A 57671-nucleotide genomic window follows, 5' to 3' on the forward strand; every position below is an offset into this window, starting at 1 on the left:
TTCGTGCGCAATCTTTTGTTTTTCTTTAAGCTATGAATCAAACCTACCTAGTGGTAATGGCCGGCGGCATTGGCAGCCGCTTCTGGCCCTTTAGCCGCACGCAGCACCCCAAGCAGTTTCACGATGTAATGGGTGTGGGCCGCTCGATGCTGCAACTGACCGTAGACCGCTTTCGCGATATTTGCCCGGCCGAGAACGTGTACATCGTCACCAACCGCGACTACATTGGCCTGGTGCAGCAGCACTTGCCCGAGCTGCCCGCCGCCCAAATTCTGGGCGAGCCCATTGGGCGCAACACTGCGCCCTGCATTGCCTATGCCAGCTATTGCATTCGCAAGCGCGACCCTGAGGCAGTAATTGTCGTGTCGCCCGCCGACCACGCTGTGCTGCGCGAAGAGGAGTTTCGGCGGCTGATTCGGGAGGCCATTGTGGCCGCCCGCCAGCACCCGGCCCTGCTCACGCTTGGCATTCCGCCCTCGCGCCCCGACACCGGCTACGGCTATATCCAGTACCTCGATAGCGCGGCCAGCCGCCTGCCCGATACCAACCTCTTCAAGGTGAAAACCTTCACCGAAAAGCCAAATTTGGAGCTGGCTAAGATGTTTGTGGAAAGCGGTGACTTTCTGTGGAACGCGGGCCTATTCATCTGGCGTGCCGACGTAATAATTGACGCCTTTCACAACTACCTCAACGATATTGCCGAGGTCTTTGACGAAGGCGTTGAGCAGCTGGGTACGCCCGCCGAGGCCGCGTTTATTGACGAGGCCTACGCCCGCTGCCGCAATATCAGTATTGACTTTGGGGTAATGGAAAAGGCTGATAACGTGTACGTACTGCACGCCGACATCGGTTGGAGCGACCTCGGCACTTGGAACTCGCTGCACCAAGTGGGCACCCAGGACGAGCAGGGCAACGTGACCGACGGCAACGTGATGCTCTATGATACCCGCGACTGCATCGTGAAAACGCCCCACGAGCGCCTGGTAGTGGTGCAGGGCCTCGATGGCTACATCGTGGCCGAGCACGATAACGTGCTGCTCATTTGCCAGCGCTCGGAAGAGCAGCGGGTCAAGGAGTTCGTGGCCGATGCGAAGTCAAAAAAGGGAGCTGGGTATAACTAGGCCTAGGAGGTTCAGGTATAAAGCAAGCTCAGCATGACCGCCTGCTTTGCTCTTGTTCTGGTCCCTTAGGCTCCGGCCAGCCCGCGGTGCCGGGCTACCTCAAAGAGCATGATGCCAGCGGCTACACCTACGTTCAGGCTCTGAATCTGGCCGCTCATGGGAATGCGCAGGCGCTGGTCGCAGAGGCGTAGCAAACTAGGGTCGATGCCATCCTCCTCCGAGCCCATGATTACGGCTACGGGGCCGCTTAGGGTGGCGGCATCTACTTGGGTAAGGTCAAGGTCGGATTTTTCGGTGCAGGCCACAATAGTGAGGCCGCTATTCTTCAGAAAGTCAATAGTTTGGCGCAAGTCAGGCTCGCGGCACACGGGCAAGAGATTGAGGGCGCCGGCCGACGTTTTGACGGCGTCGCCGTTGATTTGAGCGGCGCCGCGGGCGGGCACTACTAGCGCCTGCACCCCTAGGCACTCGGCGGTGCGGGCAATGGCGCCGAAGTTGCGCACGTCCGTCACGCGGTCGAGCAGCAGCAGGAATGGTACTTTACCCTCCTCAAACAAGCCGGCCAGCAGCGAGTCGAGCGGCGCATAATCAATGGGCGACACGAAGGCCACCGCGCCCTGGTGATTTTTGCGCGTTAGGCCCTCCAGCTTCTCCATAGGCACCAGCGACACCGGCACGTTGGCCGCGCGGGCCAGCTCCGAAATGTCCTGGGTTAGGGAGTTTTTGGTGCCGCGCAGCAGAAAAATCTTGTCTAGGGTGCGGCCCGCATGCAAGGCCTCCAAGATAGGGCGCAGGCCGAAGAGCATGTCGATGCTGCGGTCGGCGGCGGGGCGGGTGTTGTGCTGAATGGGGCCGCGGCTGCGCTCACCGGCTAGTTTGCGGGGCGTTACCTGGCGGCCCTGCTCGTCGTAGAATGGCCGGTTGCGGCTGGCGTCCGCGTTGCCTTCACGGCTAGGGCGCTCGCCGTGTGGGCGGCCGCTGTCGCCGCGGGGGCTCTCGCCGCGGCTGGCCGAGTTGCCGCGCGGCGCCTCGCCCGCGCGGAAGCGGCGCGGCACGTACTCATCGTCGTTGAAGTCGCCGCTAGCTAGCGGACGCTGAGGGGGTTTCTCCATTGGTCTACGGCGGCATACCAGAGCTGTTGATACTCGGGGCGGCGCACCAATTCGTAATTAGCAGGGGCTAAGGTAGTGGGGCGGGCGCGGAAGGTGAAGGTGACGGCCTCGCCCAGGTGCCCGGCGTGGTCGTAGTGCCAGTGCTCTTCGCCAGTGGGTCGGCTCACGCGCTGCGGCGGGCCCAGCACCACGTACAGTAGGCCGCGGTCGGTGCGCCAACCGGGTTTGTGGCCGCTAAACAGCTCGTTGGCCGCCGTGATGCGGCCGTAGTAGCTGCGAATAAGGCGGCGCGCGCGCTCCTGGTCGCCGCCCGCCGCCCGCAGCCAGAACCGGTCCACGGCGCGCTTGGGGTCGGGCGCCGTGGCCAGCTCGCGCCGCTCAGTGGCCGAAGTCAGGTATAGCAAGTTCTCAATCAGCTCGCTGGCCGTGGTGTGGCCTGGAAAGTCGGCGCGCGTCACGAGCAGCGGCACGGTGCGGACCGGCTCGCCCCCTAGGCCCCCCACCTTGAGCGCCAGCAGGCCCGGCTGGGCAAAGCGCAGCAGCGTGCCCGCCGCCACCGGAGCGGCCGACGAGTCAAGTACGGCCAGCGTGCGCGGCGCAGCGGGCTGGGTGCGCGGGTCGGTGAAGGGGGGCAGGGCGGCGGCCCCGGTAGGGTAGCGCCGCCAGCGCACGGGCTCGCTAAGGCCAAATGTGGCTACCGCTACGCCCTCGCTGGCCCGCACGTAGGGCCGGTCGAGGATAAGACCCGTCGAGTCAAGCAAGATGAAGGGCCGGGCCAGGCGCTCGGCCGAAAGGGGCAGCCAGGCAGTGGTGGCGGGGGCTTCGGCGGCGGGCGCGGCGGCGGGGCTAGGGGCGGCCGAAGCAGCAGCGGGCGCGCTGCTGGCCACGGCGGCCGGGGCAGCGCCAACTGGCCCTAGGCTCACCTGCAGCACCTGGCCGGGCGCCAAGCGGGCCGCTGCTACCGCCGCCGTCAATACCTGCACGGGCGCGCTGGAATCGCTGCCGGGATAGGGGCGCAGCGCCCGCGTTTCCTCCCATAGCGGCTGGGCGGCGTCGTAGCCGCTCCAGGCGGCGAGGCGCAGCTGCAGCGCCGCGGAACCCGATGCCGGCGCGGCGTGGTTTAGGAACACGCGGAGGCTATCGCCCTCGCGGCGCAGGACGGGGGCCAGGTGCGCGACCGGGGCCCGGTAATAGCTCGCAAAATCGGGCGGGGCGGCCAAGCGCGGGCTGGCCGCCTGTCCCGGCCAGCTGGCGCCGCCTACCCCTAGGGCCACCGCCGCCAACTTCCGCCGGGCGGCTCCGTAATTTGCCAATCCTTTCCAGATGCTCATGGGCTTCACGCTGTCGCTGCTGCTGTTTTTCCTCCTTGTACGGTATGTGCTGCCGCGGGTGCTGCGCGCGGTGCTCGGCAGCTTCGTGCGGCAGCAGGTGCACAAGGCCCAGCAAGGCGGCGGCTTCCCGCCCGGCTTCGACCCTAGGGGTGGCTTTAGCGGCTTTCAGCCGCCGCGCCCGGCCGGCCCGCCGCCCACCGCGCCCGGCCAGGTGCGCGTCGAGTACGTGCCGCCCCAGGCTAAGGAAGCGCGCCAGGGCGAGTTTAAGGGCGGGGAGTACGTGGACTTTGAGGAGGTGAAATAGCGGGCGCGCCAATCACTGCTGGCGTCAGCCAGCCGGCTTGATTGAGGGCCTGCCGGCGTTCGGTGTACACCGTGCCGTTTACCAAAGCAAATTCATCTAGGGCTGGTTGGCTCACGCCACCGTTTTGCAGTAGGCGCGCCGCGTAGAGCGTGCGGGCCACCATCACCGGCAGGCTGGAAAAAACCGAAGGGCGCGGAGTTTCCACGATGGTGCGCGACTTTAAAAACACGTACTGCAAGTATAAATGGGCGTTGTTGATGCTACCCGTTTGCCGCAGCGCCGGGTCGCTCAGTTCCATCTCCTTCACTACCAGCAGGCGCTCGTTTTGCAAGGAGCTGATGTAGAGGGAGGTGTAGCCGTCAGACTCGAACTTTAGATACGGTTGCCCGTCCACCGTTACAACGTCGCGCTTCATGGCAAACCGTTGGGCAAAGCCGCGGCTTGCTAGCGCCAGCAGAGTTAGCGCAAGTAGGATAGGTTTCATGGAAAAGGATAAGTGGTACGCTGGCTACTGCTCAAAACCCATGCCGCGACCCGAGATAACTTAAAATCCTAGCCCCAGCCGTAGCCCGGTATTGGCGCCAATGCTTTGTTCGTTTGAGCCGCCCTGCAGGCGGGTGAAGAAGTCAATCCGCCCCAGGCCAAAAATATGCTCGATGCCCGCGCCCAGCTCCAGGTAGTTGCCGGCGGTGGGCGTGTAGAGGTAGTTGAAGGTGAAGACCTCCTGCCACTTGAGGCGGCGCAGCAGCGGCACCTTGTTGAAGATGAAGCCGTTGAAATGGTGGTTGTAGTGACCCTCCACGTAGCGGCCGCGGGTGCTGTACTGGTAGTAGTCGAGCAGCTGAAACTGGTTGAAGTCGGCGGCCAGCAGGGTGCGGTTGCCCGAGAAATGGTGGTAGTCGGCAAACGTAAGGCCCTCCTGCTTGCCTACGAAGCCGCCCACGACGAGCTGGCCGGTGCTGGTGCCCAGCAGCCCCAGCTGCTGCGCGTGGCGCACCGAGCCCCGCAGCAGCAAGTAGCGCACGTCGGCCCCCAGCAGGTGCGGCACCCCTATGTACCCCTGCACGTTGAAAGTGGGCCAGCGCGAGCCTAGGTTGAACTTGCCATCGGGCCGCGTGATGTAGCGCTGGCCGGGCCGGTAAGTGAGGCTGAGGCCCACAGCAGCGGCGTTGCTTTGGCCAAAACCCAGGCCCTCAGCCGGCGCCTCGGCGGCGGTGGGCAGGTTGGGGGTGAAGGCGCGGCCGAGCACGTCGTGCCAGAGGTAGTTGCTGGTATTGAACAGCTCGGTGCGGCGGAAGTAGCTGGCGGCGGCCCGCACCGTGAGGCCGTTCAGGGGCTCCCAGAAGTAGCTTAGCTCGGCGCCCTCGCGGCGGTAGAGCTTGGCGTAGTTGCGGTTGGCCAGCAGCGAGTACACCGAGTTGATGAAGGGCGTGAGCTGCGAGTTGCGGTCGAAATTCTCGATGGTGCGGCCCGCCACTAGGCCCACTTGCCGCAGCTTCACCGCATCGAGCTGCCAGTTCACGCTCAGGCTGGGTTGTAGCTGCCGGTTCTGGAAGCCGTAGCGCAGGGTGGGCTCTAGCGTCACAAAGCGGCGGGTAGTGGTGCGCTGGGTGTAGGTGGCCTGGGCGTTCAGCACGTAGCCCTCTACCGTGTTGTATTGCAGCTCGTTAAATATCGGCTGCACCGTAAGGCTGCGCTTGGCAAAGGTGTTGAGGCGGGTGTAGCCGGTGAGCAGCAGCTTGGTGGGCGTAAACTCGTTGCGCTTGCGGTCGAGCGAGTCCTGGTAGGGGCGCGAGTTGCGGATTACCTCGCTGCTGTCTTTTTTGTGGTAGTCCAGCCTTTCTTCGGCCGTGAGGGGTACCGGGCGCACCTGGGCCCAGTAGCTGCTGTCGCGCTCGTTGGCATCTTTGTCAATCAGTTGCACCTCGCCGCGCTTGAGCTGCCCTAGGGGGTCTTGGCGCACCGAGTCGCGGCGGGCGGCTTTCACCTGGCGGCGCACCTGCCGGCTCAGGCCGCTGAGGTCGGGCCGGTCGCGCTTTATCTGGCGGGTCAGCTCCTTTGTGGTTACGGGCGCCACATCGGCCGGGGCGGCGGGCGCCGTGGCCAGCGCGGCGGGCGGGGCCGGGTAGGTAGGCACCACGTTGTTGTAGCCCGAAAATACGGCCGTGATGTAGCCCACGCCCTTAAACCCTAGGCCACTGCCATTGAGCGTAAGGCGCTGCGACTGAATGACCCACACGTGCGGCACGCCCGGCGCGGGCGCAAACAATTGCTCGATGTGCAGCTCATCGACGTAGTTGAGCTGGGCGGCCTTGGTGAGCCGCAGGTCGATGGAGTGCAGCCGCCACGAGCCGTCTACCACGTAGATGAAGCCCGTAAAGGCCGGGTCGGTGGGCCGGCGCGGCGTCACGCGAATCTTGTGAATCAGCTCGCCATTCTGCTGGCTGCTGCCCACCAACTCGTAAGTGTAAAACAAAAACGAGTTACTGGCAATCGGCGATACGAAGCCGCGCTCCGAAAACCCCGATTTCACCAGGTTGCTGTAGAAGCTGAGCCCCCGCCCCGCGCTGGCCCTATTGAAGCTGAAGCCCCTGGAGTCGCCGCTGACCCTGGAGGAAATCATGCGCTCCTTGATGACGTCGGGCTGGGTGAAGGAGATGTCCGATAGGCTTTCGGAGAGGTAGAAGATACCCGGCTTCAAATCGGGTCCTACCTTGATGATACCTAAGATTTTGCCCGGCGTTTCGAGCAGGCGTCCTAGGCTCTTGATGTAGATGCGGGCTCGGAAGGCCGCCACCTCGCGCTGGTGGTAGGCGCGCCACTGCTGCGCGTGCTGAATAATGGCGTAGGCCGGGTCGCGGTCCGAGCCGCGCACCGTCACCTCATTCAGTGAATACGCTTCGGGGGCCAGGGCCACGTTGAGCACCAGGGTCGAGTCGCCGGCCGGCACGCGCACGGCCTCGGTGCGGGGCCGGTAGCCTACGTATTGAAACACCAACTGGTACTGGCCCGCCGGCAGCGACAGCTGGTACTGGCCCTGGTCGTTGGAACCGGTGCTGGTAGCGGTGCCGCGCACGGCCACGTTAGCAAAGGGCAGGGCCTCGCCGCTAGCCCCGCTAATGCGACCCTTGATGATGCCCGCCCGCGCCGCACCGCTACTAAGCAGCAGCAGGGCTAGGAACCAGCTGATTCGATGCAAAATGCTCATACAGGAAGAAAAACCGGCGCGTCTGTCCGGCAAGTTAGCGGTCATTACCCTGCTGGCGGGCGCTGCTGGCTGCCCGCCGAGCAGTAGTGAGCACGAAAAAGGGCCGCCCATCGGGCGGCCCTTTCGGGTAGCAGCCAACGTAGCCGGCGCGCTAAAACAGCGTGCTGGTGGACACGGTGAAGCCGCGGGCAATCGCCGACACCGTAGTCACGTCCAGGCCCTCGTCGAAGGCTTCGGAGTAAGCCGAGCTGGGGAAGCTGCTGGTATTGGGCAGGGTGGTGCCGGAGAGGGTAACGCCCCCCTGGCTGACGTTGTCTTCGGCCGGGAACGATACGCCGGTGGCCAGGCCAGTGGCATTGCCGGCGCCGTACACGGGGGCCGTGTAGGTAGCGGCCGGGCCGCCGTTGTCGGTGCCCGAAATCCAGCTCTTGGGCTTGGCATCGTAGGGCGAAGCGGCTGCACCCTGCGAAGGAGTGGTGCTGCTGGCGCCCGCGCGCCGCATTTCGCGGATGTGCGAGGCGTGGCGCGCTTCCACCGAGTGGATGTTAAGCGCGGCCGTGAGCACGGTCTTGTTGGCCATCACCGAGGCTAGGGGGGCAGCGCCCTTGTAAGCGCGCACGCCCGTGTCCTCAAATGCTTGCGCCAGGGCCAGGTACGTGGCGGGGTTGGTGCGCCAGTCGGCAAAGGGGCCGGTTTGGGTGCCGCGGCCGCCCGAGTAGTCGAACTGGGCCGCCGTGGGGTCAGCAATGGCGTTGGTGCCCAGCACGCCGCGCAGGAAGGCAACGTGTTTGGCCTCGTCGGTAGCAATGGTAGCCAGGGCGCTCAGGTTGATGCTGCTGAGGCCGCTGAGCACCGTGCGCTGCTGGTAGAAGTACATTTCCAGGTACTCCAGCTTAAGGGCAAAGTTGAGTACGTCGTTCACGGCCACGCCGGCCGGGGTTTGCGCGTAGGCCTTGTTAAACACTGCTCCCACGAACATGGGTAGTGCTGCGGCTGCTAACTTCTGGCCCACGCCGCTCATGTGCTTGAACACCCGGCGGCGCGAATCGAGGCGCTCGTACACCTCGGGGTCAACTTTTTCGATGTCCGAAAGTATGTTTAGAAAATTCATATTGCTAGCGATAAGGAAGTGAGAACTGGCGACTTAGAAGGTACCGGGGTTGGCGATTTTCGAGCCGATGGCCAGGTAGGTGTTGGCAACGGCTACCACGTCGTTCGGCGCCTTGGAAATCTCCAGGCTGTCGCTGGTGATGATGTCGCTGCCTACGAAGGTGGCTTCCGACAACAGGTCGCGAATGAGCGCCGCGTGGCGGGCTTCTACCGACACGATTTTGCCAGCAACAAGTAGGTAGGCGGGAGTGGTGATGTACTGGCCCGCGCCATTGTAGGCGGCTACCCCTAGGTCCTCAAAAGCTTTGGCAGCCCCGAGCACCGAGGCGCGCGTGCCAAAGTTGATGCTCGAAAAATCGGGCGTCAGGTCTTTGAGCGGCGTAGCGCCAGCGGCCGTAATGGCCGCCTTTAGGAAGTCGCGGTGAATTACTTCGTGGTAGTAGAGGTCGTCGAGCACCGCCTTTTCGGTGGCGGTGGCAATGCCGGTATAGTAGGCACCCGCGCGTACCTGGGTATAGAAGGCGGCTTCGAGCTGCTCGAGGGCGTAGGCGTAGTTGAGCACGCCGGCGTCGCCGGTACCCACGCTCACGGTGCTCGACAAAATCGTGAGGACTACGGTAGACGGGTTGTTATTCGTGCCGAAGGGGTTGGTAACGAATACCGTAGCGGCGCCCGCCGCCAGGCCAGTCGGAAGGGTAAACGTGAGGCTAGTGGCCGTGGGCGTGCCCACAATGGTACCCGCCGTGCCGGTACCCGTCGTGGTGCCGGCAGGCCTGACGCTTACCGTGGTAACGTTGGCCAGGAAAGTGCCCGTAATCGTAACCTGGGATCCTGGCAGCGCGCTAGTGGGCGAAATGCTGGTGATGGTGGGCGCCGTGGGCGATATGTTGTAGGCGCTGGTGGTGACGGAGCCCCCCGGCGTTACAATAGTAATGGGACCGGTGGCAGCCCCGCCGCCGGGCACCACAAACGTGATAGTAGTATCGTTAACGACTAGAAACGAGACAGGTGCATTGTTCAGCGTTACGGACGTGGCACCCGTAAAGCCGGAGCCCGTGATAGTAACCGTAGTACCCCCCACGGCGTTGGCCGGGCTGAAGCTAGTGAAAGTAGGGGCGGGAACGGTCGTATCGTCCTTCTTGCAGCCAGCCAGCCACAAGCTACCAACTACAACACTGGCGCCAGAATAACGGAGAAAGGAGCGCCGCGAAGCAGAATCGGCCGGCCGCAAACGGATAGGGGGTAGGTTTTGAGACATGAAAAAAAGGATGGTGATAGGTAGGCTTTCCTGCGTAAATCTACGCAGGCACTTGTTAACATAGATTTAGCGTGAGGACCTCACTCACCGCCGGGATTTAAGTAGGTGAGCAGCTAAATATTCAGCTAATCTACAGTAAAGCGCCGCTAAACTACTCGGATTAATTGAATTAATCGGCTTCCGGGCCGCTGCCGCCAAAATAATGAACGACCCACCTGGCAACTGGGGCTGGCATGGCAACGCACCTAGGCAAATGGACGCACTATGTAACGAGCAAAAGCGGCCGACTACCAGTGATGGACTGGGTTAAAGCTAAATTGCACAGACCTTTACTGTGCAGGTTTGTGGGAGGTGCGCCGGGCGCTGTACCAGGCATTGAGCGCCACGCCCAGCAGCACTACGGCCATGCCGATGTAGGTGGATAGCTTAATTTTTTCCCCGAAAAACCATGTTCCAAACGCCGCCGCGTACACCAGGCCCAGGTAGTCGAGGGCCGCGATGCCGGCCGCCTGCTTGCCGTGCTGGTAGCTTTTGGTAACGCACCAGAGCGCCGCCTGGGTAAACACGCCCACGGCCACTAGCCATAGCCAGTCGGCGCCCTGCGGCGTGTGCCAGTTGAAGCATGTCCAGACGGCCGCGATGGGCAGGGTAACTGCCTGAAAATAAAAGATAACTACCAGCGAGTTTTCCTTGGTACCGATGCGGCTATTGAACACGTAGCTTAGGCCCGAAGTAGCCGCCGCACCTAGCCCTAGGGCCACGCCCGCCCAGCCCAGCCCGCTAAAGCCCTGCGCCACCGCCACGCCACCCAGCGAAATGCCGAAGAACACCCACTGCCAGGGCCGCACCGGCTGCCCCAGCAGCCAGATGCCCGCTACCGCCGTGAACACTGGCCCTAGGTACTGCAGCGTCACGGCCGGGGCCAGCGGCAGCTGCTTGATGGTGAGGAAGCCCAGCACCAGCGCCGCCGCGCCCGCCAGCCCACGCAGCAGCAGGTCGGGCAGCTGGGCGCGTTGGCCCCAGGGCGGCACCCCCAGCCAGCGCAACTGCCCTAGGGTGAGGGCCAGGGAAATAACCGAGCGAAAAAGAATGATTTCGACGGCCGGCAAGTCGGGCAGCTTTTTAATGCCGATGTTGACCAGCGCGAACAGCAGCGTAGCCGCCAGCATGTAGAATACCGGCGCGAGAGGAGATTTTTTCAACGATTGAGAACCAAGGCGTGTTCTGGTCAACGCCGGGTACCCGAACTTCGTTGCCCGCCGCCCAGCCCGCTCATGTTCAAGAACCCCGACAAAGCGCCCAAAACCTACACGCCCGCCGAGGCCCTGCCCAAAATTGCCGCCTACTGCGCCTACCAGGAGCGCACCCAAAAAGAAGTGGCCGACAAGCTGCGCAGCTACGGCCTCGATGAAGACGAGGCGGGCGAAATTATCATTCGCCTGAGCCGCGAAAAGCTGCTCGATGAGGAGCGCTACGCCCAGGCCTACGCCCGCGGCAAGCACCGCACCAACGGCTGGGGCCGCCGCCGCATCCGGCTGGAAATGAAGGCCAAGGGCCTGAGCGACTACTGCATCAAAAGCGGTCTCAAAGAGCTGGATGGCGATGAGTACTACCAAAAGATGCAGCAGTTGCTAGGCCAGCGCGACGCCCGCGAAAAAGAAAACCATCCCCAGAAACGTCGGATGAAGCTAACGGCCTACTTGGTGCAAAAGGGCTACGAGTCAGACCTGATTCAGGAGGCGCTCAAGGAGCTGGAGCAATAGCCTTGCCCTAGGGCTCACCCGCCGACGGCAAGGGTGCGAGGGCGCCAGGCGGCAACCTTAGGTCGTCCAACTGCGTTAGCACTATTGAATTTAGTAATTTCGTAGTCTGACCATGAAAATTTCCGTTGAAAAAGGCGAAGCCAAAGGCTTTCTGCCCGATGGCCGCCACACCGTCACCATCACCCGCATCGATGAGGGCGTGAGCGAGCACCAGAACGTCCCCTACTTCGCCGCCCACATGGAGAGCGAGGACGGCTACGTTGACCAGCGCTTCTATAACTCGCCGGCCGGCCACCCCATCATCCTCTCGCTCTACGCCGCCGTGGGCATCAAGCCCGAAGAAGGCAAAGACCTCGACACCAAGCAGCTGGTAGGCAAGCACCTGTCGGTAGAAGTGAGCGACCATAGCTACGCCGACCCCGCCACTGGCAACGAGCGCAGCATCCGCCAGGCCACCGGCTTCCGTGCCGCCTAGGGCTAATTATAGATGAAAAAGGCGGTTATCCTAAGCGCCGCCGAAGCATCTCTACTGAATTGTCCGGGTGACGTTCAGTAGAGATGCTTCGGCGGCGCTCAGGATAACCGCCTTTTTTGTAGCCTACAGCTTCCTCCCCTCCGCTGGCACTTGCAGCGCTGGTCCTACTATAACGCGGCGGCCGGTGAGCGTGCGTAGCATGGGTGCCAGAATTAGTTGAGCATTGCGCTGAGTTTCAGCTAAAATACCCGATTGGAGAGCCGAGCGTCGCACTTGGGCTTCGGCGTAACGGTAGGCCTCGTCTACCACCTGGGCGTCTTGGAAAAACGTGTTTTCAGTGCTAAATACGCGGCTCTGCTTGTGGTCGACCTGGAAACTGCACAGCTCGGGCGCGGGCAGCACCACGCGCACCACCGAATCACCCTCGAACGTCACATCCTGCGGCCGAATCTTGCGCATATCGAGGCAGCCTACCGCCTCGCCACCTACGATGAGGGCGGCCTTGGCATCGGGTAGAAAGGGGTATTTCGAGGACTTTTTATACTCCACCACGTCCTTGAAGCGGTAGCGTACTAGCTCCAGCTTGCCCAGCGCCTCTACCTGGGTCAGCACGGTGTTGTGCGTCACGGTTACTTGCGGCTCGCGGGCGCTCAGCGGGCCGAGGCCGGTCAGGGTGGGCCCAATCTTGCGCCACAGAAACACCCCTAGGGCCGTGAGGAGCAGCAAGGGCAGAAGGCGGCGAAACAGACGAGGAATCATTCGGAAAGGAGAAAACAAGCTGGGCGCAGCCGCCGAGCTTGGTCCTCATACCCCAAACTGCCTGCCGGGGTTGGCGTAGCTTTGGCTTCTATGAACACCCCCCGGCCCTCGTCCGCGGCGCACTGGCTCTGGCGCCACCACCCCTGGCTGCTGGCGGGGCTGTGGGTGCTGGTGCAAGCGGCTTTTCTGCTACGCTTCCACGGCCCACACCTGGCCAACGACAGCGAGCTATACTTAGAGTATGCCAGCAATGTCGCGCGCCATGGTCATTATGTGCCGCCCCAGCCGTGGCCAGCTGTCGAGTTGAGTCCTGAACTGCCTAATGACGCCACCTTCGTATATGAGCACACCCAGCGATATTTAGTATACGCCTGGTTCGAGAGTTTCTGGCTTCGGATAGGGACAGGGTACTGGGGTATTATACTAGGTCAGTTGGTATTGGCTGCATTAGCGGCGGGTGCGCTTTACCGCAGCGTGCGGCAGTTGGTAGCCAGCTCCGTAGCAGCGGCATTGGCAACGCTACTTTTTGTACTATGGCCCGATATTCAGCAGTTTAACTGTTACTTGCTTACTGAATCATTATTTATCAGCTTATCGGTGCTGAGCCTAGCGGCCTTGGTGGCAGTGCGTCGGGGGGGCTGGCTGCGTTGGGTATGGCTGCTAGCTATACTGCTACTAGTAGCGCGTACCCGGCCCAATGGCTTTGTGTTGATAGGAGCCGCCGCCTTAGCTGGTTTAGCAGCCCTGTGGTATAGCCCGCGGCGGCAGTTGGTATGGTGGTGTTTAGGCAGCCTAGTGGTAGCCATACCGCTCGGCTTGGTAGCACTCAACTACCAGCTCAAAAGCTATTTTATTGTGGAAACCTATGCCCGGGGTGAGCTGATGTTTGGCTCCAAGGCCTGGGCTATCCAGCCTAGCGAACCGCTGGCTATGCCTCCGCCTGGCACGGGCCAGGTGTGGCGCATTGGGTACTTTGCGGCCCACAACCCCGGCTTTCTACTGCGCCTGATGGGCGGCAAGGTGCTGGTGTTTTTCAGCAGCGTCAAGCCTTATTACTCGCTAGGACACAAGCTGCTGAGCATGCTGGTGCTGTGGCCCTGTTACTGGCTGGCGGCGCGCGGCGCACGCCTGCGCCAGGTGTGGCTGCCGGGCCGAGTGTTTCTGGCCGCCGTGCCACTGCTGCAAGCCGCCGTGGTCATGCTCACCGTCGACGACTACGACGTGCGTTTTCTGGCGCCGGTGCTGCCCTTCGTGTTTGTGCTGGCCGCCCTGGGGGTTGATGATTGGTGGAGGCGGCGCGGGCTTCCAGAATCCGCCGCCGGGGCCTAGGGGGTAGGTGGCCCGCCAAAGCCGGCCCAGGCTTGCAGGCCGCCAGTGTGCACCGCCACCACCGTGCTGCCGCGCGCAAAGTGGCCTAGGGCAATTAAATCGAGCACGCCCGCCAGCAGCTTACCGGTATAAATGGGGTCGAGCAGCACGCCATGCTGCTGCCGAAAGCCAGCGATAAAAGCGCGCAGCTCGGGCGGTAGCTTGGCGTAGCCGCCGTAGTGGTAGCCCAGGTGCAACTCGTAATTGCCGAGCACGCGCCCGGTTGCCGCCTGCGTGAGGGCATCCACGTCGGCGCGCAAAAAACGGGCCCCTTTGAGTGCGGCTACCCCTAGGGCGCGGGCGGGGTAATTGGCCTCGGCTAGGCCCAGCGCCAAGCCGGCCAGGGTGCCGCCGGTGCCCACCGCCACCGCTAAGGCATCGAAGTTGGTGTGCTGGCGCAGCTCGGGTATCAGCTCGGCTACGCCGCGCAGGGCCAGGGTATTGGTCCCACCCTCAGGCAGTAAATAGGCGGGCCCATATTGACGCAGTAAGTCAGCCTGAAAGTCCGGCTCGGCCCGGCGGCGGTAGGTGGCGCGGTTGAGGTAGTGCAGGGCCATGCCGTCGGCGCGGCACTGGGCCAGAGTGGGGTTGAGCGGCAGGTACTCTTCGCCGCGCACTAGCCCTAGGGTGTCGAAGCCATAAAGCTGGCCGGCCGCTGCCACCGCCGCCAAGTGGTTGCTATACGCCCCGCCAAAGGTGAGCAGGCGCGAGTGCCCTTCGGCGCGGGCTTGCAAGAGGTTGTATTTCAGCTTGCGCGCCTTGTTGCCGGGTAGCTCGGGGTGGTGCAGGTCGTTGCGCCACAGCAGCAGGCGCACGCCGCGCCGCTCGGCAGCGGGGTGGGGCAGGTGCTGGAGGAGCGAAGAGGATGTCACAGCTATCAATTTAAACGGGAACGTCATGCTGAGCTTGCCGAAGCATCTCTACCACACCGTATCGTTCGGTAGAGATGCTTCGGCAAGCTCAGCATGACGTTCTTAGCTTATTAGATTCCTAAGCCTCAATATCTTCCCGCTCCTTCTGCCGGAAGCCATACACCCCAGCCGCTACCACCGCCAGCAGCACGCCGATGCTCGACGCCAGCGATACCGTGTTGCCGATGGCGTACTCTTTGGGCTTAAACTCGAACTTGATTTCGTGGGCGCCGGCCGGCACTTGCATGGCGCGCAGCACAAAGTCGACCCGGAAGTGCGGCACCGGCTGGCCGTCGAGGTAGGCCTGCCAGCCGTCGGCGTAGTAAATCTCGGAGAATACCACCGTGCCCGGCTGCGCGGCCGAGTAGCGGTAGGTGAGCGCGTCGGGCGCGTAGCTGGTGAGGGCGATGGTGGCCGCCGAATCGGTATAAGTGGCCGGTTTCACCTGCGGAAACTTGCTGACGTCCACCATCGCCACGCGGCGCGTGGCGAGGTTGCTAAGGGCCGCCATTTCCTGGTCGGGGTTCTGCACGGCGCGCAGCTCGCGCACAAACCAGGCGTTGCCGTTGGCGCCGGGGTTGCGCTGCACCTGGGCGGTTTCGCCCTGCTTCTGGGGCGGCACTACCACGTAGCGCGCGTTCAGCATATTGAGCACGCCGGTGTTGTTGTTGGCAATCTGGCGCTCAATGAGGTCCTGGTAGCGGCGCAGCTTGGCTCCGTGGTAGCCCCCGATGCTCTTGTGGAAGTACGACGTGTTGGCTTCGTTGAAGGGGTTACTCAGGTTGAGCACCCGGTAGCTCAGGTCCTTATCCTGCAAAATCTGCTGGTCGGCGGGCGAGGGCTGGAAGCTCTCGGCAATGGTTTCGGTTTGGAAATTGCGCGCCCCTAGGTAGCGCTTGTCCGCCGTCCAGAGGTCGAACAGGGTGAGCGCCACCACGATGCCGGCCGCCACGCGGGCATCGAGCTTACCCTTGAGGTAGCCGTACAGCGCCCCTAGGGTCAGGCCCACCAGCAGCAGGCCGCGCCACACGTCGTTGCGCAGCAAGTCGGCGCGGTCGGCGCGCAGGGCGCTCAGCAACTGGGGCGGGTAGCCGGCCTGCGTCAGCTGGGCATCCTGCGGACCGTTAAAGTCGAAGCTGAAGCTCGCCAGCCAGGCCAGCACCAGAAAGCCCGCTACCAGCGCCCCGGCGTAGAGCAGCTGCCGAGTACGGTGCTGGTTTTCGGGCGAGCCCACCACTTCGGTGGGGGCGCCAGCGGCCGCCCGCGCCGCCTTGGCCAGCGCTGGGTGGGTGGGCGTGCCAACGGGCGCGGCAGCGCCTAGGGGCACTGGCACTTCGCGGGGCCGCAAGATGCGTGAGAGGGCCAGGGCCGCTAGCAGCGGCATGGCCAACTGCGCCATCACCAGGCCCATGCTCACGGCTCGGAAGCTGCGGTAGCCCGGCAGGTAGTCGAAAATCAGGTTGTTAACGGTCTCGAAGTTCTTGCCCCAGGCCAGCACCAGCGATACGATGGTGCCTGCCAGCAGCCAATAGCGCGTCTGCTTATCCACCACGAACAACCCCAGCACAAATAGGAAGCACACGATGACGCCTACGTACACCGGGCCCGCCACGTAGCTCTGGTCGCCCCAGTAGGTGGGCAGCGCATCCAGCATTTCGGTGCCCGCACCCAGGTTGTTCAGCTCGCGCGCCATGTTCGAGTTGGGCCCTAGGGGCATGGCACTGCTGCCACCGTAGAAATTGGGCACCAGCAGCGTCATGCTCTCGCCAATGCCGTAGCTATAGGCAAAGGCATAGTCGCGGTCCTGCTGCTTGGCGCTGGGCGCGGCGGGCTGGCCGGGCGCGGGCGGCAGGGCCTTCAACTCGGAAGGCGAGCGGTTGCTGAACTTGCTGTACTCGTAGGTGGTGTAGAGGCGCCCAAAGCTGACGCCAATGGCCAGCGCCGCGCCCACCGCCAGCAGCGCCACGCGCCCAAAGTAGTCGGCCAGCCGGCCGCGGCGCGCAAACGCCACCAGCTCAATAATGCCATAAATGACCACCAGTAGCCCTAAGTAGTAAGTTATCTGCGGGTGGTTAGCCCGCACATTCAGCGTGAGGCCCAGGGTAAACAAGGCCGCGCCCAGCCAGCGGTTACGGCGCAGCGTCAGCATCAGCCCGCCTAGCACCAGCGGCGCGTAGGCCAAGGCCCACGACTTGGTGTTGTGCCCCGCGGCCAGAATAGCCAGGTTGTAGCTCGAAAAGCCCAGCGCCACCGCGCCCGCCACCGCCACCAGCGGCCGCACCCCTAGGGCCACCAGCAGCACGTAGCCGCAGAGCAGCGCCACAAATAGGTTGCTCACCACGCCCGGCAGCCCTAGCGTCACGGCCTTCTGCACGTACAGAAACAAGTCGCCCGGAAAGTGCACCGAAATCAGGTACGTGGGCATGCCGCTAAACATGGAGTTGGTCCAGAGCGGCTCGTGGCCGTCGTGGGTCTTGGCCCACTCCTGCACCTCGTGCGCCCCGCCTTGGAATTGGGCGATGTCGTGCTGGGCTAGCGTTTGGTGCTCAAACACGATGGGCGCGAAGTAGGCCATGGCCAGCACCACAAAAAACAACACGGCCAGCACGTGCGGCCATACCCGCTGCCACAGCGGCGCGGGCGGATTGGAAACGGAAGAAACGGCCATCGGGCGGTTTTTAGCTACTAAGAATACGAGCCCGAAGGTAGCGCCGGGCCGCGGAAGGGGCTAGGTAGGCTGTAAGAGGCCATAGCCCCCCCACCCGTCATGCTGAGCCTGCCGAAGCATCTCTACCGCGCAACATTGTTCGGTAGAGATGCTTCGGCAGGCTCAGCATGACGGGTGAATAGTGATAAGTAATGGGATTGTCTCAATGTGCATCGCCCATAAAAAAGCCCTCGCCAACTACTGGCGGGGGCTTTTTGCAATTTGATACCCTAGGGCCTTACTCGCGGCCAATGGGGTAATAGGCTTTGCGGCCATCGGGATATACGCCCTCCACGAGCGCGCCCGAGCCGTCCTTGGCTTGGTCGAGGTAGGCCTGCACGTCGGCGGGCTTGCGCACCGGGTTTTTGTCGATGCGCGTGATGATGAAGCCATCACCCATGCCCGTCTCGCGGAAATTGCTTTTGTCGATGCCCGTAATCTGGGCGCCGCCCTCGATGCCGAGCTGGTTTTGCAAGCGGCTGGCTACGGGGTTAATTTTGGCACCTTCGTACTTCACGGCCGCATCGGCGGGCAGCTCCTTCACCACGGCCGTGGTATTGGAAGCATTGAAGAGCGTGGCGGTGGTCAGCAGCTTGTCGTTGCCGCGCAGGTAGCCCACTTTAATCTTGTCGCCGGGGCGGTAGCGCGCTACCTGCTCCTGCAACTGGGCGGCCGTATTCACGGGCACGCCGTTAAGGTCGGTGATGATGTCACCCATTTTCAGGCCCGCGGCGGCGGCGGCGCTGTTGGCGTTCAGGCCTTGCACGTACACGCCGTTCAGCGTGGGCAGTTTCTTTTCCGAGGCCAGGCGGGCATCTACCTCCTGAATGTGCACGCCGAGTAGCGCGCGCTGCACCACCTTATATTTCAGCAAGTCGTCTACCACCTTGCTCACGATGGAGCTGGGCACGGCGAAGGCGTAGCCCTCAAACGAGCCGGTGTGCGACGAGATGGCCGAGTTGATGCCAATCAGGTCGCCGTTGGTGTTTACCAGCGCCCCGCCCGAGTTGCCGGGGTTCACCACGGCATCGGTCTGGATGTACGACTCGATGCCCATGTTGTCGTGGTTGTGGGCGGCCAGGATGCCGATGTTGCGGCCCTTCGCCGAGATGATGCCCGCCGTTACGGTCGAGTTCAGGTTGAAGGGGTTGCCCACGGCCAATACCCACTGGCCCACCTTGGTTTCGTCGGAGTTGCCATACTTCACGAAGGGCAGGTTGTCGGCCTTCACTTTCAGCACGGCCAAGTCGGTGTTGGGGTCGGCGCCCACCAGCTCGGCGTCAAACTTGCGCTTGTCGTCCATCACCACCGTAATCTTCGACGCCTTGTCAATCACGTGGTTGTTGGTCACGATGTAGCCGTTGGCGGCGATAATCACCCCCGAGCCCGAGCCTTGGCCGCCCTGGCTCTCCTCGTCGTCGTCCCCGCCGCGGCGGCGCATCTGCGGTATCTGGTCGCCGAAGAACTGACGCAGAAAGGGGTCCATCTGCATGGCGCGGCTCTGGGCCGAGGCCTGCGGGTCGGCCTTATATTCAGTCATTACGTGCACCACGGCGGGCGTCACGGCGGCCGCGGCGGCCACGAAGTTGAGGCCTTCGGGCGCGGCATAGGCAGTGCTGCGCATGGCCGAAGTGTAGCGAACCTGGGGGTCCGATGCTACCGAAGTCTGGGCCAGGGTACCCGGCTCAGTTTCCAGCAGCTTATACCCCCCTACGGCCACGCCCCCGCCCAGTACGGCGGAAGTCAACAGCCCGAGCATCATGTTTTTTGCTTGCATTGGGGTGAGAAGAAAAATAGAAGAAAAGAAGTGAAAGCGAAGTAACAACCGGCCGCCGAGAAGTACTACTACTTTTTCGACTGGCCGGGTAATTTTGCCGCCCTAGGTGGTGATTAATAACTCAACGCTACCAGGAGAAAGATTCGTGCCCGTGCGTTGCGTCTACGCGGAAAATAAGGCAATTCTAATACCAAAAAAGCACCCTGGCGGGTGCTTTCTCAGTTTTATTTTAGCGTACTTCAATGTGCTGCTTCGTTACCTTCTCGGTGTCGAACGGCACGAGCACGCGCAGCAGTCCGTCGGCCATCTCGGCGCTGATGCCCTTCACATTCACCGTTTCGGGCAGGCGGAACGAGCGGCTAAACTCGCCGAAGCGGGTTTCGACGCGGCGCAGCTTGGGAGCGTCCTCGCCTTCGGCAGCGGGGGCGGGGCGGCTGCCCTTTACCACCAGCTGACCATCCTGGAAGTCGATGCTCACGGCATCTTTGGCTACGCCCGGCAGGGCCAGGTGCAGCTCGTAGCCGGCGGCGGTTTCGAGTACGTCGGCGGCGGGTACAAACGAGGTAGAAGGCTGGGCAGGTGCCGGCTGGCTGTCGCGCAGCAGTTCATTCAGCAGCGAGTTGAACGCGCGAGCAGGGCGCACCGCAGGACGGGAATTATACAATACAGTTGCCATTAGTAAGTAGGAAGTGATTGGTCAGAAACAGGGGCCGCAAGCAGCGGCGACACTTGCTATCCAATAAACTTCGTGCCGAGGCAATTGCTAAGCCAAAAAGTCCGAATACTGCGCAAGCAGGTTTTGCGACCTAGGGGTATTTAGGCCAAAAGCGCCGTTGTAGTAAATGAAAGCCTGTTTTTTGAAATCGCTCAGGCAGTCATTTTGTCGGGCCCATGCCCTAGTGCTGCGTGGGTAGCTGTTGCCGGTCGGCCCCCAGGCCCTCGGGCAGCAGCGTAAAGCGTAAGTCGAGGCCGAAAGTAGGGTATACCTGGTTGAGCTTGCCGCCGGCCGTGGCATTCCCCTTTGCGTCATATTGTGGCAGGGTTTCGAGGTAGCGCGTTTGGTAAGCAAACCAGGGCGTTACATCCACTACCGGCCCTAGGCGCAAGCCCACCTCGCCCCGCAGCGCGGTGTACTGAATAGTGCGTTCGTCGGGGTCGTTGGTGGCTTTTTGCAGGCGCAGGTGGGTGGCGGCCTCGTAGCTCAGGCGCGGGCGCAGGGCCACGCCGGTTTCGCGGCTGCCGCCCACGTAGAACAACCGCTCGGCGTCCACCCGCAGCCGGCCCCAGAACTGCCCGTCGGGCCCGCCATCCAGCGGCTGGGTGCTGCCGCTCGAAAAAGTGCGCTCCACGCTCAAGCGCTGCCCTAGGGTGAGGCCGCCGAAGATGGGCGAACGGTGCCGCCCTAGTACCTCGGGCACAAACGCTACCGGCTGCCCGCTGCCCACGCCCACCAGCCGCGCGGTGGCACCATAGCTCCAGTGAGGATTGCGGCGGCCGAAATTCTCGTAGCCTACCAGGGCCTGCCGCGTGTCAAAACCCAGGCTGCGCCCGCCAGCCAGGTCGTTCAGCACCCGCTGCCCGCGCAGGCTCAGCAGCAGGTAGTCGCCGTTGGCCAGCACAAATTCGCCCTGCACCTGCGGCCAGAGTTGGGTGGCTTGTACGTAACGGTGGGTGGCGCTCATGTCGTAGGCCGGCGTGGTTTGGGCCTGGGCAGCCGCTGGGCCAAGCAGCAGGACGCTTATAGATAAGATAGTTAATTCTTTAAGCATTACAGAATAAAAATAAAGTCAGGTAAATAATTACAAAGAACGTCATGCTCATCTGGCGTCCGCTTGCCGAAGCATCTCTACCGAATAACCCCTAGGTGGCGTGGTAGAGATGCTTCGACAAGCGGACGCCAGATGAGCATGACGTTCTTTGTGAAGCCTACTCTACTCTGCCGCTTGTAACTCTTGCAGCGTGAGCCAGGCCATGAGGCCGGCGCCGATGGGCAGCGCCGCCTCGTCGATGTCGAAGGTAGGCGTGTGCACCGAGGCGGCAAAGCGGCCGTCGGGCGCGCGGGTGCCCAGGCGGTAGAAGCAGGCGGGCGCCACCTGCGAGTAATAAGCGAAGTCTTCGGCGGCCAGCCACTGGTCAAGTTCGATGACGTTTTCGGGCCCTAGGTACTGCTCGGCGGCGGCGCGCACGCGGGCCGTCACGGCGGGGTTGTTGTCGAGGCAGGGGTAGCCGCGCCGGATTTCCAATTCGCACACCGCACCCATGCTGGCGGCCAGGCCCTCGCACAGCTGCCGCAGGTGCCGGTGCGCCTCGGTGCGCCACGCCTCGTCCAGGGTGCGGAAGGTGCCCTCGATGTAGACCTCGTCGGGGATAATGTTGGTGGCGCCCTGGGCGATAACCTTGCCAAAGCTCAGCACCGAGGGCATCTTGGGGTTGGCGCGGCGGCTCACTATCTGCTGGGCCGCCACAATGATATGGGCGGCCACCACCACCGGGTCGAGGTTCAGCTCGGGCATGGCGCCGTGCCCGCCCTGGCCCTTTATGCGCAAGTACAGCTCGTCGGTGCTGGCCATGTAGCGGCCGGGGCGCAGGCCAATCTGGCCAGCTGGCAGGCGCGGAAACACGTGCTGGCCCAAAATCTCCACCGGCGCGGGGTTTTCCAGCACGCCTTCCTTTATCATCAGCGAGGCGCCGCCGGGCAGCAGTTCTTCGCCGGGCTGGAAAATCAGCTTCACGGTGCCTTTGAACTCGTGGCGGCGCTCGGCCAGCAGGCGGGCGGCGCCCAGCAGGCAAGTGGTGTGCACATCGTGCCCGCAGGCGTGCATCACGCCGGGGCTGGTCGATTTATAGGGCACCTCGTTCAGCTCCATAATGGGCAGCGCGTCCATGTCGGCGCGCAGGGCCACCACCGGCCCGCCCGGCTGCCCCTCGATAAGGGCTACCACGCCGGTGTCGGCCAGCGTTTGGGGCTTCAGGCCCATTGCCCGCAGCTTGTCGGCCACGAAGGCGGCCGTCGCGTGCTCTTTATAGGAAAGCTCGGGGTGGGCGTGCAGGTGCCGCCGAACGGCCGACAGTTCGGGCCCTAGGGTCTCAGCGGCGGCTTTAAGTGATGCTATCATTGGAGGGAATGGCGGGCTTCGCGGCACAAATGCTACAGGAGCTTGCCCTTTAAGAAAAGCTAGGGCGTCTTATTCACCAGCACTTGCATGGCTTCCAACTCGGCCTTGGGCGCCAGCGGGCGCAGCCGCGCTAGGCCCCGCGCCGCGTCGAGCTTGTTGGTATAATCGCCGATGTAGAGCCGGTATACGGGCTGCTTGAAGGTGATGTAATCGGTTTCGTCGGGGTAGCGCGCAATAATCTGGCGCCGAATACTCATTACTTGGTCGCGTTCCAGGCCCAGGTACACGCGCACGCGGTAGCCGCTGGTGTACTTCACCTTCTCGTTGGTGAAGGCCTGGTCGCGCAGGCGCTGCTCCACCTGGGCATTTACCTGGTTGGTGGGCGCGGGGGCCTTTGGCGGCGCGGGCACCCTAGGGGCCGGGGCCGCGCCAGCAGCGGGGGCAGTGGCCGGCCCCGCCCCAGTTGCTGCAAACACGGGCCGGTACTTTGCCAGGTTTTCGGTGGGCGTGCCGGGCGTGATGACGGCCGGCGCCGGCCGCGTGGTATCGGCAGGCGCAGTTTGGGCTGCGGGCTTGGTGGTGGCGCAGGCCACAAGCCCCACCAGGCCCAGTAGCGGCGCGGCTTTAGTAGGAAGACGTCGGTTCATCGATTTCAATAATAGCCAGGCTGTTGGAAGTACCCAGGCGGTCAGCCCCGGCGGCCAGCAGGGCCAGGGCCTGCGCGCGGGTGCGGATACCGCCGCTGGCCTTAATGCGCACGTAGTCGGGCAGCACGCGGCGCAGCAGCTCCACATCGGCCACCGAGGCGCCGCGGCTGGCGAAGCCGGTACTGGTTTTCACAAACTGCGCGCCCGCCTCGGCGCACAGCCGGGCGGCCGTTTCCATCTCCTCTTCCGTCAGCAAGGCCGTTTCGATGATGACTTTCAGCAAGGCGTTGTTTACCTCAGCCAAGTCGGCCAAGTCTTCCACCTCCGCGCGCACAGCGTCGAGCTGGCCCGATTTCAGGGCCGATACGTTGAACACCATATCCAGCTCGGTGGCCCCTTCAGCCAGCGCAATCTCGGCCTCCCGAAACTTCACCCTAGGGCTGTTGTAGCCCAGCGGAAAGCCAATAACCGTGCACACCGCCACGCCCGAGCCGCTCAGCTCGCGGGCGGCCACCGGCACGTAGCACGGCGGCACGCAGGCGCTGGCAAAGCCGTGGATGCGGGCCTCCTGGCAAAGCTGCACTATTTGGGCCTCGGTGCAGTCGGGCCGCAGCAAGGTATGGTCGAGGGTGGCGGCGAGGTTTTCTGCGGGCGCGGGCATACCGCAAAGGTACGCCCTAGGGCGAGGCAGCTATTCTATTATCAATCGCCGCACAGCCTGCTCGCCGCTTAATTGTACTTGCAGCGCGTATATGCCCGGTGCTAGCCCATTTAACTCTAGTTGGTAATCGTGTCCCGCTGGTATAGAAGCCGAGCGCACGAGCCGGCCTAGGGCGTCGAGCAGTGCAAACGTAGCCGAATTTGCGGCCGAAATGTGCATAATTGCAACACCGCGGGCCGGATTAGGAGTCACGGTAAGCGTGGCGAAGGTTGTCGAAGTGGTGGTTGCCAACTCCGTGTCGAACGATTGCTTGTCGGCCAGCGCAGCTAGGTAGGCTGCCGGGCCACCAGTGGCAGGAAAAGGCAATGCCCCAAAGGTAGAGCCTGAACCGATTAAGCCGCCTACATATAACCTATTATCATTAATGGCCAATGCGTTGCAGGCGACAGTGTAGCGCGCGGGAGCTTGCTGCATCCAGATAATTTTACCAGCTACGTCGTTATCCACCAGCTTAACTACTACTACGCCGCTAGTATTTGAATTCGCTGCCGCATTGCCATCAAAGCTGAAGGAGTTACCCGAAATACCTGCGACATATACAGCACCACCGATAGCTGTTACAGCGCGAGCCACGCTGTTGCTGCCCACACCGCCGGCCTGCTTCACCCAGCCAATGCTAGCGGCGTTCCCCTCATCGGTCAGTTGAGCCACGAAAAGGTCTTGTGGCCCAAAGCTGGTAAGACGTGTATTACCTGCCTCGACAGTACCTACTAAAGAACCTGCCACATATACGCGATTATTGCTAACCGCCAATGCATTAGCTCCAATGCCATTTCCCTTTTGGCTGCCAGTCATTGGTAGCACCCAACTAACCTTAGGGCCAGTATCAGCATCAATAAGCTTGGCTACAAAAGCCCCCTCGTCAGTTAGCTGCTTACTGCCCAGCAGTGTAGTATTATAGTACGAGCCAGCCAGATATATATTGTTGCCTGCCACAGCTACCGCATTGCCAAAGGCATAGTTAGTCGGAAGTGTCCAGGCGTAGCTGCTGGCAGGGCCAGCATCAATGAGTTTAGCCAGATACAAATTATTGCTGCCAGTGTTGGGAAAGCTAGTGCTGCCAAAGCTAGCCATACCATCAAAGTACCCGGCTGCATACACCGCACCCCTAGCAACAGCCAGCGAGGATGCCGGGCCTCCGATTGGCTGCGTCCACACTAGCGCGCCAGCATCAGTGAGCTTGGTAAGGTAGCTCCCATTGCTGGCCGGGCTGCCACCCAGACCGGTTGGAGCATTTACTAAGCTGATAGCTACGTACACGGCATCACCGGCTGTGGCCAGCGCCGACACGTAGTCGCCGTCGGTGCTGCCGCCCGCCCGTTGCGCCCATACAAAATCCTGACTGGCAGGGCTCCATTTAGCCACAAAGGCATCTTTGCTAAAGCCTACGGTACTGCCACTGGTTACGGAGTTGGAAAGCGTAATGCTTCCCAGAACCAAACTGCTGTTGGAAAACCAGCCGGCTATGTACACATTGCCTGCCGCGTCGGTAGCCACGGCTGTTACTTCAGAGTACCAACCGCCCCCTAGGGATATAGCTAACTGCCAAGTCGGAACCTGAGCGCGCGCAGCAGGCAACCCCACCAGAATTAGTAACAAGCTAAAGAACAAGTGTTTCATGAGGAAAAGAATTGAATTAGGGTAATGAAGTGCGTTAGCGAGAGGAAGTTAACACGTATTAGCTTATCACTGATGCCGCTAGCTTATTTTTTTATTTAAGACTTGTTATGCTACCAACAACGTTGCTTATGGTAGCACAAAAAAAGCCTGAGCATTAACGCTCAAGCTTTTTACTCTGCAGTCACCTGCCAGGGGGCCCTAGGCCTCTTCTACCAGCACACAGCGCTGGTCGGCCAGGTCCTGTTCCACGGTCTTGTATTTCACGTCGCGCTTCAAGGTGCCGTCCATGTACTGCACGGTCACTTTGTCGTTGCGGTTGGCTACTTTCTGGCTGCGCACGGGCTCCTGCTTCAACACCTGAGGATTGAGGCCCAGCTCGGCGGCTTGGTCAATGTCTTCGGGGCCAGCCCCTAAGGAGGTATCCGACACGGCCTTTTCCACTTTCAGCTTAGGCTGTGGGGTGGGCAGCGGCAGTTCCTCGTCGTCGAAGTACAACTCGGGCTCGGCGAAGCCAGCTTCGGCGGCCACGGGCACGTCGGCGTAGAACAAGAAGTTGGCCGTTTCGTGGTTCACCTTGCCCAGCATACGTTTGAACAGCTCAAAGGCCTCGAACTTATACACCAGCAGCGGGTCTTTTTGCTCGTACACCGCGTTTTGCACTACCTGCTTCAGGTCGTCCATCTGGCGCAGGTGCTGGGTCCAGGCATCGTCGATGGTGCTCAATACGGCGCCCTTTTCCATCTGGCGCACGATATCGAGGCCATTGGTGGCCTCGGCGCGGTGCAGGTTGGCAATCACCTGGGTGTGCTTGCGGCCGTCGGTGAAGGGGATGGCCACGTTCTCGTAGTGCGTGTTTTGGCGCAGCAGGTCGGTTATCATCGGCATGGCATTGCTGCCGATGTGCTCGTTCTTGCTGTCGTAGTAGCCCACAGCCTCGTCGTAGAGCTTCTGCGTGAGCGCCGGCGCGGCCAAGGCCGCAAATTCCTGCTGGCTGATGTGGGTCTCGTAGCCGAAGTCCTTCACCACGGCCAGCTTGAAGCTGGCGTAGTCGTTGGTGGTTTTGTTGCCGGCCGCGATGTCCTCGCTCACGTCATACACCAGGTTCAAAATATCCAGCTCCAGGCGCTCGCCAAATAGGGCGTTGCGGCGGCGGCGGTACACCACCTCGCGTTGGGCGTTCATCACGTCGTCGTACTCCAGCAGGCGCTTGCGGATGCCAAAGTTGTTTTCCTCCACCTTCTTCTGGGCGCGCTCAATCGAGGAGGTAATCATCGAGTGCTGAATCACTTCGCCCTCTTCCATGCCCATCTTGTCCATAAGCTTGGCAATGCGCTCCGAGCCGAACAGGCGCATCAGGTTGTCTTCCAGCGATACGAAGAACTGCGACGAGCCGGGGTCGCCCTGGCGGCCGGCGCGGCCCCGCAGCTGGCGGTCTACGCGGCGGCTTTCGTGGCGCTCGGTGCCGATGATGGCTAGGCCCCCCGACTCGCGCGAGGTTTCGCGCAGCTTGATGTCGGTGCCGCGGCCGGCCATGTTGGTGGCAATGGTCACGGTGCCGGGGTAGCCGGCGGCGGCCACAATCTCGGCCTCGCGCTGGTTCTGCTTGGCGTTCAGCACCTGGTGCTTGATGCCGCGCAGCTTCAGCATGCGGCTCACTAGCTCGCTTATTTCGACGCTCGTCGTACCTACCAGCACCGGGCGGCCGGCTTGCACAAGCGCTTGAATTTCCTCGGCCACGGCATTGTACTTCTCGCGTACCGTGCGGTACACTTTATCATGCTGGTCCTGGCGCGAAATCACGCGGTTGGTCGGAATTACCACCACGTCGAGCTTGTAGATTTCCCACAGCTCGCCCGCTTCCGTTTCGGCCGTGCCGGTCATGCCGGCCAGCTTATGGTACATGCGGAAGTAGTTCTGCAAGGTTACCGTGGCGTAAGTCTGGGTGGCATCCTCGATGCGCACGCCTTCCTTGGCCTCGATGGCCTGGTGCAAGCCGTCGGAGTAGCGGCGGCCTTCCATCACGCGGCCGGTCTGCTCATCCACGATTTTCACCTTGCCGTCCTCGCTCAGGATGTACTGGTCGTCGCGCTCAAACAGGGTGTAGGCCTTCAGCAGCTGGTTCACGGTGTGCACCCGCTCGCTCTTATCCTGGTAGTCTTGCAGCAACTGCTCCTTTTGCTGGAGCTTCTCCTCGGCGGTCAGGGCGTCTGCCTTCTCGATGTTAGCAATTTCCACCCCAATGTCGGGCATGATGAACAGGTGCGGGTCTTCGCCCTGGGCCGTAATCAGGTCGATGCCCTTCTCGGTCAGCTCAATCTGGTTGTTTTTCTCGTCAATCGTGAAAAACAGCGGCTTGTCGGCCTCCGGCATCTGGCGCGAGTTGTCGGCCAGGTAGTGATTTTCAGTCTGCTGCAGCACCACGCGCATCCCCGACTCGCTCAAGAACTTGATGAGCGGCTTGCTCTTGGGCAGGCCCCGGTAGGCGCGGAACAAGGCTAGGCCGCCGCTGCCATCCTTGCCATCTTCGGTGGCGCCGGTCTTGCCCTCGGCAATGGCCTTGCGGGCCTGCACCAGGTAGCTCTGCACCAGCTTCTTTTGCTCGTCCACGAGGCGCTGAATGCGGGGCTTGAGCTGCAAAAACTCGTGCACGTCGCCCTTGGGCACCGGGCCCGAGATGATGAGCGGCGTGCGCGCATCGTCAATCAGCACCGAGTCCACCTCGTCCACCATGGCGTAGTGGTGCTTGCGCTGCACCAGCTCGCGCGGGTCGCGGGCCATGTTGTCGCGCAGGTAGTCGAAGCCAAACTCGTTGTTGGTGCCGTAGGTGATATCAGCCAGGTAGGCGTTGCGGCGCGCGTCGGTGTTGGGCTGGTGCTTGTCGATGCAGTCCACCGTCAAGCCGTGAAACTCAAACAGCGGCGCGTTCCACTCCGAGTCGCGCTTGGCCAGGTAGTCGTTCACCGTTACTAGGTGCACGCCGCGGCCCCCTAGGGCATTCAAGAAGGCCGGCAGGGTCGACACCAGCGTCTTGCCTTCACCGGTGGCCATCTCGGCAATCTTGCCCTGGTGCAGCACCACGCCGCCAATTAGCTGCACGTCGTAGTGCACCATATCCCAGGTAATCTCGGCACCGGCGGCCAGCCACTTATTGCTCCAAATGGCCTTGTCGCCCTGAAACGTCACGTTCGGGTGCGAGGCGGCGTAGTCGCGGTCCAGGTCGGTGGCCGTTACTACCAACTGGCCGTTTTGGGCAAAGCGGCGGGCGGTTTCCTTCACGATGGCAAAGGCCTGGGGCAGCACCGCCAGCAGCGCCGCTTCGAGGTCCTTGTTGCGCTGCTTTTCCAGCACGTCAATCTGCTCGAATAGCTGCTCCTTGCGAGTGACGTCCAGGTTGGGCTGGTCATCAATCTGGCCCTGCAAGCCGGCAATCTGGCCGTCGAGGCCGCTAAGCTGCCCGTCGATTTGCTGGCGAACTTCCTGGGTGCGCTGGCGAAGCTGGTCGTCGGTCAGGCCAGCCAGTTTGGCATATTCAGCGTTGATGAGAGCCACGTAAGGCACCACGTCCTTGAGGTCCTTCTCAGCTTTGGAGCCAAACAGCTTGGCGACGGTTTTACCAAGGAAATCTAACATCGGGGGAATTATTTACAGGAATAAAGCGGCGCGTTCCGAGCAAATTTACGGCCTGCCCGCCGAACCGGGCGGCGCGCCGTAAACTATAAAACCCCGCTAACTCAAAAAGAGTGCGGGGTTTTAAGCGCTGCAACTTTGGCAGTCTGGTGCGTGGCAGCTGTCCTAGGGCCCTGCTACGGCCTTCAAGGCCGGATAATGACGGCCGGCCGGCGGTAGTAGCGGGGCCGCGGCCGGTAGTAGTAGGGCCTGGGGCGGTAGTAAGAGCGCCCGCCGTAGTAGCGATAAGGCGCGGCGTGGTAGTAGCGCGGCCGGTAGTAGTAGGGCCTGGGGTACGGGCGCGGCCGGTAGTAGCCGCGCCGATAATACCCGCGCTGAGCCTGGGCTGGCTGGGCGGCGCCGGCCAGCAGCCCTAGGCCCAGCAGCAGGCCAAAAAGGAAGCGTTTCATGAGGTAGCTAATAGCGTGAGTTAATTGGATGGGCTAGCGGCCGCCGGGCTTAATGGGCAGCCCGAAACTGCCGAAAAAACTCGCGCAAGTCGGCCGCCAACAGGCCGGGTTGCTCTAAGGCGGCGAAATGGCCGCCGCGGGGCATTTCTTGCCAGTGCTGCACGTTGAAGAAGCGCTCGGCAAACTCGCGCGGGGCGGGCGTGATGTCTTTCGGGAAGATGGCGAAGCCAGTGGGCACGCTCACGTGAGTGGGGGCCCCTAGGGCCAGATTGTGCATGGTTTCGTAGTAGAGGCGCACCGACGAGCCAATGGTTTGCGTTACCCAGTAAATCATGACGTTGGTGAGCAAGTCGTCCTTCAAAAAGGTGTGCTCGATGTTGCCATCGTTGTCGCTCCAGGCGTGAAATTTCTCAATAATCCAGCCCAGCAGGCCCACCGGCGAATCATTCAGACCATAGGCCAGCGTCTCGGGCTTAGTGCCCTGTATCTTCTGGTAGCCCGCTTCTTTTTCCTGCCAGGCCTTGTTTTTCACCAGCCAGGCCTTCTCTGTCAGCGATAAGTCGGGTAGCTTATCGGCCGACTTGGCGTGGGTGCTGGGCACGTCGGTGAGGTGAATGGCCAGCAGCGAGCCAGCGTGGTGCAGCGCCAGCTGCTCGGTAATGCTGCTGCCCCAGTCGCCGCCGTGCGCTACGAACTGCTTATATCCTAGGGTCTTGGCCATTAGCTCATGTAGCACGTCGGCCATGCGCTTGGCGTCGTAGCCTTTCTCCGCGGGCCGGTCCGAGAAGCCGTAGCCCGGCAGGTCGGGCACTATCACCGTGAAGGCGTCTTCGGCGCGGCCACCGTGCGCCGCCGGGTCGGTGAGCAGCGGAATGAGCTTTAGCATCCGAAAGAAGGAATCGGGCCAGCCGTGGGTCAGCAGCAGCGGCAGCGGGTTGGGGCCCTGGCCTTCTATTTTCAGAAAATGCAGCCCTAGGCCCGCTACCTCGGCCTTGAACTGCGGAAAGGCATTGAGCTTGGCTTCCTGCGCGCGCCAGTCATAGCTGTGCTGCCAATAGTCGGCCAACTGCTTCAGGTACGCGCGGTCGGTGCCGTAGTCCCATCCGGCATCCTCTACCTCGTCGGGCCAGCGGGTGTGGGCCAGGCGGTTTTGCAGGTCGGTTAGCGCGGGTTCGGGTACGTTGATTTTGAACGGCTGCATAGCGGGCGGTGTGGAAAAAGGGTAGAAAGCAAAAATGCCCTACCGAGCTGGTAGGGCATTTTCTTACGTAGTCAGGGGCCCTAGGGCTACTACTCTTTCGAAGGCTCGCGGTTCACGATTTTCTCCACCAGCGACGACGAGCCGGCAATGGCCGGGCGGGCGGGTTTAGCCGCTTCGTCCTTGTCCGTCAGCTTCTTATACAGCGTCAGGGCCTGGGCCACCACCTGGTCCATGTTGTAGTACTTGTAGGTAGCCAGGCGGCCCACAAAGTGCACACCGGGGGTTTCATCAGCCGCCTTCTTGTACTTGGCGTACAGCTCGGCGTTCTCCGGCATCGGAATGGGGTAGTAGGGGTCGCCCTCGGCCTGCGGGTACTCGTACACGATGGCCGTTTTGGGGTGCTGCTGGCCGGTGAGGGCCTTAAACTCGGTGATGCGCGTGTAGGCGTGCTCGTTGGGGAAGTTGACCACCGGGGCGGCCAAGTGCTTCTCCTCGTTCAGCGTATCGTGCTTGAACTCGAGCGAGCGGTAGGGCAGCTTGCCAAACTTGAAGTCGAAATACTCGTCTACCGGACCCGTAAAAATCATCTCCTTAAAGGGGATGAATTTGATAACCTCGTGGTAGTCGGTGTTCAACATTACCTTGATATTCGGGTGGTTGAGCATGTTCTCAAACATCCGGGTGTAGCCGTGCAGGGGCATGGCCTGGTAGGTATCGGTGAAGTAGCGGTCGTCGCGGTTGGTGCGGGTAGGCACACGGCTCGTCACGCTCTTGTCCAGCTGCGAGGGGTCCAGGCCCCACTGCTTATTGGTGTAATTCTTGAAAAACTTGTTGTACAGCTCGCGGCCCACTTTGCTCACTACCACGTCCTCGCTGGTCTTAACAACTGGCACATCCTCGGCCACCGATTGGAAGAACTCCTCTACCTGGAAGCTGGTCAGGTTTAGGCCGTACAGCTTATTGATGGTGTCGAGGTTAATGGGCATTGGCACCAGTTGGCCATCTACCGAAGCTAGCACGCGGTGCTCATAAGGGCGCCACTCGGTAAAATTGCCGAGGTAGTCGAACACGTCCTTCGAGTTGGTGTGAAAAATGTGCGGACCGTACTTGTGCACCATGATGCCCGCATCATTATAATGGTCGTAAGCATTCCCCCCAATGTGGTTGCGCTTGTCGATGATGAGCACTTTTTTGTTGCTACGGGTCGCCAGGCGCTCGGCCAAAACGCTACCAGCAAAGCCGGCTCCCACAATGAGATAGTCGAACATAGAAAGGGACCTGAAAAAGGTTAGGAAATGACTATGAGTAAAAAAACCTTAAAAATTATTCGAAAAATACTACGCAGATACGCTGGTTAGCAAGAAGCTGAGCTATTTAGCATTCAGCCTGTCTTGCATTAGGTTCACCATGTTTTGCCACGTCAGGTCCCACGAAATAGTTGCCAAGTAGGCATCCGTGCGGCGGCGCCAGTCGGCATCCTGGCCCTGCTCGAGGGCGCGGGCAATGGCCTGACCGAAGTCTTTAGGGTCGTCGGCAATCTGCACCAAGTTCAGTTCGCCGTAGGGGCGCACCACATCGCGAATGCTGGTGCTGACTACTGGGCGCCCGGCGGCCAGGTATTCAGGCGTTTTGGTAGGAGAAATAAATTCGGTGCTCTCGTTGCGGGCAAACAGCAGCGTAGCTACATCCCAACCCCGCAGGTAGGCGGGTAGTTCCTGGTAGTTTTTGCCGCCCAAGTAGTGGATATTCTTGTTGTGAGGCAGCGTGGCGGGGTCAATCTTTACCACCGGCCCAATAATGACGAACTGCCACTGCGGATGGTTGGTGGCCAACTGGCCTAGCAGCTCAATATCAAGGCGCTCGTCCACCACGCCAAAGAAGCCGATGCGCGGGTGCGCAATGCTAGCCTGGTCGGCGGGCTCGGTGAGCTGTGCGTTGCGCGCCTGCCCGAAGTGCGCCTTGTCGATGCTACTGGGGAAGGCGTGCGCGTCGGCGTGCTGCTCGCGCTTGGCCTCGTAAATGCGCTGGCCCCCGGTGAACACCAGGTCAGCTTTTTGAAACAACTCTTGCTCGCGCTCGCGCAACTCGGGCGGCGCAAACTTGAACTGCGCTAGCTCGTCCATGCAGTCGTACACCGTGAGAACGGGTCGAAACAGGCGCGACTTGTTGAGCGCCATCGGCGTGTAGTACCAGAATACGTAGCTCGTTAAGCCAATGGTCGTAAAGAAATGCTGGAGTACTTCGTACTGCGCTTGGTCGGCGGCGGCATCCTGGCCGTGCAGGCGGGCGGGCAAGTGCACTACCAGCACCTGCACGCCGTTTTGGCGCTCTTTTACCTCGAGGTGCGGCTCCACGAGGTCGTCGGCGTGATAAAAGGCGTCTTCTACGTAAAAAACCCGGCTGTGCTGGGCAAAGCGCGTCATTAAATGCTGCGGGCGCTGCCACACAAAATCCCAGTGCAGATGCGCAAAGCAAACTAAATCAGGCAGAGAATAAGGCAGTTGGCTTGGGGCGGCCTGGTCCGCGGCCGGGGCGGTGGCGGCGGCACGCGCAGGTGCCGCCGCCGTAGTAGAAAGCGGCATGAAAAAGACAAGAAAAGGCTAACCAAAACCACTGCCACCGGGAAAAATCATCCGGTGCGTAGCGTTGGTGTTTTATACGCAAAACGCCGCAGAAAGGATACGCCTTAGTATAGTGCCCCCTCGATAGCTAGGCCAGGGACTCTGCTTCAGAGAATAAGTTGCATTTCCACTGCGTTTTCCCAACCTAGGGGGCGCGCAGTGCGCAACCAGTCGCGCCGGATGCCGACTTGAAAAAATCCTATTTCACGAAAAAGCTTGATACTAGCCTCATTACTAGCTGCTACGGTACAGTATAGCTGGTGCAGCAGCAGCTGCTGGCGGGCATAGGGCAGCAATGCCCGTAGGGCGGCCGCGGCCCGACCCCGTCGGCGCTCTTGAGGCAGCACGGCAATGCCCACGCCCGCCCGCTGGTGCCGCGCTGAATAATCGTAGAGGTCGAGCGTGCCCACGGGCTCCTGGGCTTCGTTGCTGATGATGAGGCGCAACTGCCCAGCGTCGGCTAGGCTGGCGGTGGCGTGGCGCAGGTACTCGCGCAGGGCGTGGCGCGAAACCGGGGCCGGCAGCACGTCAGCATGCGCCCACAGGTCGGGGTCGTTTTCGAGCTGAAATAAAAACTCCAGGTCGTCGGGTTCGGGAGCGCGCAACACCACGGCTTGCAGCAGCTTTTAGTGGCTGGGGTCGATGGTGCCGCCAAACACGCGCACGGCCGGCCCGCTCAACCACACGTTGGTAAAGCCGCCGTCAGCTTGCAGCTCAAACGCTACTTCGAGCAGGCCGCCGGGGGTGCTCAGGCGCACCGGCGAGGTAGCGCCGCGCTGCGAGGCGGCCAGCGCCACGGCCGTGACGCCTGTGCCGCACGAGTAGGTTTCGTCTTCTACGCCGCGCTCGTAGGTGCGCACCGGCCAGGGGTGGGCGGGGTCGGCGGGCACCTCCACGAAGTTGACGTTGGTGCCGGTGGGGTCGTAGGCCTGGTCGTAGCGGATGTCGTGGCCGGCGGCAAACACGTTGAACTCGGCCAGCGGCAGCGACTCGTGCGGGTCGAGGAAATGCACGTGGTGGGGCGAGCCGGTGTGCACAAATATGTCGCCGTCGCCCACTTCGGCCGGCTGGGGCTCGGCCACGTCAATCATGCGCAGGCGCACGGTACCATCGGCTTCTACGCGGGCCTCGTGGGGGCCGTCCACCGCCAGAAAATAGGCCGTATCCTGAATGATATTCAAGTACTTGGCAAAAGCTACCAGGCAGCGCCCACCGTTGCCGCACATGCTGCTGGGGGCCCCGTCGGCGTTGAAGTACACCATCTCGAAATCGTAGCCAGCGCGCTCGCGCAGCAGCATCAGCCCGTCGGCCCCAATGCCGAAGCGGCGGTGGCAGAGCGCCGCGATGCGCGCCTGGTCGGTTTCGTCGAACTGCCGGGCGCGGTCGTCGAAGATGATAAAGTCGTTGCCGGTGCCCTGGTATTTATGGAACGTCATGGTGCAAAGGTCGGTAGTGGCCGCCAGTCAGCCCTAGGGCCCTACCAGCAGGCTAAGGCGGCCCGGCGCGCTTTAGCGGGCGAGCAATGCAGGCCTGGCAACTAGCGGATTAAAAGTCTGTAGTCTGCGCTTATTAGCCGCGCGGCTGCCCTAGGCCGGCGAGTCGAGCACAATCGTTACGGGCCCGTCGTTGAGCAGGCGCACTTGCATATCGGCTCCGAAGATGCCAGTGGGCACGGGCTGGCCCAGCTCCTGCGCCACCAGCTGCACAAAGCGCTGGTAGAGCGGCTCGGCCACGGCGGGCGGGGCGGCACCCACGTAGCTGGGGCGGTTGCCTTTGCGCGCATCGGCCAGCAGCGTAAACTGGCTCACTACCAGCACTTGCCCGCCCACGTCGCGCACGCTGCGGTTCATCTGGCCGTTTTCGTCGCTGAAGATGCGCAGCGCCACCAGCTTGCGCGCCAGCCACCCTAGGGCCGCCTCGTCGTCGGTAGGGGCGCAGCCGGCCAGCACCAGCAGCCCCGGCCCAATCTGGCCGGTAATGGCGTTACCAACGGTGACGGATGCTTCTTTTACTCGTTGGATGACGAGGCGCATAGTTTATATAAATGTGAAAATGTAGAGGATGCGAGAAGACATAAAAACAAGGCGGTCATGCTGAGCCTGCCGAAGCATCTCTACCGCGTCGTTCGGATGACGTGCGGTAGAGATGCTTCGGCAGGCTCAGCATGACGTTCTTTATTGTTATGATCCTTTACCGCTTGATTTTCAGGCTATCCAGGTGGTGCTGATAGCGACGGGCAAAGGCCTTGTGCTGGGCAAAGGTTTCGCTGAAATCGGAGAAGCCGCTGCCGTCGGGGCGGGCGCAGAAGAACACATAGGCGTGGTGGGCGGGGCGCAATACAGCGTCGAGGCTTTGGGGGAAGGGCGTGGTAATGGGGCCGGGCGGTAGGCCTTTGTGGCGGTAGGTGTTGTAGGGCGAGTCCACTTTCTTGTCCACGTTCAGCACACGCTTGCGGGTGCCTAGGCCGTGCAGGGGCCACAGCAGGGTGGGGTCGGCTTGCAGGGGCTGGCCGCGGCGCAGGCGGTTGAGGTACACGCCCGCGATGAGAGGCTTATCGGTGGGCTGGGCCGTTTCGCGTTGCACGATGCTGGCCAGCACCGCCACCTGCACCGGGCTCAGGCGCAGCGAATCAGCCTCGGCCCGGCGCCGGGTGGTCCAGAAGCGGTGGTGCCGGGCGGCCACCGAATCGAGGAACCCTAGGGCCGGTGTGGGCCAAAACAGCCGCAAGGGCCCCGGAATGAACAGCGTGCGCACCGTGGCCGTATCGAGGTGGTAGCGCCGCTGCAAAAAGGCGTTGTCGCCCAGCAGCTGGTGCAGCGCCAGCGTATCGAGCCAGAGTTGGCGGCCGGCCTGGCGCGGCAGCTGGAACAGGTAGTGGAACGGCTTGAGGGTGAAGGCGATAGTGTCCTGCTGGCCGCTTTCCAGTAGCTGCATCAGGGCCAGGTTGCTGGCGCCGGGCGGCAGGGTGTAGCGGCCGGGGTGCACCGGGTGCTGCCGGCTGCCCAGCCCGCGCCAGCGCGCTACCTCGGCAAACGTGCCCGGCCGCGCTAGGTAGCCCGGCTGGCGCAACGAGTCGAGCACCGCCCTTAGGCCCACCCCCGGCCGAATGTAGAGGTAGGCCGGCCCGTCCACGGCGGGCGGCACGTTGGGGCGCAGCAGCAGGTGCCAGGCTAGGCCCGCCCCCAGGCCCAGCAGCCCCAGCGTGAGGCCCGCCACCAGCCACCACCAGCGGCGGCGTGGGGCAGGCGTAGGGAGTGGGCTATCGGGCATAGGCGGCGAGCAGGCAACGCGCAAAGTTCGCGCAAAGTGCTTTTGCTCCTTTACCGCAGCTGGTGCACGAGGCTGAGGCCGGCCAGCAGGCGGCCCAGCTGCCAGGGCAACGTGCTGGCCGGCTGGCCATTCACACGAACCTGCACCTCGGCGGCGGGCAGGGGTAGCACGGCTTCGTTATCGTGCCAAAAGCTGTCTTCCTGCACCAGCAGCCCGGCCTGGGTAGCCAGGGGCACCAGGCAGCCGGCGCTGGCCAGCACCTCCCAGCGGCGGCTAAGCTCCAGCCCCAGGCCCAGGCTGGGGTGCAGGGCCTCGGTACTGTTCTGCACGGCCAGCGACAGGCGCCGGTAGCCCAGGCGCGTGCCAGCCAGGCGCAGGCCCTCGTCGGGGTTGTCGTAGGTGCCCAAAGGGTGAGCCAGCGATTGGTTCAGGTAGCCTACGCCCAGGCGCAGCCGCACCGGCCGGCCGCGCGGGTTTAGGTTGTGCACCCACCCTAGGCCGGCCTCCCAGCCCCCGCCCCGAAGCTGCCCCAGCACCGTCCGAAACTGCGAGTAGACCAGCAGCCCGGCCGGTAAGTACAGCTGGTAGCCGCTCTCCACGAATGGCGCCACCAGCGGCACGGCTGCCGCGCCGCCCGCCACCGCCCGAAACGCGTAGCCCGCGGGCGCCACCTCGGCTTGCAGCGCCGCGCCCGCGCCGCTCAGCGCCAGCACGCCCACGCCGTAGCTGTAACCCAGGCGAAGGCGGCGCGGGCGCGGCGCTGGTCGTGGTCGCGCTACCGCCGTATCGGGGCGCCCTAGGGCTGGTTCCGAAGTAGTAGGGTTGGAAAGCCGCGCAGCGGCCGGCGCCCGCAAGAGGCTGTCGGCCCGGCGCTCGCGGGCTTGGTCGAGCAGGGCCCGGCGCAGGGGTGCGGCGGGCAGCAGCGTGGTGGTGCTCTGCCAAAAAGCCGAGTCGTAAGGTACCGGGGTGCGCAAGAAAATATCGGTGTACTGGCTGCGCTCGGGGTAGGGGGGCGGCGCCACGCGCCCCGTGTCGATGGCCGTGGTGAGGTATTCGGCCAGGTGGTGGCGCACCTGCCCCGCCAGCGGCCGCCCCAGGGTGTTGTACCACACGCTTTTCAAGTAAAAGCGCCCCACAAACTGCTGGTAATAGGCGCGGTAGGCCCGCTCGCTGGCCTCAAACGTCAGCAGGTGCTCGTGCGCAATACCCGCCGGCGTGCGGTGCCACTCGGCCCCTAGGAAAGCGTAGCTAGCCACGTCGATATACAGCCGGCCCGCAAAGCTGGCCCGCTCGCTGCCCGGCCGCGGCCCAAAGGTGATGACGTACACCGGCCGCCCCTCAAACGTGGTTTGCGAGTTGAAGCCGTACTGATACTCCTTAAAATGCCGCTCGCTGATAAACTCGGCCCGCTCGCGCACGAAGTCGAAGCGGTGCGGCACCAGGCCGCCGGCCATCCAGTTGATGCGGGCCAGGTCGGCCACGGTGGTGGCGCGGCGGCGCAGCTCTACGCGGCGGGCCTGTAGCACCCGCACGTAGCCGCTTTGGTGAGGGTGCTGGTAGCCCGGCTTGTACACTTGCAGCAGGCCCTCGGCCAGGTAGTCGTAGCGCCCGCTGGCCGTCTCCTCGTCCGACTCGCGGTAGAAGCCCGTGAGTTGGGTGGGTCGCGTGGGAAAATTACGCGGAATGCGCCGCACCGCCTCCCGGATAATACCCGTGGCCGACGCCGTGACGGTGACGTTGCCCAGGCTGGCGGGGCTGATTTTCAAGTTAATAACCAGCTCGGGCCCCGGCAACACGGGCAGCACCTGCCGGTAGCGCTGGTAGCCTAGCAAGGCCACTTCTAGCTCGGTGCCCTGGTAGGCGGCCGGCACCCGCAGGGCAAAGCGCCCGTCGGCGTTGGTGCTGGTGCCCAGGCGGTTGTGGGCAATGCCGACTTGCGCGTTGGGTACCGGCTGGTGGGTGTCGGCGTCGAGCACTTGCCCACGCAGCACGGCCTCGGCCAGGGTTTGGGCCGCGGCGGGGCCTAGGGGCAGCAAAAGCAGCCAGGCCAGCCAGCGGCGGCAAAGAAGCAGCATTGCGGTAACGGTCAAAAAAAGGAGCTACCAGCCGGCAGCTCCTTCAGCCTAGAGATAATAACTAACCGCTCAGTTGCTAGCCAGCACCGGGCTGAGGGCGCGCTGCACGTAGCCAGGCAGGGGCTGGTGCCGCGCCAGCAGCTGGAGCACTTGCTGCTCACGCTTGCTGCTAAAGCGCAGGCGGCTGAACAGGCACAGCAGGGAGCAGTTGGTGCCTAGGCCCGCTACGGCCGTGGGGGGCAACAGCATCTGGCTGGGCTCGGGCGGGGTGCTCATGGCGGTGGCGCCCGGCGCCACGGTGCCGCAGCCTACCGCCAGCCCCAGGCTGCTGCCCTGCCGCCGCTGCCGAAACAGCCGCTTAACGGCGGCGATACTATCGGGCGAGGCAACCGATTTGGTGGGGGTAGCCTGCCCGCGCCCGGTGAGAGGCAGCAGGAAGGCAAAAAGCAGCGCGAGCAGCAAACCGTTTAGCATAGCACCAGAGCCTGAGCGTGAGAGGGGTGGGAAGTTGCACCAAAATACGTGTAAAGTGCATGAACAACCAACTCCAGCAGCTAGCTCGAAAAAAAAGGCTAGGCCATCATACTGAGCTTATTGACTGATGATATACAGCCAATGCGCAGTCCGGGCACAGTAGGGGCGGGGCTGGCCCCCGCCCGTCGGTTGCGCCACTCGGCCAATTTCGTGCAACAACGGGCGGGGACGAGCCCCGCCCCCACCGTGCCCGAGCCCTGAGACTACGCTAGGCTCCCTTCGCCAAAAGGGGGAGAAGATGGGGTCTGCCGCGGAGGGCGACCTGCATCCCGTCCCCAGACTGGCCTAGGCCTCCAAGGGTCCTTCGAGGGGGGCTAGGGCCAAGCCATGGCGCTGGGCCACTTCTTCCAGCAGCTGGCGCTGCCAGGGGCGCAGGGCTGCCTGGGCGCCCTGCTCCACCACTTCCATAATGAGGCGGTTGCTGAGCACCGTGTTGGCCAGTACGGGGCTTTCGTCGGTAGCCAGGTGGGTTTTCAGGTTGGTGAGCAGGCTTTCGCGGGCATCGGCGCGGTTGGCGAGCGGGCCGCTCAGGCGCCGTCGGAAGCCGCCCGCCCGGCGCTGGTCGGGCGGCAGGGGACCGTCGGGGCGCAGCTCGGCGGTGGCTAGGGCCACCAGCTCGTCGGCGTAGGGCGCGCGCTTTAGCTCGGGGTGCAGGCCGCCGGCGCTGCGCAGGGCGCCGTGGCTGGCAATGGGCTGGCGGGCCAGCTCGGCCAGGCGGTCATTGCTGAGCACCATGTAGCTGGGGCGGTCGAGCTGCCGAGCCACGCGGTCGCGCAGCCAGTACAGCTCTCGAAACAGCGGCAGCTCCTGTGGGCCCACGCGGTACTTGCCGGCCAGGCGCTGGTAGGGGCGCTGCTCGTCGCGGCCGTAGCGCACGCTTTCCAGGGCCATGTTTTCTTCCTGGGCCCACTGGGCGCGGCCCTGCTGCTGCAAGCGCGCGGCCAGGCGGTCGGTTAGCTCAAACAAGTACAGCACGTCGTTGGCGGCGTACTCTTTCTGGGCCTCGGTGAGGGGGCGCTTTAGCCAATTCGACTTCTGCTCGCCCTTGTCTACCTCAAAGCCCAGCTCGCTGGCAATAAGGCGCCCTAGGGAGATATTATTGTCTTCGAGTGCCAGCAACGTGAACTGCACGCTGGTATCAACGATGCTGCGGCAGTGCACGCCAAATAGCTCGTCGAGCAGCAGAATATCGGACTTGCAGGAGTGGAATACCTTGGCCACGCTCGGGTCGCGCAGCACGGCGAAGAGCGGTTCCAGGCCGGCAGCCATCTCGGGCTCCAGCGGCAGCGGGTCAATAAGGTATACCTGCTCGCCGTCGAATATCTGAATCAGGGCCAGGTGCCGGCCGTAGCGGTAGCGGTTGTCGTCAAACTCCAGGTCGATGCCGATGCGGGGCAGCGAGGCCAGCTGGCCAGCCAGCTCGGCCACCTGGGCCGGCGTGGTGAGGTAGTGAATAAGGGGCTTCATGCGCGGCGGTAAAGGTAGGGCCGGCGGCGCAGCTCCGGCTAAGAAGTACACTAGCTAACTCTAGGCAGGTATCACACTTAAAAGAGGGTTAAAATTCAACGCAAAAAGGTTAGATTAAGGCTGTGGAGGCTAAATTGCCTTCTCAAAATAAGGGTATTCTACTAGAATATCTTGCTAATAGCCTTTCCCCACCCTGTTTTTAAATCATTCACTCCTTTAAGTTTCGCTTATGCAAAACGTAATCTTTACACAAGCTAGGGTGGCAATGTGCGCAGTGACGGTGCTGCTGGCGGCGCCAGCCTGGGCCCAGTCGCAGCAAACCGTATCGGGCCGCGTATCGGATACCGATGGCAACCCCATTCCGGGCGTGACGGTGGTGGAGCGCGGCACCACTAACGGCACCACCACGGGCGCCAACGGCAATTTTAGCCTCGCGGTGCAGCCCGGCGCCACCTTGGTATTCAGCTCGGTAGGCTACACCACGCGCACCGTGGAAGTGGGCAGCACCCGCAACTTCGACGTGCGCCTGGCCCAGAGCACTACCGACCTGGCCGAGGCTGTGGTAGTGGGCTACGGCACCCAAACCAAGCAGGAAGTAACCGGCGCCGTCGACCAGCTCACCACCAAAGATATCGGTGACCAGCCGGTGCAGTCGTTCGAGCAAAGCATTCAGGGCAAAGCGGCCGGCGTGTTTATTGAGAACAGCAGCGGCAAGCTGGCCCAGGGTATGCGCATCCGGGTGCGCGGGGTGTCAAGCATCAGCGGCGGCACTCAGCCGCTGTATGTGGTAGATGGTGTGCCAATTCTGAATGACAATCTCTCGTCGACTACCGGCGCTACCAACTCAACGGCCGATATCAATCCCAACGACATCGAGAGCCTGACCGTGCTCAAGGATGCCGCGGCCACGGCTATTTACGGCTCGCGCGCCACCAATGGCGTGGTGCTCATTACTACCAAGAAGGGTAAGGCCGGCGGCACGCGCTTCACCTTAGGGGTGCAGGGCGGCTACAGCGAGCCCACCCACCGGCGCGAGTTTTTGAACAATCAGGAGTATGTGACGCTGTTCACAGAAGCGCTGATGAATAATGCCGACCCGCGTATTAATTCTCCTGCAGCTATTGCCTCACGCTTACGCAACTACGCTGGTGGCGCTACTGACCCACTCACCTATAACACCAACTGGCAGGACCAGGTGTTCCGCAAAGGCGCCTTCCAGCAGTACGATTTGAGCGCGGCCGGCGGCAGTGAGAAAACGCACTTTTACTTCTCGGGGCAGTACAGCGACCAGCGGGGCATTTTGGTAGGCAACCGTTACCTGCGCATGTCGGGCCGCTTCAACGTCGACCACCAGGCTACCGACCGTCTGAAGTTTGGGGTGAACCTAGCCGCCACGCGCTCGCGCAACTACCGCGTAGCCGACGACGACGCCTTTAGCACCCCGATGCAGATTGTGGCCCTGGCTCCTATTACGCCGCTCATCGACCCGCGGACCGGCTTGGTAAGCGGCTCGCTCGACAACAATACCGGCCTGCCGAATACCACGTTCCCCTTCTACTATAACCCGCTGTTGAGCGTGCAGGGCGGCAGCTACATCACGGATGTGTACCGCCTGCTGGGTAACGCCTACGCCGAATTGCAGCTGTTCAAAGGCTTGTCGTTCCGCTCGGAGCTAGGCGCCGACGTTATCAGCCAGCAGGAAAACGAGTACGAGAATAGCCTAACTTACCGCAACACCGGTCCCACCAATAACTTCGGCTACAGCGCCTCGGTACTAAACACGAAGGTGGTGGTAAACAACTTCTTCACGTACAAGGCCACTCTGGCCGACGTGCACACGATAGAGGCAACGCTAGGTACCAGCTACGAGGGCTCTAACCAAGCCGGCAACAGCGTTACGGGCACCCAGTTTCCGTCAGATGCCTACCGCACCATCAGCTCGGCGGGTGCCATCACGGCGGGGTCGTCGTATCGCTCGCCCTACGCGCTGGTGTCGTATTTCTTGCGCGGCTCTTACGCCTTTGCCGGCAAATATTTGCTGGGCGTGAGCGGCCGCATCGATGGCTCGTCGCGCTTTGGCGTGAACCGGCGCTATGGGGTATTCCCGGCCGCCTCAGCGGGCTGGCTGATTTCGGAAGAAGATTTCCTGAAAAACAACCAAGCGCTGAGCTTACTAAAAATCCGGGCCAGCATTGGCAAAACGGGCAACCAGAACTTCTCCAACTTTCCCTCGCGCAACTTATTCGGGGGGGCTAGCTACGTAGGGGTGCCGGGCCAGGCGCCGGTGCAACTCGGCAACGACTACCTGGGCTGGGAATCGACGGTTCAGTACGATGCGGGTCTAGAGTTTGGCTTCCTCAACAACCGCATTACGGGCGAGGTAGATGTGTACCGCAAGAACACCACCGGCCTGCTGCTGAACCAGCCAGTGCCGGGCACCTCGGGCTTCTCCAACCTAGCCGCCAACGTGGGTAGCCTGCGCAACCAGGGCATCGAGTTTACCTTGACCACCCGCAATTTCGTGGGCGACTTTACTTGGACGACCAGCGCCAATGCGGCCATCAACCGCAACCTGATTCAGAACCTGGCCGGCCCCGACATCCTGGGCAGCTACCTGAACCGAGCACAGGCCGGGCAGCCCCTAGGAGAGTTTATCGGGCCGGAGTACGCAGGCGTAGACCCCGCCAACGGTAACGCGCTGTATTACTTGAATACGACCAATACCGATGGCAGCCTCAACCGCGGTACCACCACCGACATTAACTTGGCGGCTTACGTGCCCATCGGTAACCCCAACCCTACCTGGACGGGTGGTATCACCAATACCTTCACCTACAAAGGCTTCGACCTGAATGTAACGTTGGTAGGCGTGTTCGGCAACCAGATTTACGACGGCGGCGCACAGTATTACTCCACGGGCTTCAATAACGGTCCCGACAACCAAACCCGCGACCAACTCAACCGCTGGCAGAAACCTGGCGACATTACCAACGTGCCCAAAGTTATTTATGGTGGTGGTAATGGTATTGGAGCTTCGTCGCGCTTCGTACAGAACGGCGACTACGGCCGCCTACGCTCGGTGGTACTAGGCTACAACCTGCCTAGCGAGTTTGTGAAGCGGGGCTTCCTGCAATCGGCGCGCATCTTCGTGCAGGGCTATAACCTACTCACCTTCACGAAGTACACTGGTTGGGACCCCGAGGTAAGCACCGACTACCTCACCGGCGGCGGTGTATCGCAAACCCAGGGGAATATCAACCAGGGTGTTACGTTCTACACTGCGCCGCAGGCCCGCACCTACACCGTCGGCATCAACATTGGCTTCTAAGCCTAGGCCGCTTTCCTCCTTTAGCTTGTACTCGATATGAAAAATACTATTATCCGCCTGCTAACGGCGACGGTGCTGACGGGCGGCGTGCTGGGGTGCAACGACCGGCTCAACGTGCAGCCCGTGACCCAGATTGACGCCTCCAACGCCCTAAACACTTCCAACGACGTGCAGGCCGCCCTGGTGGGCTGCTACAATGGCCTGCAGAGCGTGTACCTCTACGGCGGCTACATCCAGTTTATGTCGGACCTGCTGGCCGACAACGGTGACGAAGCCTTTGTGGGTACCTTCTCGCAGCCGCAGGAAGCCCAGCGCAAAACCCTGCTGGTGAACGATGCGACGATAGCCAATACCTGGCTGGATGCCTACTCCACCATCAACCGCGCGAATAACGTGCTGGCTAATACCAGCAAGCTGAGCACCGCCGCCCTGAAATCTTCTGTGGAAGGTGAGGCCCTGTTTATTCGCTCACTGCTGTATTTCGATTTGGTGCGCCTCTACGCCCGCAACTGGGCCGACGGGACGCCCAGCGCTAACCCCGGCGTGCCGCTGGTGCTCACGCCCACTACCACCATCAGCTCGGCCAACAACGTGGCCCGCAACACGGTAGCAGAAGTTTACGCTCAGGTTATTAGCGACTTGACCAAAGCTGAAGCTGAGCTACCAGTTACTAACGGATTCTTTGCCACGCGCTACTCGGCAGCGGCGCTGCTGGCCCGCATTTACTTGCAGCAAGGCAACTACGCGGCCGCTGCGGCTGCTGCCAACCGGGTCATTGCGTCTAACCGCTACCAGCTGAATACTAGCTACGGCGACAATTTCTTGTCGAACAGCGACTTACTAGCCAATTCGCCGGAAGACGTATTCGCCATTCAAGTCTCGTCGCAAAGTGGCACCAATCAGCTTAATACGTTCTACTCGCAGTACAGCCGCAACGACGTTGATATTCAGCCGCAGTTCATCAACGCCTTTGAAACCGGCGACGACCGCAAGAACGTGTATGAGTACGACGCCACTTATGGTCTCTACTACACCAATAAGTACGACGTACTGTACGGCAACATCAAGCTGATTCGGCTGGACGAGCTGTACCTCATCCGGGCCGAGGCCAACTTCCGGGCGGGTACCTCAGTAGGCGCCTCGCCGCTGGCCGACATCAACCTCATCCGCGACCGCGCCCTACTGCCCCCACTCACGACCCTAACGCTGGCTGCTATTCAAAAGGAGCGCCGCCTGGAATTAGCCTTCGAGGGCTTCCGCCTAGCCGACCTCAAGCGCTACCAGCAATCTACCATCGACCCCACTACGGGTGCCAGCATTCCGTGGAATTCGCCGCGCCTGATATTTCCGATTCCGCTGCGCGAAATCAACGCCAACCCTAACTTGGTGCAGAACGCCGGCTACTAGGCCCGAGGCCCCGGTAACTGAAAAAGGCCCGCAACGATTGTTGTGGGCCTTTTTCAGTTACCGGGGCCTAGGGTTACTCCTCGTCGTCTTCCACCTCAAAGTCCAGTTCGCGGGCTATGTCCACCGCCTCGGCTTGCACGGCTTCGAGCAGGGCGGGCGCGTCGGCGTCGAGCGTGCGGGCGAACAGGTCGAGCAGCTCCTCGCCGTCGTCGTTCACGTAGAGGTTGGTGTAGAGCTGGTCGAAGAGCTTGGCTTCGCGGCCAATTTGCTGGTCAATGTCCTCGGGCGAGCGGGCGGTGCTCAGGGCGCGGTGCAGCACCTCGGCGGCGCGGCGGGCCAGCTCGAAGTCGCCCAGCTCGGCCAGCAGGTGCAGCAGGCTACTGGCAATGCCCAGCCGCCACCGCTCGAACCGGAACGACTGCTCGGCGGCGCTGGCTTGTGCAAACTCGGCGTAGGCCCCTAGGGCCACGGGCGTGAGGTAGCGGCTTTGGTCGGCAGGGCTGCGGTAGGCGAGGCGGAGCAGGGTTTCGTAGGCGGTCATCTAGAAAATGTGGAAATGTGAAGGAAATGTGGTAAATGTGAAAAACGAAGCCCTCGTAAATGGCAAAAAGCAGAATTTTTTAAACTCTCACATTTACCACATTTCTTTACATTTCCACATTCACTTAAAAGACCTGCCACACTAGCAGCGAGGCCAGGTAGGCCAGGCCGGTCATGTACACGAGCTGCCCTAGGGGCCAGCGCCAGCTTTTGGTTTCGCGGTAGGTAGTAGCCAGCGTGCTCATGCACTGCATGGCAAACACGTAGAACACGAGTAGCGACAGCGCCCGGCGGGGCGTGAAAAAGGGGTGGCCCTGGGTATCTTTTTCGTTGGCCAGCTTTTGCTGCACGGTGCCCAGGTCGGCATCCTGGCCCACGCTGTAGATGGTGCTCATGGTGCCCACAAATACTTCGCGCGCAGCAAAGGAGGTGAGCAGCGCAATGCCAATTTTCCAATCGAACCCTAGGGGCCGAATGGCAGGCTCGATGAGGTGGCCGAAGGTGCCGGCGTAGGAGGTTTCGAGGCGGGCCGAGGCTACGCGGCGCTCGGTTTCGGGGGCGGGCCAGCGCTGGGCGGCGGCCTGGCGTTGCACGGCGGCTTCGGCCTGGGCCTGGCGCTGGCCGGGGCCATAGCTAGCCAGCACCCACAGCAGCACCGAAATGGCCACAATTACCTTGCCCGCCTGCCACACGAAGGCCTTCACCTTCTCTACGATGGTCAGGCCCACGTTTTTCCAGCGCGGCCAGCGGTACACCGGAAACTCCATGATAAAGTAGCTGCGCTCGCGGGCCTTGAGCACCACCTTCAGCGCCCAGGCCGAAAGCAGCGCCGAGGCCGTGCCCAGCAGGTATAGGCCCATCAGGACCAGCCCGCGCATGTTGAACAGGCCCAGCCAGCTTTCATCGGGCACTACTAGCGCCACCAGCACGGTATAAACTGGGATGCGCGCCGAGCACGACATGAGCGGCGTGACGAAGATGGTGAGCATCCGGTCCTTCCAACTCTCGATGGTGCGCGCGCCCATAATGGCGGGCACTGCGCAGGCCAGGCCCGAAATAAGCGGCACCACGCTCTTGCCGCTCAATCCAAACGGCCGCATTAGCTTGTCCATGAGGAAGGTAACGCGGGCCATGTAGCCCGACTCTTCCAGCACGGCCAGGAAGGCAAACAGCAGCGCAATCTGCGGGATGAAGATGAGCACGCCCCCTAGGCCCGCAATGACGCCCTCGGTGAGCAGGCGCACCAGCGGCCCGCTGAAGCGCGCCTGAATGGCCCCGCTCAGCGCCGAAATGCCCTGGTCAATCCAGTCCATGGGGTACTGCGCCCAGGCGAAGATGGCCTGGAACAGCAAAAACAGAATGGCCAGGAAAATGAGGTAGCCAAAGACGCGGTGCGTCAGCACCTTGTCAATCTTGTTGCTGGCCGGCTCCTGGCGCTCGGTGCGCGTCACGGTCACCACATCCAGCAGCACCTCGTTGAGGCGGGCGTAGCGGGCCACGGTTTCCTCGGCCTGCCGGGCGGTGCTGTCGAAACCCGCCTGCTCGGTGAGGCGGGCCAGGTCGGTGCGGTCGGCTTCGCTCAAGAAATGCAGCTGCCGAAACTGGTGGGCGTAGTGCAGCGCCAGGTAGTCGTTGTGCAGCCCAAAGCGGGCGCGCACCTGCTGCACCAGCGGCCGCAAGCTGGCCGGAATCTCCCAGAAGCGGCGGGTGGGCGCCACCGCCAGGCGGTCGGCCAGCACAATGCGCAGGGCCGCCAGCCCGGTGCCTTTGCGCGCGTTGAGCGGCACCACCGGCACTTGCAGCTCGCGCTCCAGGGCCGGCACGTCGATGCTGATGCCGCGCTCGGCGGCCACATCGGTCATGTTCAGGCCCAGCACCGCGGGCAGCCCCAGGTCGGCCAGCTGGGTAAACAGCAGTAGGCCGCGGCGCAGGTTGCTAGCGTCCACGGTCACCACCACAAAGTCGGGGTAGTCGGCCGAGGTGGGGTCGTAGAGCAGGTCGGCAATGACGCGCTCGTCGAGGCTTTTGGGGTAGAGCGAGTAGGTGCCGGGCAGGTCGATAACCTCGGCGCGGCGCGCCCCCCCTAGGGGCGCCAGGCCGGTTTTGCGGTCCACCGTCACGCCCGGAAAATTCCCGACTTTCTGGTTGAGGCCCGTCAGCTGGTTAAACAGCGAGGTTTTGCCCGAGTTGGGGTTGCCGATGAGGGCGAGCTTGGGCGGGCGCTCAGGGCCGGGCACGGCGGCGCTCGTTACCGGGCGGCTATCGGGGGCGGCAACCGGCATGAATAGTCCTTAGGCTTTAAGTTGAATGGTGCGGGCCTCGCTTACGCGCAGGCTCAGGGTATAGCCTTCGTCGCCGAGCGTCAGCATAAGCGGGTCGCCGAGGGGCGCGCGGCCCACCAGCTTCACCCGCGTGCCCGGAATGCAGCCCATATCGAGCAGCTTCAGGGCCATGTCGGGGTCGTTGAGGCAGCACACCGTGGCCGTTTCGCCGGGCTGCAGGTCGTTGGCGGTGCGGGCCGCGGGCGGGGCCGGCGCGGCAGCGGAAGAACGACGGAAGAGAGCCACGGGTGGAAAGCTATTTAGACGAAATGTAAACAAAGATACAGTTCGCCGGCCGCAATGGTTTCGGAGCTGCCCAATGGGCCGTTTTATAGGCCTCGCTGGCGCTGGTGATAGCGTGGGTGGGCCAATCGGCGCGGCGCGCTAAACTCGGCCCTAGGGACCCGGCATATTTTTAAAGTGTAAAATGCGGGACTTTTCGGGTGGCCGCTTATTTTTGTATTAGTTAGGCTATAATCTTGATTGCAATGTTAAAACACCTATTTTATTTTGTATTATTTTTAGCGGCCTCGGTTTCCGGCGCGTTGGCCCAAACGGCTAAGCCGGCCGGCGCCATGCTTAGCGGCAAGGTTATCGATAAAACCTCCAAGGAGCCGCTGCCTTTTACCTCCATTAGCCTGCGCGAAGAGCAAACCGGCGCCCTAAGCAACGAGTTTGGCGTGTTTCAGCTGCCGGCGCCGCTCAAAAATGAGACTGACTCGCTGGTGGTAATGGCCCTGGGCTACGAGCACCTGGCCGTAGTTGTGCGCCGCGGCAAAGACCAGAGCAATATGGTGATTGAGCTGGCCCGCCGCGCCGTAGCCCTGCAAAATGTGACCGTGAAGGGCGGCAAGCTAAAAAACCTGGCCCTGGGCGCCAACTCAAACCGCCCCGGCGAGGGCCTGCTGCAAGGCCAGCCCGGCAGCCAGTGCGCCTTTTTTGTGAAGAACGATAAGAACAAGCGCCTGGGCAATATTCGCACGGTGTCGTTCTACATCGGTGAGAACGGCTTCCCGCGCGAGCCCTTCCGGGTGCGCATCTACAAGCCCGATGGCAACTACAGCGCCCCCAACACCGACATCCTGACCGAGAACGTGGTGGTGTCGGCCCCCGCTGGCGGCCAGTGGTATACCGTCGACCTGGCGCCCTACAACGTGCAGGCGCCCGAAGAAGGCTTCTTCGTGGCGATGGAGTGGATTGTGAGCGGCGACAAGTTCTTCAATACCAACTTTATGGACGATAATTACACGCCCTACGGCCAGATTATGCGTCCCACCTTCGAGTTTAAGGAGAGCCGCACCTGGAACTATAGCATCGGCAAGGGCTGGAACCTGATGACACTGGCTAACGGCGACGGCCAGCGCTACAACGCCATGATTCGGGCTGAGGTAGACATGATTAAATAAGTCGGTTCGGCCGGCGTATGAGCAGGCCTGCCACCCTAGGCAGCGCGCGGCGCGCTTTTTCGAAAGGTAACAGGTGAGCCTTGCTCCTGCGTAGGACAGGATAAGCGGAAAAGTGCAATAAAAAGCTGCAAATAGCTAATCGCTGTGCTCTGCTCCGCCGGTTAGGCTAGCCGCCAGCCAAGCCGCCAGCAAAAAGCCGTGTCCGAAACCTCAAAGCGGTGCGGAAAGCCGTCCCGCTAATGCGGGCTAGCTCAACTTAGGTGCTATCTGTAAAGTACTGTTATTCGGAGTACTAACGATATAAAAGGTCAATCTTGATTTTAGCTAATCCAGCAGCCAGCTGCTATAGTTGGATGTTCACGGATTTGTAGTAAATTTCGGCCGATTTTGGTGGAGCATTCCTGGTGTATCCCATAAATTTGCAGTTAGCTACTCTATCATTAACCCTCAGTTAAGTACAAATGCAAAAGCGATTACTAGTTATTTTATTTCTTTTTTGCTGGGTGCCATTTATCAGCCAGGCGCAGCAGGAAGGCCGCATTACGGGGCGCGTGGTAGACGAGAAAACCCAGGACCCTATTCCCTTCGCCTCCATCAACCTGCGCGACGAGCAAACCGGGGCCCTTACCAATGAATATGGCTACTTTCAGCTGGCTATGCCCACCAAGGTAACCGAGGATTCGATTATCGTAATGGCCCTAGGCTACCGGCGCACGGCGCTCTTCGTGAAGCGTGGCAGCAACATGGAGGAAGTGATTATCAAGCTACCCAAACAGCCCATCGAGCTGAGCACCGTCAAGATTGAGGCCAGCAAGATTAAACCCACGCTGCTCGGGGCGCGCGCCAACTCGCCCGGCGCGGGCATGATTCAGGGCACGCCGGGCAGCCAGTACGCCTTTTTGTGCAAGAACGAGAAAAGCAAGAAGCTCGGGGCTATTCGCACGGTGTCGTTCTTCATCGGCGAGAATGGCTTCCCGCGCGAGCCCTTCCGGGTGCGCATCTACAAGGCCGACGGCAACTACAACGCCCCCAACTCGGACATGCTCACGGAGAGCGTCATCGTGTCGGCGGCGCGGGGCGGCGAGTGGTTCACGGTCGATTTATCGCCCTACAACCTCATCGCGCCCGAAGAGGGTTTCTACGTGGCGATGGAGTGGATTGTGAGCGGCGACAAGTTCTACACCACCAACTTCATGGCCGAGTACACGCCCTACGGCCAGATTTTGCGTCCCACCTTCGAGTTCAAAGACAGCCGCACCTGGAGCTACGCCATCGGCCGCGGCTGGAACCTGGTGACGCTGGCCAACAACGGCTCGCGCTTCAACGCCATGATGCGCGCCGAAGTAGATGAATATAAATAAGCTATAAGTTCTGCCTTCCGCATTCTAGCCAAAGCCAGCCCCTACAAGGGCTGGCTTTTTTAATGGTAATGAACGGCTGACCCAAGAAGTTGGAAGCAAAAAGATAGTCATGCTGAGCGCAGCCGAAGCATCTCTCCCGCGCCCCTAGGGTATCGTTCAGTGGAGATGCTTCGGCTGCGCTCAGCATGACCGTCCTTTTACCTACTTTAGGCCCCTAGGGCTACTTCTTCGCGGTTTGCTCGACTATCCAGGCGCGGATGGCTTCTTCGGCGGCGGGCGAAAAGTTGGCGTGGGCCTCGCCGCTCACGATGGGCCACTGAGTAGGGTCGGGCTGAAACAGGTGGTTGACGCCGGGCAGCTTGCGCACGGTCACGGCGGGGTTGTTTTTCAGGCCTTTGGCCAGGGCGGCGGCGTTGTTGTCGGGGTTCAGCAAGGGGTCGGCGGTACCGTAGAGCAGCAGCACGGGGCAGGCCACGCCGCCTAGGGTCTCGCTGGGGTCGAAGCCCAGGTAGTAGCGGTAGCGGGCCGATACCATTTCGGCGGCGCTGGCCTGGGCCTGGTCGTCGCTCAGGGCGGGGTTGTTTTGCTTCAGCATGTTGGCCACAATGGGCTGCGCCTGCGCGCTCACCAGCGTGTGGCGAATCACCTCGAAAACGGATTGCTGGCGCTTGAGAATGGCACTAAGCTGACTGCTGGGGGTTTTGCTGGCTTTCAGGGCGGCTTCCTGCTGCTGCAGCACCACCTCGGCGCCGGTGAGGCCGTAGGGCGCCAAGCCCACCACGAAGGCCGGCGGCTGGGGCTGGGCGGCGGCCAGCAGCGCCACGTTGCCGCCCTCGCCGTGGCCCACGAGGCCGAGGTGAGCGTGGTCGATTTCGGGCCGGGCCCGCAGCAGGCTCAGCGCGGCTTGCGCATCACTCACCAGGGCGGCGGTGGTCGACTGGGTGGTGCCGGTGCTGCGGCCCACGCCGCGGTCGTCGAAGCGCAGCACCGCGATGCCGCGCCGCGTGAGGTAGTCGCCCAGCGCCCCTAGGGGGGCAAAGCCGTCGGTAGTGCCGTTGCGGTCCTGGGGCCCGGCATCGCTGAGCAGCACCACGGCCGGAAACGGCCCCGGCCCAGCCGGGATGGTGAGCGTGCCGCCCAACTTGCTGTTTTCCTTAGAATTAACAAACAAAACTTCTTCCTCGCGGTAGGGTGGCGTGAGGCGAGGCTTGGCCACTGCCGTTTCGGTGCGCACCAGCTGCACGGGCGCCCGCAGGCCCGGCTGTTGCCATACGCCGCGCATTTGGCTACCACCGGCCACCAGCTGGCCCACGTAGCGGCTGTTAGCCTCGGTCGAGGTTAGCACCACCGTGTCGGCGCGGGTTTCCACCGTCACGGCCAGGCTGCGCACCTTCTGCTGGGGCACGTCGAGGGTGGCGAAGTACTCGCCGCTGGTCAGCTTCACGAAGCGGAACAGTACTTCTAGCCGCCCGCCCGGCACGGGCAGCGAGCCTTTCCAAATGCCGTCGAGCGGCGCGGCGGGGCGCGTCGGCGCCTGGCCCCAGCCGAGGCTAGGCAGCGCCAGCAGCAATAGCAGCAGCCAGCGCCAGGGAGCACCGTGAGAAGTTACAGTCATAAGGGTGGGTAGAAGGCAAGCGAAAGCAGCCCAGCCCAGAGCCAGGCAGGCTTTCTGCTTGCGAATTTATTACCGCCGCCCGGCCCTAGGCTACTCGCTAACGAAGACGCGCTTCACCCGCTCACTTACGTTGGTGAGCAGCTCGTAGGGAATAGTGCCGATGCGCTGGGCTAGCTCGTTGATATCCAGGCCATCACCGAATACAACGGCCACGTCGCCGGGCCGGGCCTGCGGAATGTCGGTTACGTCCACCATCACCATATCCATGCACACCGAGCCCACCACCGGCGCGCGCTGCCCGTGCAGCAGCACCAGCCCCGCCCCGCTCGAGAAGCGCCGGTCGTAGCCGTCGGCGTAGCCGATAGCCAGCGTGGCCAGGCGGCGCGGGTGGGCGGTGGCCGCGCCGCGCCGGCCGTAGCCCACGGTGGTGCCCGCCGGCAGCTCCTTTATTTGCGAGATGGTGGTTTTCAGGGTGCTGACGGGCTGCAGGTTATCCTCGCCCTCGGCCCCGGCCGCCACGCCGTAAAGGCCCACGCCCAGGCGCACCATGTCAAACTGCGCCTCGGGGAAGCGCCGGATGCCGGCCGAGTTAAGCGCGTGCTTAAGCACCGGCCGCCCTAGGGTCTCCTCAATGGCGGCGGCCATGCGCGCGAAGGCGGCCAGCTGCTGGCGCGTAAACTCATCGTGGGCGGGGTCGTCGGCGGCGGCCAAGTGCGTCATGATGCCCGCTACCGGCAGCTGGTCGCGGTGGGCCGCCAGCAGGGCCAGCAGCGCCGGCAGCTCGTCCTCGGCAAAGCCCAGGCGGCGCATGCCGGTATCGAGCTTGAGGTGCAGCGGCGGCAGGGGGCCTAGGGCATCCTGCGCGGCTTCGCGGGCGGCTTGCAGGTAGTCGCGCAGGCGCTCAAGCGAGTACACCTCGGGCTCGAGGCGGTAGCGCCGCAGCTGGCCAAACGAGTCGGGCCCCGGGTTGAGCACCATAATGGGCAGGCTGATGCCGTTGTCGCGCAGCTGCTGGCCCTCGTCGGCGTAGGCCACGGCCAGGTAGTCGGCCCGCTGAAACTCCAGCAAGCTGGCCACCTCGTACGAGCCGCTACCGTAGGCAAAAGCCTTCACCATCACCATGAGCTTGGTGCCGGGGCGCAGCTGGCGGCGGTAGTGCTGTAGGTTGTGGGTTAGCGCGTCCAGGTTTACTTCCAGCACCGTGCCGTGCTGCGGCTGCTGCAAAGCCGCCACCACCCGCTCGAAGCCAAAGCGCCGCGCGCCCTTCACCAGGATGGTTTCGTTTTGAAAATCAATTGCGTGCAAGTCGGCTAGCAGCGCCTCGGTAGTGGGGTAGCTTTGAAGTATGAACTGCTCTTGAGCAAGCAGCTGGGCTTGCTGCGAGGTGCTTGCCAATTCATAAGTAATTTCTTCGCCCACGCCAATGAGCCGGGTCACGCCGTGGGCGCGCAGCAGCGCCGCCACGCGGGCGTACAGCTCGGGCGCGGCCAGGCCCGACTCAAGCAAGTCGCTGAGAATGACGGTGCGGCCGCCGGGGCGGGCCTGCCGGCCCAGGGCATCCAGGGCCAGGGCCAGGCCCGCCAGGTCGTTGTTGTAGGTGTCGTCGAGCAGGTAGCAGCCGTGGCGGCCGGCCTTCATTTCGAGGCGCATGGCTACCGGGCGCAAACCCAGCAGGCGGCGCTGCAGCTCGGCCGGGGCCAGGGCGGTGGCGGGGTCGAGCTGGCGCAGCAGCAACACGGCCAGGCAGTGCAGGGCGTTTTCGAGGGCCGGCTCGTCGGCAAAGGGCAGCGTGAAGCGGGTAGCCGCCCCTAGGGCCGGCTCATGGAAGTCGAGCGGGCCCAATAGGTCCGGGGCGGCCGCACCCAAGCGCACGCGCACCACGGTGCTGCCCACGCTGGTGGCCTTGAGGCGAAAGCGCAGGGCGGCGGCCGGCGCGTCGTGGCGCGTCCAGGCCAGGGCGGGCAGGGTGCGGGCCTGCACGGCAGCGGCCACCAGCGGCTGGTCGGCGCAGTAAACGAGCCGCTCGAAACCTGCGCCTGCGAACAGCTGGAGCTTTTCGCCCAGCTTCTCGGCCTCGGAGGCAAAGCCGGCGTCGTGGGCGGGCCCTAGGGTGGTGAAGAGGCCAAACGTGGGCTGGATGATGGCCGCCAGCCGCGCCATCTCGCCCCGCTCCGAAATGCCGGCCTCGAAAATGCCCAGCGTGTGGCGCGCCGCGCTCAGCTCCCACACGCTCAGCGGCACGCCCACCTGCGAGTTGTAGGAGCGCGGCGAGCGGCAAATGCTTTCACTGGGGCTTAGCAGTTGCGCCAGCCACTCCTTCACGATGGTTTTGCCGTTGGAGCCGGTGATGCCCCACACCGGGCCGGCGAACTGCGCCCGGTGCTGGGCGGCCAGCGTTTGCAGGGCCGCCAGCGTGTCGGCCACCAGCACGAAGCCCGCGCCTGCAAACGGCCCTAGGCTGGCCGGTGGGTAGCTCACCACAAATTGCCGCACGCCCTTGGCATACAGCGCCGCCAGGTGGTGGTGGCCGTCGTGGCGGGGGCCGCGCAGGGCAAAAAACAGCGCCCCCTCGGCCAGGCCCACCCGGCGGCTATCAAGCAGCAGCGACTGCACTGAGGCGGCGGGGTCGGCCGGGGCTTGCAGCAGGGTGGCGCCCAGCCGGGCGGGCAGGTCGAGAAAACGCAGAGACATAGCCCGGCAAAGGTCGGGACCGGCGGGCGCTTAGCGGGCGTCAGGCTTCCAGTCACATGTTTGGATAATGAACAGATATTACACCATCTTTAGGGCTATGTTGCCAGGCTATTATTAACATCTATTCAATTATTTAGGTCTTACGCTCTGCTCTCCCTATGGCTGGTCGTAGGGCCAGCCGCTCGCCTTCTTTAGTTACTTATGCAGGAAATGCTAACTATGATTTCTTCTAATTTTTCGTCTCATAATACATGTCCCTCATTGAGTTACTACGAGCTGGACTGGAGATTATCTACAAACGCCTCGGCAGCTGGGCGCTGCTAATTGGGCTGCTGCTGCCGCTGGCGGCGCGCGCCCAAAGCGGTTTGGCCGTGCGCGGCACCGTGGCCGACGGGCGCAACGCACCCCTCGAGCTGGCAACCGTGACGCTGCACCGCGCCGCCGATTCGGTGGTGGTGAAGACAGAATTTAGCGACGCCACCGGAAAATTTTTGCTGCAAAGCCCCGCCGCCGGGCGCTACCGCGTGTCGGTGGCGCAGGTAGGCTACGCCCGCTACTGGAGCGCGCCCCTCGACCTAGGCCTAGGGGACGCGCCGGCGCCCGCGCCGCTCCTCATCGTGCTGCAAGCCAGCGCCGCCACGGCCCTGCAGGAAGTGACCGTGACGGCCCGCAAGCCGCTCTACGAGCCCAGCCCGCGGGGTACGCTGGTGAACGTGGCCGACAACCCGCTGTCGGCCGGGGCCACGACGCTCGATGTGCTGGGCCGCTCGCCGGGCGTGACGCTCGATGCTGGCAGCAACCTAGCGCTGCGCGGCCGTCAGGGCTTGCTGGTAGTCATTGACGGGCGCCGTACGCCCCTGGCCGGCGCCGAGCTGGCCGACTACCTGCGCGCCCTGCCCGCCGACCAAATCCAGAGCCTGGAGCTGCTCACCAACCCGCCGGCCCAGTACGACGCTCAAGGCGGGGCGGGCGTTATCGTCATCAACCTCAAAAAAGACCAGCGCCTAGGCACCAACGGCAGCGCCAACGCCAGCTACGGGCAGGGCCGCTACGGCAAGCTGGCGGCCGGCCTCAGCCTCAACAGCCGCGGCAAGAAATACAACCTCTACGGCAACTACGCCTACGCCGACCGCCGGAACTTCACCGACATCGACTTCGCGCGCACCTTCACCGAGCAGCTGCTACGGCGCCCGGCGGCCAGCAGCGTGCTTAGCACCGACCAGGTGCTGCACTTGCGCTCGCACACCGCCAAGGTGGGCCTCGACCTGAATTTGAGCAAGCGCACGCTGCTGGGCGCGGCGGTGAGCGGGCTGGTGAGCCAGGTGAATTCCCACACCGACAACCAAACCCAGCTGCTGTACGGCACTAGCAGCGAGCATTTTAGCTCGTTTAATGACTTGAGCACCTGGCGCCCCAGCCTCACGGCCAATCTGAATTTTAAGCACAGCTTTGCCGACTCAGCTACTGCCCGCAGCCTGAGCGCCGACGCCGACGTGGCCCGCTACCACACCGCGCGCCGCAACGACCTCACTACGTATTTCGACGCCCCCAGCCAAGCCGCCAGCCTGCTGCACGGCGACCAGGGCAGCACGCTCATCATTCGGGCGGCCAAGCTAGACTATGCCCAGCCCCTGCCGCACCGCCTGCGCCTGGAGGCCGGCGCCAAGGCCACGCTGGTCACGTCGGACAACAACGTAACGTTCATCACTACCCAGCAGGGCGTGAGCGCCGTTGACACGGCCATCTCCAAGCCCTTTTACTACCGCGAAAACGTGAACGCGGCCTACGCCACCTTGCGCGGCACGCTGGCGGGCACCAGCTTCCAGGCGGGCTTGCGGGCCGAGCAAACCAACCTGCGCGCCGACCAGGGCCCTAGGCCCCTGCGCGAGCAGCACTACCTCCAGCTGTTTCCGAACCTGCTGCTAGAGCGCGCGCTGAACAAAAACAACTCCCTGACCCTGGCCGTAGCCCGGCGCGTGGAGCGACCCAGCTACTTGCAACTGAATCCGCTGCGCGCCTACCTCGACGCTACCTCGTACGCCGCAGGCAACCCCTATTTAGTAGCCGAAACCACTACTAACGTAGAGCTGACGCACCGCTATAAAAATACGTTGAGCACTGCCCTGGCCTATGCCCGTTCTAGCCAGCCCATTGTGAATGTGATACAGCCCGCGCCCGATGGGGGCTACCTAGTAGTAAGCCAGCCTGCCAACCTTAGTACCCGCGACTTTTATACCCTTGCGCTGACGGCCCCCCTCATGCCGCGCCCCTGGTGGAACCTCTACGCCAATGTGCTGGGCTACTACAACCACTACACCGGCACGCTGGCCGGCACTGCTCTTGACCGGGGGGGCTTTGGGGCCGAGCTGACGCTCAACAACAGCTTTACGCTACCCCACGGCTGGGCCGCCGAGCTAAACGGCAGCTACGAGTCGCGCCAGGTGTATAAC

At 62.6% G+C, this 57671-nt stretch carries 44 protein-coding genes (1 of these 44 running past the window's edge); 10 read left to right on the top strand and 34 right to left on the bottom strand.

All coding sequences use genetic code 11. The annotated features are described in order from the left end of the window. The first annotated feature begins 32 nt into the window (after nt 1-32). On the top strand, nt 33-1121 hold the full coding sequence (locus tag HHL22_RS19700; protein ID WP_169533100.1) for a mannose-1-phosphate guanylyltransferase: 1089 nt from the start codon (nt 33-35) through the stop codon (nt 1119-1121). Nucleotides 1122-1186: 65 nt separating this feature from the next. Here HHL22_RS19700 and rlmB read toward each other — a convergent pair whose 3' ends face one another. Beyond that, entirely contained in the window at nt 1187-2233 is a 1047-nt protein-coding gene (rlmB, locus tag HHL22_RS19705) for a 23S rRNA (guanosine(2251)-2'-O)-methyltransferase RlmB (protein WP_241738184.1), read from the bottom strand. Further along, nucleotides 2206-3564: a GWxTD domain-containing protein gene (locus tag HHL22_RS19710; RefSeq protein WP_169533101.1), complete on the bottom strand. Its 1359-nt coding sequence runs from the start codon at nt 3562-3564 to the stop codon at nt 2206-2208. The genes rlmB and HHL22_RS19710 overlap by 28 nt, the downstream gene beginning before the upstream one ends. Between HHL22_RS19710 and HHL22_RS19715 the strand changes: the two genes are divergently transcribed. Continuing rightward, nucleotides 3557-3868 (top strand): hypothetical protein, encoded by a 312-nt coding sequence (locus HHL22_RS19715; protein ID WP_169533102.1) that lies wholly within the window; start codon nt 3557-3559, stop codon nt 3866-3868. The genes HHL22_RS19710 and HHL22_RS19715 overlap by 8 nt on opposite strands. Here HHL22_RS19715 and HHL22_RS19720 read toward each other — a convergent pair. From HHL22_RS19720 to HHL22_RS19740, 5 genes are all read right to left on the bottom strand, one after another. Continuing rightward, entirely contained in the window at nt 3828-4283 is a 456-nt protein-coding gene (locus tag HHL22_RS19720) for a hypothetical protein (protein WP_169533103.1), read from the bottom strand. The two genes, HHL22_RS19715 and HHL22_RS19720, sit on opposite strands and share 41 nt — an antisense overlap. Before the next feature lie 129 nt (nt 4284-4412). Then, nucleotides 4413-7076 (bottom strand): DUF5686 and carboxypeptidase regulatory-like domain-containing protein, encoded by a 2664-nt coding sequence (locus HHL22_RS19725; protein ID WP_169533104.1) that lies wholly within the window; start codon nt 7074-7076, stop codon nt 4413-4415. Between the two features lie 151 nt (nt 7077-7227). Then, nucleotides 7228-8187 carry a ferritin-like domain-containing protein gene (locus tag HHL22_RS19730; RefSeq protein WP_169533105.1) on the bottom strand — a complete coding sequence of 320 codons (960 nt, stop codon included), beginning with the start codon at nt 8185-8187 and terminating at the stop codon, nt 7228-7230. A gap of 33 nt (nt 8188-8220) precedes the next feature. Further along, a complete protein-coding gene (locus tag HHL22_RS19735; protein ID WP_169533106.1) occupies nt 8221-9444 on the bottom strand; it encodes a ferritin-like domain-containing protein in 1224 nt (407 codons plus the stop codon). Nucleotides 9445-9773: 329 nt separating this feature from the next. Further along, complete coding sequence (locus HHL22_RS19740) at nt 9774-10646, bottom strand: DMT family transporter (RefSeq protein ID WP_169533107.1); 873 nt, start codon at nt 10644-10646, stop codon at nt 9774-9776. A gap of 72 nt (nt 10647-10718) precedes the next feature. On the opposite strand from HHL22_RS19740, the gene HHL22_RS19745 reads away from it, so the two are divergent. Both HHL22_RS19745 and HHL22_RS19750 read left to right on the top strand, forming a co-directional pair. Continuing rightward, entirely contained in the window at nt 10719-11207 is a 489-nt protein-coding gene (locus HHL22_RS19745) for a regulatory protein RecX (RefSeq protein ID WP_169533108.1), read from the top strand. 112 nt (nt 11208-11319) lie between these two features. Beyond that, nucleotides 11320-11682: a hypothetical protein gene (locus tag HHL22_RS19750; RefSeq protein WP_169533109.1), complete on the top strand. Its 363-nt coding sequence runs from the start codon at nt 11320-11322 to the stop codon at nt 11680-11682. Nucleotides 11683-11805: 123 nt separating this feature from the next. Here HHL22_RS19750 and HHL22_RS19755 read toward each other — a convergent pair whose 3' ends face one another. Further along, a complete protein-coding gene (locus HHL22_RS19755; protein WP_195809333.1) occupies nt 11806-12441 on the bottom strand; it encodes a DUF4230 domain-containing protein in 636 nt (211 codons plus the stop codon). A gap of 930 nt (nt 12442-13371) precedes the next feature. Here HHL22_RS19755 and HHL22_RS19760 point away from each other — a divergent pair. Then, complete coding sequence (locus HHL22_RS19760) at nt 13372-13770, top strand: hypothetical protein (RefSeq protein WP_169533110.1); 399 nt, start codon at nt 13372-13374, stop codon at nt 13768-13770. Here HHL22_RS19760 and HHL22_RS19765 read toward each other — a convergent pair. From HHL22_RS19765 to HHL22_RS19860, 21 genes are all read right to left on the bottom strand, one after another. After that, entirely contained in the window at nt 13767-14681 is a 915-nt protein-coding gene (locus HHL22_RS19765; RefSeq protein ID WP_317172708.1) for a 1-aminocyclopropane-1-carboxylate deaminase/D-cysteine desulfhydrase, read from the bottom strand. The genes HHL22_RS19760 and HHL22_RS19765 overlap by 4 nt on opposite strands. A gap of 118 nt (nt 14682-14799) precedes the next feature. Continuing rightward, nucleotides 14800-17388: a hypothetical protein gene (locus HHL22_RS19770; protein ID WP_169533112.1), complete on the bottom strand. Its 2589-nt coding sequence runs from the start codon at nt 17386-17388 to the stop codon at nt 14800-14802. A gap of 277 nt (nt 17389-17665) precedes the next feature. Next, nucleotides 17666-19204, bottom strand: a complete 1539-nt coding sequence (locus HHL22_RS19775) for a trypsin-like peptidase domain-containing protein (protein WP_241738185.1) — start codon at nt 19202-19204, stop codon at nt 17666-17668. A gap of 229 nt (nt 19205-19433) precedes the next feature. Next, entirely contained in the window at nt 19434-19880 is a 447-nt protein-coding gene (locus tag HHL22_RS19780; RefSeq protein WP_169533113.1) for an Hsp20/alpha crystallin family protein, read from the bottom strand. A gap of 220 nt (nt 19881-20100) precedes the next feature. Continuing rightward, nucleotides 20101-20973 (bottom strand): hypothetical protein, encoded by an 873-nt coding sequence (locus tag HHL22_RS19785; protein ID WP_169533114.1) that lies wholly within the window; start codon nt 20971-20973, stop codon nt 20101-20103. Nucleotides 20974-21135: 162 nt separating this feature from the next. Continuing rightward, nucleotides 21136-22320, bottom strand: a complete 1185-nt coding sequence (locus HHL22_RS19790) for a M20 metallopeptidase family protein (protein WP_169533115.1) — start codon at nt 22318-22320, stop codon at nt 21136-21138. A gap of 59 nt (nt 22321-22379) precedes the next feature. Beyond that, nucleotides 22380-22967, bottom strand: coding sequence for a hypothetical protein (locus HHL22_RS19795; RefSeq protein WP_169533116.1), 588 nt, complete (start codon nt 22965-22967; stop codon nt 22380-22382). After that, nucleotides 22945-23628: a deoxyribose-phosphate aldolase gene (deoC, locus tag HHL22_RS19800; protein ID WP_169533117.1), complete on the bottom strand. Its 684-nt coding sequence runs from the start codon at nt 23626-23628 to the stop codon at nt 22945-22947. The genes HHL22_RS19795 and deoC overlap by 23 nt, the downstream gene beginning before the upstream one ends. A gap of 30 nt (nt 23629-23658) precedes the next feature. Continuing rightward, a complete protein-coding gene (locus HHL22_RS19805) occupies nt 23659-25308 on the bottom strand; it encodes a T9SS type A sorting domain-containing protein (RefSeq protein ID WP_169533118.1) in 1650 nt (549 codons plus the stop codon). Between the two features lie 198 nt (nt 25309-25506). Beyond that, complete coding sequence (gene secA, locus HHL22_RS19810) at nt 25507-28938, bottom strand: preprotein translocase subunit SecA (protein ID WP_169533119.1); 3432 nt, start codon at nt 28936-28938, stop codon at nt 25507-25509. 182 nt (nt 28939-29120) lie between these two features. After that, nucleotides 29121-29384 (bottom strand): hypothetical protein, encoded by a 264-nt coding sequence (locus HHL22_RS19815; RefSeq protein WP_169533120.1) that lies wholly within the window; start codon nt 29382-29384, stop codon nt 29121-29123. A 49-nt stretch (nt 29385-29433) separates the two neighbouring features. Continuing rightward, on the bottom strand, nt 29434-30585 hold the full coding sequence (locus HHL22_RS19820) for an epoxide hydrolase family protein (RefSeq protein ID WP_169533121.1): 1152 nt from the start codon (nt 30583-30585) through the stop codon (nt 29434-29436). A gap of 89 nt (nt 30586-30674) precedes the next feature. Next, nucleotides 30675-31853, bottom strand: a complete 1179-nt coding sequence (glf, locus tag HHL22_RS23755) for a UDP-galactopyranose mutase (RefSeq protein ID WP_206680744.1) — start codon at nt 31851-31853, stop codon at nt 30675-30677. Nucleotides 31854-31955: 102 nt separating this feature from the next. Next, nucleotides 31956-33167: a glycosyltransferase family 1 protein gene (locus tag HHL22_RS23760; RefSeq protein WP_206680745.1), complete on the bottom strand. Its 1212-nt coding sequence runs from the start codon at nt 33165-33167 to the stop codon at nt 31956-31958. Nucleotides 33168-33313: 146 nt separating this feature from the next. Beyond that, the gene (locus HHL22_RS19830) at nt 33314-33814 is read right to left on the bottom strand and encodes a GNAT family N-acetyltransferase (RefSeq protein ID WP_317172720.1); all 501 of its coding nucleotides are present in this window, start codon (nt 33812-33814) and stop codon (nt 33314-33316) included. A gap of 18 nt (nt 33815-33832) precedes the next feature. Beyond that, nucleotides 33833-34642, bottom strand: a complete 810-nt coding sequence (gene dapF / locus HHL22_RS19835) for a diaminopimelate epimerase (protein ID WP_169533122.1) — start codon at nt 34640-34642, stop codon at nt 33833-33835. A gap of 150 nt (nt 34643-34792) precedes the next feature. Next, complete coding sequence (gene dtd / locus HHL22_RS19840; RefSeq protein ID WP_169533123.1) at nt 34793-35239, bottom strand: D-aminoacyl-tRNA deacylase; 447 nt, start codon at nt 35237-35239, stop codon at nt 34793-34795. A gap of 157 nt (nt 35240-35396) precedes the next feature. After that, nucleotides 35397-36476, bottom strand: coding sequence for an endolytic transglycosylase MltG (mltG, locus tag HHL22_RS19845; RefSeq protein WP_169533124.1), 1080 nt, complete (start codon nt 36474-36476; stop codon nt 35397-35399). Nucleotides 36477-36526: 50 nt separating this feature from the next. Next, the gene (locus HHL22_RS19850) at nt 36527-38551 is read right to left on the bottom strand and encodes a carboxypeptidase-like regulatory domain-containing protein (RefSeq protein ID WP_169533125.1); all 2025 of its coding nucleotides are present in this window, start codon (nt 38549-38551) and stop codon (nt 36527-36529) included. Nucleotides 38552-38620: 69 nt separating this feature from the next. Further along, complete coding sequence (locus HHL22_RS19855) at nt 38621-39025, bottom strand: hypothetical protein (protein WP_169533126.1); 405 nt, start codon at nt 39023-39025, stop codon at nt 38621-38623. Nucleotides 39026-39370: 345 nt separating this feature from the next. After that, nucleotides 39371-40552, bottom strand: coding sequence for a ribonuclease D (locus HHL22_RS19860; protein WP_169533127.1), 1182 nt, complete (start codon nt 40550-40552; stop codon nt 39371-39373). A 229-nt stretch (nt 40553-40781) separates the two neighbouring features. Between HHL22_RS19860 and HHL22_RS19865 the strand changes: the two genes are divergently transcribed. Next, on the top strand, nt 40782-43880 hold the full coding sequence (locus HHL22_RS19865) for a SusC/RagA family TonB-linked outer membrane protein (RefSeq protein ID WP_241738187.1): 3099 nt from the start codon (nt 40782-40784) through the stop codon (nt 43878-43880). A 36-nt stretch (nt 43881-43916) separates the two neighbouring features. Further along, nucleotides 43917-45287, top strand: coding sequence for a RagB/SusD family nutrient uptake outer membrane protein (locus HHL22_RS19870; RefSeq protein ID WP_169533128.1), 1371 nt, complete (start codon nt 43917-43919; stop codon nt 45285-45287). A 73-nt stretch (nt 45288-45360) separates the two neighbouring features. On the opposite strand, the gene HHL22_RS19875 is transcribed toward HHL22_RS19870, so the two are convergent. The 3 genes from HHL22_RS19875 to HHL22_RS19885 all read right to left on the bottom strand — a co-directional run bounded on the left by HHL22_RS19875 (nt 45361) and on the right by HHL22_RS19885 (nt 48394). Continuing rightward, complete coding sequence (locus HHL22_RS19875) at nt 45361-45828, bottom strand: hypothetical protein (RefSeq protein WP_169533129.1); 468 nt, start codon at nt 45826-45828, stop codon at nt 45361-45363. A 124-nt stretch (nt 45829-45952) separates the two neighbouring features. Then, nucleotides 45953-48109, bottom strand: a complete 2157-nt coding sequence (gene feoB, locus HHL22_RS19880) for a ferrous iron transport protein B (protein ID WP_169533130.1) — start codon at nt 48107-48109, stop codon at nt 45953-45955. 9 nt (nt 48110-48118) lie between these two features. After that, the gene (locus HHL22_RS19885) at nt 48119-48394 is read right to left on the bottom strand and encodes a FeoA family protein (RefSeq protein ID WP_169533131.1); all 276 of its coding nucleotides are present in this window, start codon (nt 48392-48394) and stop codon (nt 48119-48121) included. Nucleotides 48395-48636: 242 nt separating this feature from the next. On the opposite strand from HHL22_RS19885, the gene HHL22_RS19890 reads away from it, so the two are divergent. Both HHL22_RS19890 and HHL22_RS19895 read left to right on the top strand, forming a co-directional pair. Further along, complete coding sequence (locus HHL22_RS19890) at nt 48637-49554, top strand: carboxypeptidase-like regulatory domain-containing protein (RefSeq protein ID WP_169533132.1); 918 nt, start codon at nt 48637-48639, stop codon at nt 49552-49554. Between the two features lie 503 nt (nt 49555-50057). Further along, nucleotides 50058-50915, top strand: a complete 858-nt coding sequence (locus tag HHL22_RS19895) for a carboxypeptidase-like regulatory domain-containing protein (RefSeq protein WP_169533133.1) — start codon at nt 50058-50060, stop codon at nt 50913-50915. A 220-nt stretch (nt 50916-51135) separates the two neighbouring features. On the opposite strand, the gene HHL22_RS19900 is transcribed toward HHL22_RS19895, so the two are convergent. Both HHL22_RS19900 and HHL22_RS19905 read right to left on the bottom strand, forming a co-directional pair. Beyond that, nucleotides 51136-52530: an alpha/beta hydrolase family protein gene (locus HHL22_RS19900; protein ID WP_169533134.1), complete on the bottom strand. Its 1395-nt coding sequence runs from the start codon at nt 52528-52530 to the stop codon at nt 51136-51138. Between the two features lie 90 nt (nt 52531-52620). Beyond that, nucleotides 52621-55221, bottom strand: coding sequence for a bifunctional UDP-N-acetylmuramoyl-tripeptide:D-alanyl-D-alanine ligase/alanine racemase (locus tag HHL22_RS19905; protein ID WP_169533135.1), 2601 nt, complete (start codon nt 55219-55221; stop codon nt 52621-52623). 251 nt (nt 55222-55472) lie between these two features. On the opposite strand from HHL22_RS19905, the gene HHL22_RS19910 reads away from it, so the two are divergent. After that, on the top strand, nt 55473-57671 hold the 5' portion of the coding sequence (locus HHL22_RS19910) for a TonB-dependent receptor (protein WP_169533136.1). 285 nt of this gene lie beyond the right edge of the window; 2199 of the gene's 2484 nt are visible here — the first part of the coding sequence; its start codon is at nt 55473-55475; its stop codon lies off the right edge, out of view.

The organism is Hymenobacter polaris (genome assembly GCF_012927305.1).
In the GTDB taxonomy this organism is placed as follows: Bacteria; Bacteroidota; Bacteroidia; order Cytophagales; family Hymenobacteraceae; genus Hymenobacter; species Hymenobacter polaris.

Coding starts and splice junctions, on each gene's coding strand:
- HHL22_RS19700 (WP_169533100.1), top strand. CDS start 33: ATGAATCAAACCTACCTAGTGGTAATGGCCGGCGGCATTGGCAGCCGC.
- rlmB (WP_241738184.1), bottom strand. CDS start 2,233: ATGGAGAAACCCCCTCAGCGTCCGCTAGCTAGCGGCGACTTCAACGAC.
- HHL22_RS19715 (WP_169533102.1), top strand. CDS start 3,557: ATGCTCATGGGCTTCACGCTGTCGCTGCTGCTGTTTTTCCTCCTTGTA.
- HHL22_RS19710 (WP_169533101.1), bottom strand. CDS start 3,564: ATGAGCATCTGGAAAGGATTGGCAAATTACGGAGCCGCCCGGCGGAAG.
- HHL22_RS19720 (WP_169533103.1), bottom strand. CDS start 4,283: ATGAAGCGCGACGTTGTAACGGTGGACGGGCAACCGTATCTAAAGTTC.
- HHL22_RS19725 (WP_169533104.1), bottom strand. CDS start 7,076: ATGAGCATTTTGCATCGAATCAGCTGGTTCCTAGCCCTGCTGCTGCTT.
- HHL22_RS19730 (WP_169533105.1), bottom strand. CDS start 8,187: ATGAATTTTCTAAACATACTTTCGGACATCGAAAAAGTTGACCCCGAG.
- HHL22_RS19735 (WP_169533106.1), bottom strand. CDS start 9,444: ATGTCTCAAAACCTACCCCCTATCCGTTTGCGGCCGGCCGATTCTGCT.
- HHL22_RS19745 (WP_169533108.1), top strand. CDS start 10,719: ATGTTCAAGAACCCCGACAAAGCGCCCAAAACCTACACGCCCGCCGAG.
- HHL22_RS19750 (WP_169533109.1), top strand. CDS start 11,320: ATGAAAATTTCCGTTGAAAAAGGCGAAGCCAAAGGCTTTCTGCCCGAT.
- HHL22_RS19755 (WP_195809333.1), bottom strand. CDS start 12,441: ATGATTCCTCGTCTGTTTCGCCGCCTTCTGCCCTTGCTGCTCCTCACG.
- HHL22_RS19760 (WP_169533110.1), top strand. CDS start 13,372: ATGCCTCCGCCTGGCACGGGCCAGGTGTGGCGCATTGGGTACTTTGCG.
- HHL22_RS19770 (WP_169533112.1), bottom strand. CDS start 17,388: ATGGCCGTTTCTTCCGTTTCCAATCCGCCCGCGCCGCTGTGGCAGCGG.
- HHL22_RS19775 (WP_241738185.1), bottom strand. CDS start 19,204: ATGCAAGCAAAAAACATGATGCTCGGGCTGTTGACTTCCGCCGTACTG.
- HHL22_RS19780 (WP_169533113.1), bottom strand. CDS start 19,880: ATGGCAACTGTATTGTATAATTCCCGTCCTGCGGTGCGCCCTGCTCGC.
- HHL22_RS19785 (WP_169533114.1), bottom strand. CDS start 20,973: ATGCTTAAAGAATTAACTATCTTATCTATAAGCGTCCTGCTGCTTGGC.
- HHL22_RS19790 (WP_169533115.1), bottom strand. CDS start 22,320: ATGATAGCATCACTTAAAGCCGCCGCTGAGACCCTAGGGCCCGAACTG.
- HHL22_RS19795 (WP_169533116.1), bottom strand. CDS start 22,967: ATGAACCGACGTCTTCCTACTAAAGCCGCGCCGCTACTGGGCCTGGTG.
- deoC (WP_169533117.1), bottom strand. CDS start 23,628: ATGCCCGCGCCCGCAGAAAACCTCGCCGCCACCCTCGACCATACCTTG.
- HHL22_RS19805 (WP_169533118.1), bottom strand. CDS start 25,308: ATGAAACACTTGTTCTTTAGCTTGTTACTAATTCTGGTGGGGTTGCCT.
- secA (WP_169533119.1), bottom strand. CDS start 28,938: ATGTTAGATTTCCTTGGTAAAACCGTCGCCAAGCTGTTTGGCTCCAAA.
- HHL22_RS19815 (WP_169533120.1), bottom strand. CDS start 29,384: ATGAAACGCTTCCTTTTTGGCCTGCTGCTGGGCCTAGGGCTGCTGGCC.
- HHL22_RS19820 (WP_169533121.1), bottom strand. CDS start 30,585: ATGCAGCCGTTCAAAATCAACGTACCCGAACCCGCGCTAACCGACCTG.
- glf (WP_206680744.1), bottom strand. CDS start 31,853: ATGTTCGACTATCTCATTGTGGGAGCCGGCTTTGCTGGTAGCGTTTTG.
- HHL22_RS23760 (WP_206680745.1), bottom strand. CDS start 33,167: ATGCCGCTTTCTACTACGGCGGCGGCACCTGCGCGTGCCGCCGCCACC.
- dapF (WP_169533122.1), bottom strand. CDS start 34,642: ATGACGTTCCATAAATACCAGGGCACCGGCAACGACTTTATCATCTTC.
- dtd (WP_169533123.1), bottom strand. CDS start 35,239: ATGCGCCTCGTCATCCAACGAGTAAAAGAAGCATCCGTCACCGTTGGT.
- mltG (WP_169533124.1), bottom strand. CDS start 36,476: ATGCCCGATAGCCCACTCCCTACGCCTGCCCCACGCCGCCGCTGGTGG.
- HHL22_RS19850 (WP_169533125.1), bottom strand. CDS start 38,551: ATGCTGCTTCTTTGCCGCCGCTGGCTGGCCTGGCTGCTTTTGCTGCCC.
- HHL22_RS19855 (WP_169533126.1), bottom strand. CDS start 39,025: ATGCTAAACGGTTTGCTGCTCGCGCTGCTTTTTGCCTTCCTGCTGCCT.
- HHL22_RS19860 (WP_169533127.1), bottom strand. CDS start 40,552: ATGAAGCCCCTTATTCACTACCTCACCACGCCGGCCCAGGTGGCCGAG.
- HHL22_RS19865 (WP_241738187.1), top strand. CDS start 40,782: ATGCAAAACGTAATCTTTACACAAGCTAGGGTGGCAATGTGCGCAGTG.
- HHL22_RS19870 (WP_169533128.1), top strand. CDS start 43,917: ATGAAAAATACTATTATCCGCCTGCTAACGGCGACGGTGCTGACGGGC.
- HHL22_RS19875 (WP_169533129.1), bottom strand. CDS start 45,828: ATGACCGCCTACGAAACCCTGCTCCGCCTCGCCTACCGCAGCCCTGCC.
- feoB (WP_169533130.1), bottom strand. CDS start 48,109: ATGCCGGTTGCCGCCCCCGATAGCCGCCCGGTAACGAGCGCCGCCGTG.
- HHL22_RS19890 (WP_169533132.1), top strand. CDS start 48,637: ATGTTAAAACACCTATTTTATTTTGTATTATTTTTAGCGGCCTCGGTT.
- HHL22_RS19900 (WP_169533134.1), bottom strand. CDS start 52,530: ATGACTGTAACTTCTCACGGTGCTCCCTGGCGCTGGCTGCTGCTATTG.
- HHL22_RS19905 (WP_169533135.1), bottom strand. CDS start 55,221: ATGTCTCTGCGTTTTCTCGACCTGCCCGCCCGGCTGGGCGCCACCCTG.